Source organism: Spirosoma arboris (genome assembly GCF_009754945.1).
Lineage (GTDB): Bacteria > Bacteroidota > Bacteroidia > Cytophagales > Spirosomataceae > Spirosoma > Spirosoma arboris.
Window position 1 is genome coordinate 1 of the sequence record NZ_WPIN01000023.1, and the last position, 57,671, is coordinate 57,671.

Sequence of the window (57,671 nt, forward strand, 5' to 3'; positions counted from 1 at the left end):
CTAAATTCCCCCTTTTCTTTATCTTTAGCTACTCTGAGTCAATCCTATAGATCCAATGGCTATCTTTAAACTTCAAGTAAACGGCAAGGCATATCAGGCTGATGTTGATGCCGATACTCCCTTACTCTGGATACTTCGCGACCATCTCGGCTTAGTTGGTACGAAATATGGATGTGGTATTGCGCAATGTGGTGCTTGTACCGTACATCTAGATGGTGAAGCTACCCGTTCCTGTGTGTTGCCCGTATCGGTCATTGGCAAGTCGAAGGTAACGACTATTGAAGGACTATCGGCAAATGGGACGCATCCCGTTCAACAGGCATGGGATAAGATCGATGTTCCTCAGTGTGGATATTGTCAGGCGGGCCAGATAATGACTGCGGCTGCACTACTCAAACGTAATCCAAAGCCTACTCAGGCTGAAATTGATGAGACTATGACGGGTAATCTTTGCCGTTGTGGAACCTATCATCGTATTCGCGAAGCCGTAAAGGCTGCTGCCGATAGTACAGCTACACCTATTCCTTCTAAAACGTCAAAAACGAAATAGCCATGCAGACGTTATCTAAGTCAAATCGAAGGAATTTTCTGAAAATGGCTGCCCTTACAGGAGGGGGGCTAATATTAAATTTTAACTGGACGGATGCGGAAGCATTAACGGCTGTAGATAACACACCATTAATCGCTTCTTCTGTAGCCGATTTTAATAGTTATCTCTCTATTAATTCACAAGGTGTCATAACTATTTTGTCTCCAAATCCTGAAGTTGGACAGGGGATTAAAACGGCCTTCCCAATTATTGTGGCCGAAGAACTGGATGCCGACTGGACAAGAGTTGTCGTTGAGCAAGCTCCACTCGATACCAAAAAATTTGAACGCCAGGTGGCTGGAGGAAGTGGTTCAATTCCACATTCGTGGAAACGACTTCGAACAGCTGGAGCTACCGCCCGCCAAATGTTAGTCGAAGCAGCTGCTAAGCGCTGGAATGTACCAGTCTTAGAGTGTACCACCAGCAAAGGCGTGGTTATGCATAAACCCAGTAAGCGCCAATTGAGCTACGGGGAGTTAGCCACCGAAGCAGCTCAATTACCCGTTCCGAGTGATGTTAAACTAAAAGATATAAAAGACTTTAATCTGATTGGTAGTGTAGTCAGGAACGTTGACAATCCAAAAATCATCACAGGTAAGCCTTTGTTTGGGTTGGATTTCTACCGTGATGGTATGCTATTTGCCATGATACAGCGCCCGGCTTTTGGCTATAAACTAAAGTCGCTAAATTCTACCGCAGCCAAAGCGATGTCAGGTATTGTTGAAGTCGTGACATTTGACAATAACGTGGCTGTCGTAGGAAAATCGACCTGGCAAGTAAAAAAGGCGAAAGATGCGCTCAAAATTGAGTGGGAAAAAGCCGATGCGCTGGAAAGTACTGCCGATCATAATAAGCTCTTTAAAGAATTATTAGACGGTTCGAATGCAACCGTTCGCCGAAAGGATGGCGATGTGGAAACAGCTTTTAAGAATGCGGCCAAAGTCGTTAAAGCTGAATATCAGTGCCCTTTCCTGCCACACAATCCGTTAGAACCGATGAACTTCTTCGCTCACGTCCGGCCAGACGGTGTCGAATTAGTTGGGCCTACACAAACTCCCGAACTCGCACGTAATGAAACGGCTAAACTACTCGGTATTTCGCCCGATAAAGTTTCAGTTCAACTTACCCGAATGGGTGGCGGTTTTGGCCGACGACTCAAGGCCGATTATGTAATCGAAGCTGTACAGGTTTCGAAACTCGTTAATGCACCAGTGAAATTGATTTGGTCACGTGAAGATGACATGATGGGTGGTAGTTACCGGCCAGCTGTTCGCTATCGGTTTGAGGCTGCGTTGGATGAGCAGGGAAATATGATTGGCTACAAACTTCGAGGAGCTAGTATTAACGCCGGTAATGCAACGCGTGAAGATAATTTTCCATCAGGAGCCGTTGATAATCTCCTGATTGACAGCGTTGACCACAAATCTCCTATTACAACTGGCCCCTGGCGCGCGCCAATAACGAACTTTCTGGCGTTTGCCGAACAAGCATTTATTGACGAAGTGGCGCAAGCCGCTGGTAAAGATCCCGTTCAGTTCCGACTGGAACTTTTGGATAAAGCCAAACAGAAACCGGTTGGAGCTATCAAATACGATATCGACCGAATGAAGGGCGTTATTGAATTAGCAGCCGAAAAATCGGGCTGGGGTAAAAAGAAAGGTGTCGATGGCAAACCCATTGCGCAAGGATTTAGTGTGTATTTTTCGCATCGTTCCTACGTCGCTCAAGTAGGTGAAGTAGTTATGCAGAAAGGTAAGCCTGTGTTGCAAAAGGTCTATTCTGCGGCCGATTGTGGTGTTGTAATTAATCAGAGTGGAGCCCAGCAGCAGGTGCGTGGGTGCGTTGTCGATGGGATTGGCCACGCTATGTTTGGGAGTCTTACATTCAAAGATGGCGTACCACAACAGAAGAATTTCAACGAATATCGGCTTATTCGACTGAATGAAATCCCTGAAATAGAAGTACATTTTGTTCAGAACGAAATTGAACCCACTGGCTTAGGCGAACCCTCTTTACCGCCAGCTGGTGCGGCTGTTGCAAATGCAATTTTCAAAGCTACTGGAAAGCGGTTACGAAGTCAGCCATTTATAGAGCAGGAAGAGTTCAAAGGCGTATCGTAGATGGGTTTATAGGCTTTTTTAGCTTTACAATACCTCCGTCTTCCCCGTCCGATAAGGTGATAATTGCGGAGAATTGGCCGGGAGTTCTGTGATAAGGTAGTCGATCTGGCTCAGGTCGGCTACTTTCATGCGCATCACGCTGTTCATTTTTTCGGAGATAGCCAGGATTACGATTTTCTCCGCAGCCCGAATCATAGTTTTCTTCGCCTGAACCGTTTCCCAATCCGAGTCGGTCAGGCCCTCTTTCGCGTCGATAGCATTAGTCCCCATAATACATAAATCGACTCGCAGTTCCGACAGGCGCTGATACACTTCACCCCCCACGCTCATTTGACTATAGCGGGAAATCTGACCGCCAATCATGATGATTTCTAGGTTGGGTTTGTCCAATAACTCAACGGCTGTCAGCGGATTAACCGTAATGAACGTTGCTTTCAACTCCGTCGGAATCATCTTAATGAACTCCCGGATCGTTGTTCCACCACCCATCAGAATCAGCATTCCATCGCGTAGGAGGGTCAATGCCTTCTCACCAATGATCCGTTTGCTCTGGTGCGCGTACGTTTCCTGCAACTGCGACGAATGGTGATAAGCCTTCGACATGGCTCCCCCCCGAATTTTAATCAACTTCCCTTCCTCTGCCAGGTCATTTATATCTCGTCGAACAGTGTCTTCAGATACGTTTAGCGTAACAGCCAAATCGGTCAGGTTGATTCGCGTATGGAGGTTTAATTGATTGATAATTAAATCTTTACGCTCGTCTTTTAAAAAGGCAATTGACATGAGAAAGTGTTACGTTCGGTTACTTGACACAAAAAGCAAAATAAGGACAAAATCTTACCTATCAACAAGTTGGTAGTCGTGCTAGGTAAAATTAGATCTACGATTTTTTGCAATAGACTTTGCAAGATCCTCGTTTTTGCCACATAAATAGGATGAAAAAAATATTTTTTGCATATAATGACAGGAATATAGAGCTATATGAGAAATAATATTTGCAAAGTTGCAACATGGGCGTCTATATTGCGCAAGAATTGCATGAAAAGATTGCAAAATTTGCAAATTGAATGATAAGTAATCTTAACTTAACTAATCAATCATAACTTATGGACTGTACTTTACTACGCTGGCCTACTCATTTGGGTAAGCTGCTTACAATGCTCTGGTTGCTGAGTGTACCTGTACTAGCGCAGACGATTTCCGGAAAAGTGACGAATACTGGCGATGGTGCCATGCTACCTGGCGTTACCATCGTTGAGAAGGGATCTACCAAGGGAACGGTTACTGATAGCCAAGGGAAATACTCGATTAATCTGTCGAGCTCGCAGGCAACGCTCATTTTCTCCTACATCGGGTTTGTGGCGCAGGAAATTGCTGTGAATGGCCGTTCTGTGGTTGATGTAAGCCTGAAAGAAGACGCTACCCAACTTGGTGAAGTGGTCGTAACGGCCTTAGGGATAACCAAAGACAAGAAAGCTCTTGGCTATTCGGTTACGGAAGTGAAAGGTTCTGAGTTTACACAGGCCAGAGAGAATAACGTAGCAAACGCGCTTTCCGGGAAAATAGCGGGGGTAAACGCAACCGGTCTTTCGACTGGCCCAGGCGGCTCCAGCCGGATCATCATTCGGGGGAATGGCTCCCTGACGGGTGATAACCAACCGCTGTACGTAATCAACGGGATGCCTATCGACAATACGGTTCCTGGCGGTGCTGCAACAACCAATGGCGGTCAGGGTAACGTTGACCGGGGCGATGGGATTGCTGGTATCAATCCCGATGATATTGAGTCGATTAGCGTATTAAAAGGTGGTACGGCTGCGGCTCTGTACGGTTCGCGGGCGGCCAATGGAGTTATCCTCATTACAACGAAAAAAGGGAGGGCACAGCGTGGTATCGGTGTTGAGTATAACTCGACATTTACGATGGAAAATGCGGCTGTATTTCCCGATTGGCAGTATGAATACGGTCAGGGCGATGGGGCCGCGAAACCAACTACGCAGGCACAGGCCATTGCCTGGGGACGCCGTTCCTGGGGGGCTAAAATTGATGGTTCTGATTTTGTGGGAGCCGATGGATTGACACACCCATACGTAGCGCAGAAAAACAACATTCAGAATTTCTACCAAACCGGTAAGACCTTTACCAATACGCTTGCTTTTACGGGTGGTAATGAGAAGGTTAACTATCGGTTTTCGCTGTCTGATCTGGATGCAAAAGGCATTTTGCCTACGAATACCTACAAACGCAAAACCGGTAACCTGAACATTAATGGTTCATTCGGGGATAAAATAACGCTTGAAGCCGTGGCTCAATACACACTGGAAAACGGCCATAATAAAACCGGCGCTGGCGATGCCCTCGGCAATCCGAACTGGACGCCTTACATGATCGGGAATACGTCTGATATTCGGTGGTTGAGCCCAGGATACGATGCCAATGGTACCGAAATTGCCTGGAACGATGCCGACATTGCGTCGAACAGCTACTTTGTTGTCAATAAATATCAGCAGGACGATAGCAAAAACCGCTTCATCGGCCAGTTGGGTCTGACCTACAAAATCCTGAAAAACCTGTCGGTGAAAGGGACTGTCAGCCGGGATTTTTATAACTACAATTACAAGTACATTCTGCCAACGGGAACCCGCTACATTCCGAATGGGCAGTATACGCAGTTGAAAACCGATGTGAGTGAAACCAATAGCATGCTCACCGCCAATTATAACACGACGTTTGGCCACTTCGGTTTTTCGGCACTGGCAGGCATGAACCAGCGGAATTTCAGTTATAACCAGTTGAATCTGTCGGGAGCAACGTTTACGATTCCGTTCTTTTATAGCTCAACTAACCTCGCTACGTCGAGTACTGTGCCGCTCAATCAGCACACACGAACCAACTCTGTTTTCGGCTCGGTTGACTTTGACTACAAAGGCATTGCATTCCTGACCGCAACGGGTCGTCAGGATTGGTTCTCAACCCTGAGTCCACAAAGCAACACTATTTTTTACCCATCTGTGGGCGGTAGCTTCGTGTTGTCGCAGGCTTTCCAATTGCCTCGTGTGTTCGATTACGCCAAACTTCGGGCTTCGTGGGCGCAAGTGGGTGGTGCTACGCCCGATCCTTACGTAATCAACCTGACGTACTCGATGATTCCAAGTTCGGGGCAGCCGTTGCAGAACGTAACAACCAATGTCACAACGAATTCGGGCCTAACCAATGCGGCCCTGAAACCACTGACGTCGACCACATTCGAAGCGGGGATTGACTTGCAGCTGTTCAACAAGAAAGTTGGTCTTGACCTTACGTACTACAATCGGGCCACGACGAATGACATCGTTCAAACCAGCACTTCGCCAACATCGGGCTATAATTCGGTTTACCTGAATGTTGGTAAGCTGAATAACCGGGGTATCGAAGCCCTTGTCACGGTGACCCCTGTTCGCACGTCGAACTTTGGCTGGAATCTGAGCTACAATGTGGCGTATAACCAGAGCAAAGTGGTCAAACTGGCGGATGGAATCAGCTCGATGCAGATGGCAACGACGGTGAATAACTATGCCTATATTAACTCCATTGAAGGTAGTTCATACGGAACTATCGTTGGAACGACCAAGGTCCGCGATGCCAATGGCAACATTGTCTATGATCCTGCCACGGGTTTTGCCCAGAAATCGGCGCTACAAGAGCTAGGGAAAGGCGTTCCTCCGCTGACGATGGGCTTCACGAACGAGTTCAAATACAAGAACTTCTCGCTGAATATTCTGCTGGATGGCAAGTTTGGCAACAAGGTTTTCTCGATTATGGAAGTGTATGCTATCCGGATGGGCAAACTGAAACAAACCCTGCCTGGTCGCGAAAATGGACTGACCATAACTGGTGTGACACCCAAGGGCGATGCCTACACCCGGACCATCGCCAAAGGTGACCTGCGGACCTACTATGACAACGACAAAAACTACACCGATCTGTTTCTGCACGATGGCAGCTTCGTGAAGCTTCGTCAGGTCATTTTTAGCTACAATATTCCGGTTAGTGCGCTGAAGGTCGTGAAATTACAGTCGGCCAGTATCTCATTTGTAGCCCGTAACCTCCTGACACTCTACAAGAACACGGACAATTTCGATCCTGAACAGAGCTACACAAACAGCTCTAACCAGGGCTTTGAATCCTTTGGATTACCCCGTACCAGAAGTTATGGCGCGAACCTCATCGTAAAATTCTAACGACGACATCCATGAAAAATCGACTTTATAAATTTACTTATTGCCTGTTGGCGCTCTGCACGCTGCAAAGCTGCGACAAAGGCTTGCAAGAACTCAATATCAACCCCGATGCATCCAGCACGGTCAGCCCAGATTTCGTATTTACCAAAGCGCAATATGATGCTGTTGGCAACGTCATTACAGGCTTGCAGGGCACCATGCAATACACAACCAGCTACAACGACGTAGCTAGCTGGGGCTCTAAATATATTTTCAATCAGGGTACAGCTCCGTACACGGTTTTCACCAATGCCTATCCGAACGAAATCAATGAGATCGGGGAAGTAATTCGGGCGTTGGAGAAAGATCCGCTGTTGGTCAACAAGTTGGCGATTGCTAAAATATGGCGCGTGTACAGTTTCTCCAAGATCACAGATTTGTACGGCGACATTCCATATAAACAGGCAGCACAGGGTTATACGCAAAGCATCTTTAAACCAGTATACGACCCTCAGAAAGACATCTACGCCGATCTGCTGAGTGAGTTGGAAAAGTCAATTGCCTTATTCGATGCAACGAAATCGACTTTCGGCGCTGCCGATTTGATTTACGGTGGCGATATTACCAAGTGGAAGAAATTCGCCTATTCACTAATGCTACGGATGGGGATGCGGATGACGAAGCCCGATGTAGGGCTGGCCGAAACCTGGGTTAAAAAAGCCATTGCTGGAAGCTTGATCACCGAAGATGCTGATATGGCAAAGATTACCTATCTGGCAGCCGGTCAGGTGATTAACCAAAATCCGCTGGCCTACTGGATGCTGAACAGCGATTACCTGAAAGCCGATGGCGTGAGTAATCCGGAAGGAGGGAAATATTACGATACGTTTATTAATTACCTAAAAAAGACCAACGATCCTCGTCTGCCTGTGCTTTCGGTGGTGTATGTAAACGGCAAACCTAGTACGGATGTGAGTATCCAGAAAGGAATGGTGGCTACGATTCCCAATACCAAGCCTGCTGATTTTGTGACGTATTCGGAACCGAACCAGAACACGATTCTGAAACTGAACGCACCTATGTTGGTGATCAGCAATGCCGAAGTCAATTTTTACCTCGCCGAAGCCGCACTTCGGGGTTGGTACACCGCGAAGTCGGCCGCCACACTGTATGATCTGGGACTCAAAGCGGCCATGCGCCAATGGGCGTTGTACGGTGCTGATGGGGTGATTTCGCAAGCCAATATTGATGCGTATGCTACGGCTAATGCGCTGGTTACTACGGCTACAATGGCCCAGCAATTAGAGCAACTGTATACGCAGTTCTGGGTGTCGATTTTCCCGAATTCGCAGGAGGTGTTCCTGAACTGGCGTCGTACGGGCTATCCGGCTCTGGTACCTAACAACTACACGGGTAACATCACAGGAGGAAAAATCTTCCGCCGGATGCTTTACCCAGCAACGGAAGAAAACCTCAACAAAGAGAATTATTTAGGCGCTGTTGCAAGGCAGGGTGAAAATACATTCCTAACGCAGATGTGGTTGGATAAATAATCCGGACACATACAAATGAAACAAATTGCACTACTATTCCTTCTCAGTTTAGGTAATCTATTCGCGCAAAGCGGACTAATTCCTGAACCTGTAACCTATCGCCAGACAGCGGGGCAGTTTCGACTTGGTACACAAGTTGGAATTGCGCCCGGTGCTGGGGTGTCTAGTCAATTTGTTACTTTATTTCAGGTGCAGATTCGGGCTTGTACCGGATTGTCGCTAGTCCTGAAAAAGACGAAGCCGAGTATTGAACTGACAATTGATAAAGGTCGCGTTACACAAGCCGAGGGGTATCAACTCCAAATTAGTACTCAGGGAATTAAGTTAACTGGACACGATGAGGCTGGCCTGTTTTATGGAGTGCAATCGCTAACGCAGCTTTTTGCGCAGTCGAAATCGGCGACAATTCCGGCTTGTGACATTACGGATTACCCGCGTTTTTCTTATCGCGGTATGCACCTGGATGTCAGCCGACACATGTTTTCGGTGGCGTTCATTAAGAAGTACATTGATGAATTAGCGCTGTATAAGTTCAATACATTTCACTGGCATCTGACCGACGATCAGGGCTGGAGAATTGAGATAAAGAAATTCCCGGAATTACAACAAAAGGCCGCGTATCGTACCGAAACGATGATTGGCCACAAGAAAGAATTACCACACCGTTTCGATGGTAAGCGCTACGGCGGCTACTATACGCAGGCCGAAGTTCGCGACATTGTTCAGTACGCAGCGCAACGTCACATAACAGTTATTCCCGAAATAGAGATGCCGGGGCATGCCATGGCCGCGTTGAGTGCCTATCCGAAACTGGGTTGCCTGAAACCAAACGGTCAGCCGGGCGGGCCGTATCAGGCGGCTACATTCTGGGGTGTTTTCGACGATGTTTTTTGCGCTGGCAACGATAGTACGTTTGCATTTTTAGAAGGTGTTCTGGACGAAGTCATTGACTTGTTTCCGTCAATGTACATTCATGTCGGGGGCGATGAATGCCCGAAAACCCGTTGGAAAACCTGTGCGAAGTGCCAGGCTCGTATTCGAGATGAACACTTGAAAGACGAAGATGAACTTCAGAGTTATTTTATCCGACGTATCGAGAAACATGTAAATAAGAAAGGCCGTCAAGTAATTGGTTGGGACGAAATCCTGGAAGGTGGCTTATCGCCGGGTGCGACTGTGATGAGCTGGAGAGGGATCGAAGGCGGTATTGAAGCGATTCGGCAAAAACATAACGCGATCATGACGCCCGAAAGTCATGTTTATTTCGACTACTACCAGTCATTATACCCTGAAGAACCATTGGCCGCGGCTGGCTACACGCCTTTGAGTAAAGTGTATTCTTACGAACCTATTCCGGCAGATATTAGCCCCGACGAAGCCATTTACCTGAAAGGCGTCCAGGGCACAGTCTGGAGCGAGTATCTGGATAGCCCCGCGCAAGCGGAGTATATGCTATTTCCACGGGCGATTGCTGTAGCTGAAATCGCCTGGAGTCAACGACAAAACCGAAATTACCCCGACTTTCTGCGACGGCTTCGGCTACAGGAAATCCTATTGAAACGCCTGAACGTACAATACGCCAATCGTTTCGATGAGCTGACCGATTCGGTGACCGTTACCTCTGCGGGTTCGGTACAATTGAGATTATCAACGACTTTGCCCGGTGCTACCATTCGTTATACGACTGATGGTACAAACCCGATTCTGAGCAGTGCTACATATACGCAGCCAATTGATATTAGACAGACGGAGACTATAAAAGCAGTCGTATTCCTGAGCAATCAGCAGCAGGGACGGGTGTTTCAAAAAGCACTGACGATCAGTAAAGCGACCGGAAAATTAGTCATGTTTACCACGGAACCATCGGGAAACTATAAGCCAGTCAGCCCGCTCGTGGCTGTCAATGGAGTGGCTGGAACCAGTCGGTATAACACGGGCGAATGGATTGGTTTTCAAGGGAAAGATGCGGACGTGCTTATTGATTTGCAAAGCACGCTGTCTATTTCCAGCATTGGCACGCACATATTGAATTATCACTGGCAGCGCATGTGGGCACCCGATACGCTCAGCGTTGCTGTCTCGGACGATGGAAAAACATTTCGGGAGGTGTATCAACAAACGCAGTTCCCGATAAATGGTATAAATCCCGTAAACGCTACGTTTCCGCCGACCCAGGCGCGTTACGTTCGGATACGGGCAACGAACAAAGGCATCATTCCTTCCGGCGAATACGGAGCAGGCGGAAAGGCATGGCTACTACTCGATGAATTTCGGGTAGATTAATGAGATAACAACCTTACCCATAAGAGCTTAAATTTCAGTAAATCAACGGAATACCTGTTTACCTTTTCCCAATTCGCTTAGTATGGAAACACAACGCAGATCTAGTTTAAAACGTCTTTTTGCATCGATGGCCGGCATTATCGGCTTAGGGGCAACAACCAAAGCCATGGCCGAACCGGTACCTGAAAAAGAGGTGTTTAACGTGGTGACTCAACAGGATGTTCCCTTGTTTTCTGGTTCTACTAAACTGGGCAATCTGGTGTTCGTTGCCGGAAAAGGCTATCATAAGGAAGGTGACATTAAAATCCATACCGACGAAGTGCTCAAAGAACTCGAACAGGAACTCATTAAAGCGGGCTCATCCATGGAGAAAGTCCTGAAAGTAACTGTCTTCCTTCACGACCTGAACGACTATAAAGCCATGAACGAAGTCTACAAAGGTCGCTTTGGCAGCAAGCCCCCGGTTCGTACAACGGTAGCCGTTTACGGCGGTGTCCCCGGCGAATCACTGGTAGAAATGGACTGCATTGCTTATATCTAACGATTTAACCTCACCCCCGGCCCCTCTCCTGTTTTAGGAGAGGGGCCGGGGGTGAGGTGACACTGGTGACACTCTTTTTACCACTACTCACATGTTAAGCAGACGAAAACTCATTAAGCGCTTATCGAGCGTTCCGCTGTTAGGTGGATTGGTTGGCGGTCTTCCGCTAGAGGTAGATGCAGCACCATTGGCCGCTCCCAAGCGGGATTTGTTCAAGGAGTTGGGTATCAGGACGTTTATTAATGCGGCTGGTACGCTTACTTACATGACTGGCTCACTTATGCACGACGAAGTACTGGACGCCATCAATGGTGGAGCAAAAGAGTTTTGCCTGCTCGATGAGATTCAGGATAAAGTGGGTGAAAAGATTGCTCAGCTAGTGCATTCAGAAGCAGCTGTCGTCACCTCGGGCGCTTTTGCCGGTATGACGTTGGGGCTGGCTGGTATTCTGACCGGTATGGATCAGAAGAAAGTGGAGAAACTACCCCATCTGGACGGCACTGGCATGAAAACGGAAGTAATCTGTCAGAAAGCCCATGACATTGTCTACAACCACGCGCTGACGAACACGGGTTGCAAAATTATCGTCGTTGAAACTGCCGAAGATGTGGAGAAGGCGATCAACGAAAAAACGGCGCTCATGCACTTTTTGCACATTGAAGCCGACAAAGGCAAAATCATGCATGAGGAATGGGTTGCGTTAGGCAAAAAGCATAATATCCCCACGTCCATCGACATTGCTGCTGACGTTCCACCGGTTGAAAATCTGTGGCGATTCAATGATATGGGTTTCAGTTTTGTGGTTATCTCGGGCGGTAAAGCCATGCGCGGACCTCAAAGTGCTGGTCTCCTGATGGGTAAGAAAGATATTATTTCGGCAGCTCGATTGCACATGCCTCCCCGAGGATTCAACATTGGTCGGGGCATGAAAGTCAACAAAGAAGAGATCCTAGGCATGTACGTAGCCCTCGAAAAATTCATCAACGAAGACCACGACAAAGTCTGGAAAATCTGGGAAGAAGGTACATCACACATTGAAAATACGGTAAAAACTGTCGTGGGTGTACAGACTGAAGTACATGTTCCTCCACTAGGTAATCATACACCTACACTTCGAATTTCCTGGGACCCTGCCAAACTGCGTATTACGGGCAAAGAACTACAGGAGTCGTTACGAAAAGGTGATCCATCAATTGAAGTTGGTGGAGGTGGGCCTAGCAACATTGGCGTGACTGTCTGGATGATGAAGCCGGGCCAGGAAAAAATCGTTGCAAAACGAATTAAAGAAGAACTATCCAAAGCTGCCGTTTAGCGGTTTCCGACAGGATTTACAAGATTGCAATTACTTCAATCTTGTAAATCCTGTTAATCCTGTCGGAAAACTAGTTTGTATTTATCAAAACCTAACTTGTCAACTTCAAGAATTTCTCAATCGTGAGAAAACTAGTTCTCGGCCTGTTCGCGATCTTGTTGAGCAATCTGGCCGTTGCTCAAACGTACAGCGTCCTCATTAAAGGCGGCCATGTCATCGATCCTAAAAACAAGATTGATGGCATTATGGACGTAGCTATAAACGAGGGAAAGATTGTACAGGTCGGCCGAAATCTAGACGCCAAAGAAGCCATTCAGGTAATTAATGCGAAGGGATTGTACGTGACCCCCGGCCTGATTGACATGCATACGCATGTATTTTTCGGGACCAATCTGGATCAGACGTACAGCAACGGCCCGAACGCCTTGCCACCTGATGGATTCACGTTTCGAAACGGCGTCACGACGATTGTGGATGCGGGTTGTTCGGGCTGGCGTGATTTCGAGACGTTTAAGAAACAGACGATCGACCGGTCGCAAACGCGGGTGCTGGCTCTGCTCAATATTGTTGGGAGTGGAATGCGGGGCAGCAAATTTGAGCAGAATGTAGACGACATGGATGCCAGCCAAACGGTAGCTATGGCGAAACAATACCCCGATTATGTAGTAGGCTTCAAACTGGCCCACTTCAGCGGGTATAACTGGACACCAACCGAGCGGGTTGTAGAGGCTGGAAAACTGGCTAGTCTTCCTGTAATGATTGATTTTGGAGGAAGTACACCTACTTTATCGCTCGACGAATTATTCACAAAACACCTCCGTCCGGGCGATATCTACACGCATTGCTTCGGGCAGTTAAAAACCCGCGAGTCGATTCTGGACGTAGCAACGGGTAACGTGAAGCCTTTCGTCTGGGAAGCGCAGAAAAAGGGCGTCATTTTCGATGTGGGTTATGGCGGTATTAGTTTCGCCTTTTCGCAGGCTATACCGGCTCTGAAAAGTGGATTTTACCCGAACACAATCAGCACTGATATTCATTCGGGTAGTATGAACAATGCCATGAAAGACATGCTCAATGTCATGTCGAAATTCATGGCGATGGGGATGGATTTGCGAAATGTGATTGAGGCCAGTACCTGGAATCCTGCCCAAGCCATCCGCCGACCTGAACTGGGAAGCCTTTCCATCGGTTCCGTGGCCGATATCGCCATCCTGACGATTCGCAATGGGAAGTTTGATGCCAGAGATACAGGCTACTTCGGCTTCTTCGATTATACCGGTTATAAAATTGAAGGCAAGCAAAAGCTAGAGTGCGAACTGACCATCCGGAATGGCAAAATTGTATACGACCTTAATGGTATTGCCAGCCCAGTTGTAGTGGCACCAAAACCGAAACCGTTGAACTAGTTGGAACGCAGATTCTATACAATTTTTATCCGCGTAAAATCTACTTAATCTGCGTTCCATCACTAGAGGCTTAGCCTGTAAATCCAATTTTTAAATGCGAACCGTCGCAGTAGGGTTTGTTACCGCTGGCTCCACACCGGCAGAAAGCGGTTACTTTATTTTTCTGGGTCTCGTGTCCACTGGCATCTTTTACCCGGAGATTTCCATACACCAGCAACGGTCCATTGGGAAGCGGTTCAACAAGGCTTTCGGCCTGAATATCCTCCGTTTTTATTGGGTCTTCATTTCGGAAATAACTCAACGCTTTCGATGGACACTTATCTACCTGCTCGACAATGCGTGCGGTAGGAGCGCCGTCTATCTTGATCCAGGGCCGTTCTCTCGGATTGAATACCTCAATCAACTGCGTCCAGCAAACCTTGGAATGAATGCAGACCGCTGGTTTCCAGACCACCGTAATTTCACCATTCGTGTACGTCTTGGTAATATCGGGAGTTGAGTTGTGTTCTGCCTGACTCATCGGGTTTTAGGTATGTTAAGCCTTATAAATTTGACGTGATGGAATCTTCAATCAGAATCGTTTCAAAATCAATCGGATTCTGCAGTGCCCGGTGAACCGGACAGCGGTCGGCCATCTCAACAAGTCGTGCCCGCTGTTCTTCAGTTAGACTACCATTTAAGATCAGCTTCAATACAAAAAGAGATCGTTTTGTAATCGGGTCATTGCTGTATTCGACATGGGCAACTGCCGAATCGAGTGGCCATCCTTTTCGGTCCGCATACATACGTAGCGTCATAACGGTACAAGACGCCAATGAGGCTGCCAGTAATTCGCCTGGTCGCATGCCCCGATCCTGACCGCCCATATCGAGTGGTTCATCGGCTACAACAACCTGCGAATCAGTTGAGATGTGTGTTTCATACGGTGTTCGCTCGATTCGGGCAGTTACGATGGCCATACGTAGTTGAGTTAGCTTCTATTGTTTCTGTTGATTCTATAGATTCTAAGTTACAATAGAATCTATAGAATCCCATTTAACTATTTACTGTCCCCACTGTGACGGGTTTTGACGCCAGGCTGAGAGTGATTCCATTGCTTCGGCTGGAATATAGTCGAGTTCCTGGGCTTCAACCAGTAGGGCATCATAATTACTCAGGCAAACCAGTGGTACGTTCTTGCTGGCAAAATTCTGACTGGCTATAGGAAAACCATAGGTGAATATCGCAGCCATTCCCAATACCTCGGCACCTGCAGCTCTCAAGGCGTTAACAACTTTGAGTGAACTACCGCCCGTCGAAATCAAATCTTCAATGACGACTACGCGCTGACCAGCGGCTAAATGTCCTTCGATTTGCTTCCCCATGCCGTGGGCTTTGGGTTCAGGCCGGACGTAGCAGTAGGGGAGATTTAGGACATCGGCCACCAGTGCACCCTGCGGGATACCAGCAGTCGCCACACCAGCAATGACTTCGGCCGTTGGGAACTGCTGCCGGATGGCATCGGCCAGCGCATTTTTAATAAAACTGCGAACCTCAGGATACGCCAGGGTAACCCGGTTATCGCAATAAATTGGAGATTTCCAGCCTGAACTCCAGGTAAAGGGTTCGGTAGGTTTGAGTCGAACAGCCTGTACAGCGAGCAGATGTCGTGCTACAGTTTTTTGAATAAGTAGTGAATCCACAGAGTCTTGAAAAGTAATACCTCAAAAGTAAGCAAACTCCTTAATTACAGTATGCCCGATCCTAATAAGATGCTGCAATTGGCCACCTACTTACTGTTAGCATTGAGGAGCAAGTACCGCTAGGAACGGCTACCCGATTGATTAGCTCTCGATACATTTCAGAAAAACAGTCCTGTTCTGTTAGTTGTTACAAAGTATCTTGCCGCTCTTTAAAAACTGCCAAGGATTGTTAGAAATAGTCAAAGACTGTCAAGGATAGACATCTCTGATCACTTTTGACAACACCTGTCTATTGTTGACAAAGCCTGACAATAAATAAGTATGACAAATCAAGATGAAGTGTTTCTTCGTGAGGCTATTCAACTAGCTCGCGAAGGTATGACAACCGGTAAGGGCGGGCCATTTGGCGCTGTAGTTGTCCGTAATGGCGAAATAGTTGGGCGCGGGTGTAATCAGGTTACGTCAACCAATGACCCAACGGCCCATGCCGAAGTGGTGGCGATTCGGGATGCCTGTCGAAATCTGGGTACGTTTCAGCTCGACGATTGTATACTCTACGCATCCTGCGAACCCTGCCCGATGTGCTTAGGGGCAATTTATTGGGCACGCCCCAGCCGAATCGTGTATGGAGCCTTTCATTCCGATGCAGCTGATGCTGGTTTTGACGATCAGTTTATTTACGAAGAATTAGATAAACCCCGCGAGCAGCGCCATATTCCCATGCACCAGCTTTTACGCGACGAAGCCGACATGGTTTTTAAGGAGTGGGTCGCTTTAGAGAAACGAATTCTATACTGAGCGCGTACCATACTCAAACGATATATTCGTTCTCGTTTTAAAACCCGTACTTTTGCAGAAAAAAAGCCGCTTCGTATAATCTAATTTCTGAAGCGACTTACTAAACGGTTTACGTCATGCCAGGAATGGAATTTTTTGGAGCGGCCGAGCGCAAGGAAATCAACGATGTGCTCGAGACTGGTATCCTGTTTCGCTATAATCACGAAGCGCAACGTAATAATATCTACAAAGCCCGGGAGTTCGAGGCTGAGGTTGCCAAAGTAGTTGGGGCCAAGTATGCCCATGCCGTTTCGAGCGGATCAACGGCTGTTTTGTGTGCATTGGCAGCCGCCGGAATCGGGGCTGGTGATGAAGTTATTGTACCTCCCTTTACCTATATCGCTACGGTTGAAGCGGTGTTGATGGCAGGTGCCTTACCCGTTTTTGCCGATATTGACGAAACCCTTTGCCTGAGTGCAGACGGTATTCGTAAAGCCATTACGCCAAAAACCAAAGCTATTTGCCTGGTACATATGTGTGGTCAAATGGCTAACATGGATGCGATTATGACTATCGTTGATGAGCATAATCTGGTGCTTGTTGAAGATGCTGGTCAGGCAATGGGTGCTAGTTACAAAGGTATTTCGACAGGTCTTTGGGGCAAAACCGGGGCTTATTCGTTCGATTTTTTCAAGATTGCAACGGCGGGCGAAGGTGGAATCATGGTCACCAACGACGAAACCGCTTATAAACATGCTGACTCTTATTCGGATCACGGCCACGACCACGTTGGTTCTAATCGGGGTATGGAGCAGCACCCAATTTTGGGCTTTAATTATCGCATTAGTGAATTACATGCAGCTGTCGGTCTGGTGCAAACGCGTCGGGTACCCGAGATTATCAAGAGCAACAACGCGCATAAAAAACAACTGATGGAAGCCTTGGGCAACGTACCAGGCGTATCGTTTGCCCAAATCCCCGACGCAAACGGCGACTCCGCTACCTTCCTGAATCTGTTGATGGCCGATACGGACTCAGCACAACGCACAGTTGCCGAACTGAACGCAGCTGGCGTGGGTGGTTTCAACTACTGGTTCACCAATATGTACCACTTCATTAACCAGTGGAACCACATCAAGGAAATGAAGACGGCTGCTCCTTTAGCCATCGAAAAATTTGGTGCGCCACAGGACTATAAAAACCTCGATATTCCGAACGCCCAAGCTACGATCGGACGATTGATTTCATTTGGTATTCGGGCAACCTGGACAACTGAAGAAGTAGCCGCATTAGCAACAAACATCGAAGCTGCCGTCCGGAAAGCGACACTAGTAGAAGCGTAATTTTTCAGCCACTATGGCTTAACAATACAATGGTAGCAGCACCAACACAAACCACGCATAAAAATTTCAAAGGCGTCGAGAAGACGGTTTTTGGTCGGGGAAGTTTCTCTCAACTCGACGAAATTCTGGCTCCGCGCCGGGCCGATAACGAAGGGTATTTCGTCTTTCTGGTCGATAACTATTTCAAAGGAAAGACGCTCGAAGGTCAGGTTCCGGTTTATCCCGAAGACCTGACGTACTATATCAGCGTTGAAGAACACGAACCCACTACCGAGCAGATCGACCAGCTTCGCGACGAGATTCTGGCGAAAAAAGGCCTGCCATCAGGTGTCGTAGGTATTGGGGGCGGTAGCATCATGGACATCGCCAAAGCCTTGTCATTGATGCTGACAAACGAAGGGTCATCGACGCTTTATCAGGGACTGAATCTGATTAAAAAGCCAGGCGTTTACCACGTTGGGGTACCAACGATTTCGGGAACCGGTGCCGAGGTTTCGATGACGGCTGTGCTGACAGGGCCTGTCAAAAAACTAGGCCTAAAGTGCGAATGGACAGTTTTCAACCAAATCGTACTTGATCCTGACCTGATTGCCAGTGTGCCCCGTAACTGGTGGTTCTACACGGGTATGGATACTTATATTCACTGCATCGAGTCGGAGAATGGGCGCATGAATAATGCCTATTCGCACGCCTATGCAGAGCAGGCCATGAAACTTTGTCGGGAAGTCTATCTGGGTGAAAAATCAGGTCAGACAGCCGAAAATGATGATAAGCTCATGGTCGCGTCGATGATGGGTGGGTTGAGTCTGACCTATTCTGAAGTAGGTGTTTGTCACGCGCTTAGCTACGGTCTGTCAAAGATTCTGGGAACCCGGCATTGTTATGCCAATTGCCTGATCATGAATCACCTCGAAGACTATTATCCACAAGGTGTGGCGGAGTTCAAGGAGATGGTCGCGTACCACCAGATTGATTTGCCACAGGGTTTATCGAAAGAGTGGAGCGACGACATCATCACGCAAATGGCACACGTATCGTACAACCTGCCGCACATGTGGTTACACGCTATCGGCGATAACTGGCAGGAAGTGATCACTATTGACGTGCTGAAAGATTTGTTCCGTAGACTATAAGGTAAAGATTTCGTGATAACCGACTGATGAAAAACGTAATCAGAGCCTTACTCATACTACTTACCGTATCGGTGAATATCGGGTGCGATCAGGTATCAAAAAACATCGTGAGAACTAAGGTTGATTATGGTGAAAGTATTCCGCTTTTAGATAGTCATCTAACGCTCACGAAAGTTGAAAATACAGGCGCTTTCCTGAGTGTAGGCGATTCATTACCGCCTATTCTTAAGACCCTGTTGCTGCTAATTGTGCCCTTATTGGCTATGGCCTTTGGGTTCGGTTATTTGCTGTTCCGATTCAACACACCCCGGTTGTTTGTTGTCGGTGCCTGCTTCATCATTGGTGGGGGCATTGGTAATCTCATCGATCGATGGGCGTATGGTTCGGTGACGGACTTTTTACACATCAGTTTCGGAGTCCTTCAAACGGGTATCTTCAACATGGCTGATGTGTCGGTCATGGTGGGTACCGGATTTATTCTGCTTAATTCCTTCCTGAACAATCAGAAGGATGATGGCCAATTAGTTTAAAACGACAAAGTAATGTCTCAGAAAATCGTTCGCGTTGGCGACATCGAATGCGGGTCGGATGAGTTGTTCCTCATCAGCGGTCCGTGCGTTATTGAAGATGAAAAAATCATGATGACGGTTGCCGAGCAACTCCGGGAAATCCAGGAGCGCGTTGGCATCAAGATTATTTATAAGTCATCGTTTCAGAAGGACAACCGCTCCAGCCTGAACTATTACAATGGCCCTGGCCTCGACAAAGGCATGAAGATTCTGGCCAAAGTAAAAGAGCAGTTCGGTTTCCCATTGCTGACTGATGTTCACTATCCGGATCAATGCGCTCCTGCGGCTGAGGTAGTGGATGTGCTGCAAATTCCGGCTTATCTCTGTATGCAAACTATGCTGGTGGTCGCAGCGGCCAAAACGGGCAAGGTTGTTAACGTGAAGCACGGACAGTTTCTGGCACCGGAGAATATGAAGCACCCGGTCAAGAAAATCGAAGATTCTGGCAACGATCAGATCATCCTGACCGAGCGGGGCTTCACCTTCGGATACAATGACTTAGTGGTTGATCCACGTGCGTTCTACCACATGGCACGCACCAATTACCCGGTTGTGTTCGACGTAACCCATGCTATTCGTAAATACGGTATTCCGTCTGCCGATGCGAAAGGTGGTGCCCGTGAATACCTTCCGGTGCTGGCTCGTGCGGGTGTAGCTGCCGGTGTCGATGGGTTGTTTGTTGAAACACACACCTGTCCTTCCGAAGCACTTTGCGATGCCGCTAGCCAGTTGGATATACGCTATCTGGAAGAATTCCTGAAACCCCTGCTCGAACTGCACGCAGTGGAAGTAAAATACCGGAACACGTTGCCGGAACTAGCTTAATTAGCATGTATGATATAGGGTGTATGATGTATGATGTAGCTGGCGCAAAAGCCATACGTCATACATCATGCATCATACATCCTTATGACGGAACTAGAAAAAACCTTTACCTCTCTCGGTGGGCAATTTGTAACACCTGTTGATACACTAACTGAAAAACTGAAGTCAATTCGAGCCATTGTGTTTGATTGGGACGGTGTCTTCAACGACGGGATTAAGACCGAAGCGGGCAGTAGTTCGTTTAGCGAGGTGGATTCCATGGGTACCAACCTGCTCCGGTTTGGGCTTTGGCTGCATCACGGTGGACAACTGCCCGTGGCGGCTATTATAACGGGAGTGATTAATACACTTTCCGAAACGCTTGTACGTCGGGAGCATTTCCACGCCAGTTACTCGCAGGCGAAGCACAAGATTGACGTACTCCATCATTTACTGAATCAGCATAATTTGCAACCGCACGAAGTGGCTTTCTTCTTCGATGATGCGCTCGATTTATCCGTATCCGAAGTGGCGGGTGTGCGGATTATGATTCGTCGGAATGCGAATCCGCTTTTCACGCAGTACGTAATTCAAAACGGCCTCGCTGACTATGTAACGGGTAATCAAAGTGGCCAGTTTGCCGTGCGTGAAGGCTGCGAACTTTTGCTGGGTTTATTGGGGCAATTCGATAACGTAATGAACGAGCGACTACGCTACTTCCCGGCTTACGACCAATATTACCAGCAACGGCAAGCCATTGTGCCGAGTTACTGGGTAGTGGGGCCAAATGGGCCAGAAATCAAATGATTTTGTCACAGAGATGCACGGAGAAGACACAGAGATACACAAAGGAAAAATAAAAGCTCTGTGTCTTCTCCGTGCATCTCTGTGACAAAAAAATAGATACAAACTATGATAATCGGTATAATTCCTGCCCGCTACGGGTCAACGCGTTTTCCCGGCAAACCGCTTGCCGACATCGGCGGTAAGTCTATGATTCAGCGCGTGCTGGAGCAATCAAAACAGGCTACCTCGTTAGATAAAGTGATTGTTGCGACCGACGACGAGCGTATTGCAGAGGCTGTTCGGCAGTTGGGGGAAGAGGTCGTCATGACTCGTACCGCTCACCCCAGTGGCACTGATCGTTGCTGGGAAGCCTACGCCCGACTCATCGCTGATGGACTCATTCCGGGGGATGCGTCGGATTATATCCTCAACATTCAGGGTGACGAGCCATTTCTCGATCCGGCACAGATTGATGAGTTAGCGGCTATTCTTGACGGAACCGTAGAACTTGCCACCCAAATGGCGTCGGTCGATTCGGCAGCTATGTTGCATGACCCCAAAGAAGCCAAGATTGTTATCAATGCCCAAAATGAAGCGCTGTATTTCAGTCGCTCAGCGGTTCCTTATTTGTGGAATATCGAGCCTGACCAATGGCATGCCCATCATGCCTATCATCGCCACGTTGGGCTCTATGCCTATCGCGCTGATATACTGGAAAAAATCACTCAACTTCCTCCCTCGGTACTAGAACGAGCTGAATCACTGGAACAGCTACGTTGGCTGGAAGCGGGCTACCGAATCAAGCTCGTATCTACAAATTTTCAGACACCTAGTGTCGACAGCCCAGCCGATATTGAGAAAATTCTACGAAGCATGCCGTAATGAATGGCTGGCCGTGTTGGGTTGCGTCCAGATTTGGTACTGCACCCGAGCCCACACCAACAAACACGGCAGGGCTTTGATGTTATAGGGCTGGAAAAACTCTCGTTGCACGATGGCCGGAAAAATATCGGTGGGTGAGAGGGACGTGAATACAATAACCAGAGCTAACAAAATTCGGTCGAGTTGGGTGGGTTCGCCGAGGGTTACCCACCATAATGCTACACCTGTAACGGCCATTACATAGGTTGGCGATTCGGCCATCTTGTTGAAAACAATCATAAACAGGAGGAAGTACGAGATCATTCTGCGCTGAAATAGCCGGTCTTTCCACAGCCCGAATCGTAAAAAAGGCAGTAGGAAAAGGGTTGCTCCAATGGCTTCGATGATGCGATAATTAGCGTCGGTTTTGGGCATGCCGAACCACGCTTGCGCAATGCCCATTACGGAAACCTGCAATCCTAATTTACTCTCGATGATCACCTCGAACCATTCACGGTATTCAGACATCAGATTGGCAGGCGGAATCATGGTGAGGGGAGCAATGGCAAATAGAGCGGTCCAGACAATCATGGCCAGAATGAACTGCGGCTTTTTAGGATAGAATAGAAAGAAACCGGCAGCTGCTACCCCGTAGAATTTAATAAATAGGCAAAGCACAAAGAAAAAAGCAGCTTGCCAAACCCGCTCGTTGCGGAGGAAATACAAGCCCAGCAGCATAGACCCCACAATGAGGTTATTACTCTGCAGATTTTGAGCCGTAATCAGGGCTTCCAGAATAATGATGAGCAGCGCCACTTGTCGCTGATGAGCTGGGTCTTTTTCGTCGGATAGATAAAACCAGGCACCCGCCAATAAGACCACGGTGTTCAGCACATTCCAGAGAATCATGCCCAACAGATTCGGTAGGTAGTAAAAAGGGCCCATCAACCAGGCAAAAGTTGGGCTGTATTTATAGTTGTCGAAGTAAAGATTGGGGTGTAAACCGTAGATGCTTTTGTTGAGAAGCAGGTTATGAAACGGTTTGGCAAACATCAGGTAATTGTTGTAATTACCGAACCCCAGCAAATAGTTCTGAAGAGCCGCAGCAATGAACAGAACAATGTATAAGCCCACCACACGGGGGAGTGTCAGGAAGTGAAGAACGCGTTGCAAAACGTAATGAATATTCGTTATTGAAAGACAAAATTAATCAGTATTGATACGACTTGCCCATTTATCTTTGGCCCATTATGTCATCTCATCATATTGTCCGCGAGAAACAGGAGCCCGCTCTTCTGATTGCCAACGGTGAAGCCTGTAATCCTGAACTACTGGGACAGCTTTTAGAATGGAGTCCAACTGTTGTTGTACTCGATAGCGCCATCTGGCGAGTGCTTGATTTGGGCATTAAAGTCGATGTTCTGCTCGGTGATTTTGATGAGCGGTCCGACGGTTCGGGTTTAGATCTCGACAGCATTCGGGAACGGCAGTATCCGCTGGAGATTGTGCATACGCCTGACCAGGAGAAAACAGATCTTGACAAAGGAATTGAATACCTGATTGAACGTGGCTACCCCGCGGTGAACATTGTGTGGGCAACCGGTCGCCGGGCCGATCATACATTGGTAAATATGACGAGTATTGTGCGCTATAAAGAACAGATTCGTATTACGATGATCGATGATCACTCCAAAATCTTTCCGCTTGTTGGGCGGTTCGAGAAGTGGTACGAAGCTGGAACGCCTGTCTCATTGATTCCAGTCGGAACCGTCACTGGCTATACATCAGAAGGGTTGAAATACAATCTTCAAGATGCTACACTAACGTTGGGCTACCGAACCAGCAGCAGTAATGAGGCTGCGCAGGATGGCTTCGTTCGTATCGAAGCTAAAACTGGCGATCTGCTTATTATGGAGTGCTGGGATTGATTATGTCTGGGCCAAGCCGCTACGGCGGATCGTTCCGGCTTGGCCCAGACACCGCTTACTTAATTCGATTATACTTCTTCAATACATCAATGACCAACTTATGCGGAAGCGCGTAGGACTTGTTGCCGTTTATACCTTCGGTTGTTTCGGCAGCTACCATGGCATTGATGATCGCTTCTTCAACTGCCTGAACGGTTGCCTCAAATAAGGGATTGATCAAATCATTGGGCAACTCGTCCACCTTGGCGAAGGTCGTTCGCTGAAAAGCTGTTGGGTTAGCCGTTGAAAAGGCAATGAAAATATCGCCCGAACCATTTTCCCCACGCCCGCCCACTTTGCCAACGCCAATGGGTACGCGGGCCGCTATTCGTTTTAATTGATGCGGTAATAAGGGTGCATCGGTAGCAACCACGACGATGATGGAGCCGTCGCCTTCCTGTCGGTAATGGACAGGAGGAGCTTTTAGGACATTGTTCAGGGTATCTTTTAGTTCCTGCCCAACGGGTACTCCGGCGATTGTTAAATTGCGTTTGGCGCCAAAATTCGACTGAACCAATACCCCAACGGTAAAGGTCGAATCCTTTATTTTGACAACCCGCGACGACGTTCCGGTGCCGCCTTTAAAGCCTAGACACATCATACCCGTGCCTCCGCCAACATTACCTTCTTTTATCTTGCCTGTTGCTGCCGTGTTTAGGGCTTCATAGGCGTTGCTTTCTTTCACATGAAAGCCGTAAATGTCATTTAAAAAGCCATCATACGTTTCGGCTACGACAGGGTAAGTGTACCAGAAGTTTTCTTTGTACCAGTGTTTTTCAACGAACCACTTTAACACAGCATCGCGCACCACACCTACACTATTCGTATTGGTGATCATAATGGGCGTTTCCAGAAAACCAGACTCGGTTATCCAGGTGGTTCCGGTCATTTCGCCATTGCCATTCAACGAATACCAGTTGGCAAAAACCGGATTGTTATTCCGACCCCTTGGTAGAATGGCTGTAACGCCGGTTCGGACAGGCCCTTTTCCCAGTACGTTTTTGCCCTCACCCGAAATGATGGTGCTATAGCCAACTTCAACGCCCTTGACATCCGTTATGGCATTAAATTTACCTGTAGTCCCGTCGAATGGAATGCCAATATCTCGCGCTCTTGGCTTTTGCGCATAGGTAGAAAACAGGCTTAAGAGAACAAGAGCGAACAGAATGAGAGTTTTCATGCTTCGGAGGGGCGAGTCGATTGTGTGCTAAAAATAGCTTTTTAAAAGAAGCGAATGGTAAACTATCAGTACCATAATAGACTGATCTTTTGGCTTAGGTCGGTTTGTGGCAGAAGCTGGAGCCAGGAGCAAAGTAGCAGGAGTAGCCAATATGGGAAGAGTTTTTTTTGCCAATGAGTAGTCCATGTGCCTATCCACAAGCCGCCAGCCCATAGAAAACAGAACGTGAAAGGGGCCATCAGGCGGAGATTTGGATTGCTGAATGGACTACTGGTTCGAAACGAAAATAGCACCAATAGGTAAATCCCGGCCGTGAATAGAAATAACCAAATCAGGAGGGTAATGGCCGGCCCCTTTCCATCTGGCAACCGATGTCGATGTTGTTGACCATATACAATGCTGAATAAGAGGAGCTGAATACATAGGCCAATCCAGGCCAGCTTGTTAGAGTCTGCGGGAACAAAATCTCGAATGAGCAGGCATTCGTTGAGCATGGCCCACCCGAAAATTTTTGTCAACTCTAGAGCGGATTCGGTTGAAACGAATCGTTCACCACCAAAAAACGAGCCTGACAGCTGGCGGTTCATCCAGAAATACGCACTCATACTAAGGACGCCTGCCGCCAAACTAATCAGTAAGTTGAGTGTTATCGAGCGCGTTTGGGTTATTCCTAGTTGGGTTCGAATTCGATCTGGGAGTAGCGAGACTAGTATCGTTAGTATACCCGTTAGCCCAAAGACGAAGCCACCTATATAGCGAATCAGAAATAAAGCATAGCCAATCAGGAAGAGAATGAACGCTCGACTTGCTACCGGGTTCCGCAGAAACAGATGGAGATACCAGACCCATTCTGCCAGTAAAACCAAAAACACCGTTTCACTCCATGTGTAAACGGCGATTTTTAGAAAACCACCCAAGGCCCAGATTGATAGTAACCAGAGTGCCTGAGGAACGCCAAGCCTGCGTGTCCACAGATAGCCTGAAACACCAATGGCAAGATAGTTGACCAATTTAGATGCGATTAAAGCGGGTAGCCCTGTCAAATCCGAAACGACACTGATCAATGCTGAATAGCCAAATGGAAAGGTTCCGTTCCAAACCAATTGACCATTTTCATGAACCACGTAACCACGGCCTGCCAACAAATTCGTCGCCGATTGCAGGTAATAGGCTGAGTCGATACTTTTAAAGTGATTCGGATTTAGCAGGATTAGAACAGCCATCGCGACGCCTAGACCGCTATACGCGATCCAAAGAAAACGAGTCTGACTCATCGATTCAGAATAATTCGGCCTTTCAGACGGGTATCGTTGGGAGTCGGAAGGTCCACGCTATCGATATGGTAGAGATACACGCCTGCCGGTAAGTGACTCCCATCATCGGCGGTGCCATCCCACACCCATTCGTTCAGACCCACTCGCGAAGGGCCTCGGAGCATTCGGACCAGACGACCTTGCAGATCACTGATGCGAACGGTCAGGTTGGCAGGTGGAGTAACGCCCGTTATCGAAACGAAGAATCGGGTTTGATGGATCAATGGATTTGGGTATGCGCCAGCTCCAATCAGTTCCGGCTGGTTTCTGACCGAAAAATGAATCTGATACGGGGCGGCCCGATTACCGCTTAAATCGTTGCCAACGGCTACAAACGTATAAAGGCCATCAACTAAGGGCTTGCTGAATTGATAATTGAATCGGAACGCGTTCGCACTGTCGGCAGGTGCCCAATGGGTTACGTTTCCCCGTAGCCATAATCGTTCGTAGGGACAATTACCAGTTGGACAGGGGCGCTGCAAATAGAGCTCTAGCCCTGTAGTATCGGTGCGCAACAGGCGAAGATTTTCGTCCTGAAGCAATATAGCGATAGTGGGTTGGGCAGAGACAATGTCGCCATCACCAATGCGTTGCCCATCGAAGGCAACTTCAAGCAGGGGAGGTGTTAGGTCAGCAGGGAAAGGAAGGCCGTTTGCCGATCCATCTGTACTGATTTGAGCGTTATTGTTCTGTTCATTGCTTTCGTTAATTCGATTGTCAGGGTCAATAACTAACTCAAAATAGGAGGGAGCTGTAGTAGCATGAACAATCGGCACTAGCCAGTTTAAGGTGTCGGCGTAGAACGGGGCAGATTGGGTAAACTGTTGTTCAGTAAGCAATTGACCACTCGCTTCATAGTGGCGAATGCGAAGCATTAATGGGCTATCTGTAACGCGCCCATAATTGACAATTATGCCAGAAATGCGGGCCGAGTCAGCTTGCGCTGTTAACGAATCGCCCTGACTGTTTCGGATACGTAGACTTTCGGACGCAAATGAGAAATCAGGGGTAGCGTAGGGAAAAACACGGACTGCCGGATCGCCTTGTAAGGTCATTTGCTGGGCGGTGGTAATATCGAAAATCGATGTGTTTACGTTTAGATAGCGCCGGATGGCTTCCTGTTGTATCACTCCAATGGGACGAGCAACGTATTGGCTATCAGCCATCAAAGTGTATAGGTGATCGGAGTAGCTTTTCAATGAAGCCGGAAATCCATTGTACGTGTGGGCCAGGAAAAGCACCGCTCCCCGATCAGGGGTCAGAATCCAGTCGGAGCCAAAGGTTGGTCTGCCGAAATAGAAGTTACCTGCTGCGCAACCGTTGACCAGCAAAAACGGATAACGACCTTTATTCCGATAATTTACTATGTCGTTACTCACAAAGCCAATGTCGATATCATTGACATCCAAACTCGAATGGCCAAATAGTGAGATTATTCCAACACCTTGATTCACAAGGTCTGATATGGGCAACGACTCTACTAAATTATCGGTTTGCTTAGAGAGTGTTGTTACCCGGGCACCTGCATACTTTGCTTCAATAACCGACTTGAAATCGTCAACGAAGCCGCGAAATGTCTGCAACTCATCGCGACTTCGCCCTCCGCTCAGATGCAACACCTGTTTGCGCCAAAGCGCCGATTCTGTTGTATTTTCATGTTCTTTTACCTTATTTAAATAATCCAGCACGCTTTGCGAATTAGTTGTGTTCAGATGCCCAATCGGAATGGCTGGCACATTGGTGGCTTCACCATTCAGGCCTTCCACAAGCCCTATATCCGAACCAGGCCAACCAGCATTCGGAAGTAAATCCAGCAACGCTGCATTGGGTAATTTTCGGACGCTTTGTGGGTCGCGGGATTGACCAATCAGGAACAGAAATTTGGGATCTGAGCTACCACCCCGCAGCATATAATCTGCAAATCGGCGGATGGCTAATGGGTGCCGTTCACCATAGCTAAACTGATCGAACAACTGGTTGATATCCACCGTCAGCGTATCATAATTGCCTCCGGCTTCCGAAGCCCGATAAGCGGCATAGGCCCGAACCGGATCGGCTTCGGTAGCCGTTGGTTTTCTGAGTAATGGATGTGTTACGATGAGGTAGTTGTGTGCCTGAGGATCAATTTGGCGAAATGAAACAAGCTGAATACCCGGAACAGATCTTGATTGATTAATTGCCAGTAAGCGCCGACTTGTTTGAGCGTTATGAATGACTCCCCGCCAATACCCATTCGCCCAATTTCCATGGACAACTTCTACCTTGTCTGGATCGCTAATGTCGAAGAGACGGGTATCGACTGAGGCATTGGTTAGCTCAAGAAAGGAACGCCTTTCAGTGTTTGGTTGAAGATGGAACTCTTTCTGGTTGGCTCTCGCCAGGTCGGTGGGTTGCGGGTATTGAATCCTCAAATACGAAACAGATACCTCTTCACCTTCTTCCAGTGGTAGAATACGTACCGTGACACTACCTGATGGCGCTATATCGCTGGGTCTTAACTCTGTATCGAGCCGTGCGTTTTCGTAATTGGCAAAATTTACCGTACCGATTTCCCTAAGGGCAGTTGTTGACAGCCCGGCCAAACAGCGAACACGATGCAGAGATGGATTTCGACCGACTAACAGATAGCTCACTCTGGGGTTGACAGGCTTACCGCTTCGGTCTACAATTGGGCTATAATTTATCAGCGAAAATTCCTGATCATATCGGCTGTTTGCGTTTACTACAGGTCCTGTCCAACCTTCGCCTGTATCGTAATTTGTTAGAATGGCTCCATTTTCATAACCGGCGCCCAGCGGATAAATAGTACCTGCCGGGTATGTATCTGTAAAAATTCGTAGCTCTTCCGCCCAATGATAAGGCTCAGGAGCCATAGTGGCATACGTCGTATCGGTATAAGAATCCATACGTTTGCCGGGTTTGCCATCGAGACGCCAGGTTAGAAAGTAAGCGGCTGTATCGCTAAAGAGGCTATAATAGGCGTGGGGCTGTGATCGATGCGGCTGGTACAGTAGCGAATCCTGTGCACCATCATTCTTTCTTCCATAGAATTCCAGGAAATCACTGGGATCGAACCGTTTATCAACCTCGCCTTTAATATAAATAGCCTGTTCTACTCCCCGGCGAAACAGTTGAATCGTCGTTGGGTCCAATTGATCGGTTCGAATTCCGGCTGCACTCAATTCAGCCGCTGTGATTCGATAAAGTCCAGTTTCGGCAATTGGAATTTTGTAGTAACTCTGTGTATAATCAATCCAGCGAGTAGGATCAGCATCGACAGGTTTCGGCAGTGTTTGCGCGAACGATGAACTAAAAATTAGCCTAGTTAGCGTAATGGCAATGAGCTTAAACCATACTGTTTTCTGAAAAGGGCAAACGGTTAGGAAGTAGATTGGATGCTGCATAAGTGACAAGGACTTAGAATTAAGTGCACTTGCGACTTAGACGTGACGATCAGGTAATAAGTAATGTCACTGGAGGTAAATGATAATCTTTCTAATGGGTCTATAGGGCTACGCGAATCCGTCACCTAACTGATCCAATTGCTCCATGACAAGGTCGACCCGACGTCGGGCAATAACCAGGCTGGTCTTGTCCTGCATGATTAGATAGCTCGGTGAGCGTAAACTTGGCGCCAGCTTTATGTGCTGAACATAGGTTAGATTGACTAGTGCATGTTTATGAACCCGAAGAAAAGAAGGCCACTGTTGGGAAAACCATTTCAGAGTTCGGGAAGACAAAATCACCTGCCCGTTGAGCAGGTGGACATAGCTGTAATTGACATCACCAGTCAGGTAGAGTACGGTTTGGGGATCGAAATAGTTGAACCCACATTTACCAAGTTGGTTATTACTCATGATCAGTAGGGCAACGTTTCATACCGTATTCGTTAAAAAGAGGAAGGTTGAGTTAAAAAAGAAGAAGGTTGAACAGTATACACGTTGCTAACTAGTTCGCGCGTGTATAAAATGGATAGGGAACACGGATGCAAGTAACATGCAAACGAAATCATCTGCTACCAATCTGGTTGCATAAACTACCATTGTGGTTGCATGGATATAAAAAAATGCCCATTTAGTGGGGCTTTTAAAGACAAACCAGGTGTATACGTATTGAATTGACGAAAACAGTAGACTTCGCTAGCTGGTCTGCGTTATTGACTTCCCATAGTGTGAAGGCAATACGCCGTACCGCTCTTTAAATAGTTTCGTAAAGTAGGATGGGTTGTCGAACCCAACAGCATATGCGATTTGCGTAACGGTCTGTTCCTGCTCTGCCAGCAATTGGGTAGCTTTCTCCATTCGGATATCAAGAATAAAGTTAGTCGCCGTGGTGTTGGTCAGCGCTTTTAGTTTACGGAACAATTGAGTCCGACTTAAATTTACGTTTTCGGCCAGAACTTCTACTGTAAAGTCTGGATCGTCAATATGCTGCATAACTACAGCAGACAACCGATCAAGAAACTTCTGTTCAGTTGCCAGTAGGCTGGGCTCCGATACTTCAGGAACTGCCGTAACAGTCACTAGCTCAGACTGCTCTTGGGCAAATCGTTGATATAAGTGCTCACGCTGCCGGACCAGATTTCGTACCCGTGTGCGCAACTCATCTGCATTGAACGGCTTGGTTAGGTAATCGTCGGCACCTAACTCAAATCCTTCGATACGATCTTCGACGGCGGCTTTGGCGGTTAGCATCACGACCGGAATGTGGCTGGTGGCTTCCTGTGCTTTTAGAGCCCGGCAAAAACCGAAGCCATCGAGTCGGGGCATCATCAAATCGCAGATGACGATATTGGGCGTTAAAGCAGTTGCCTGATCCAGGCCCTGTTGGCCGTCTTCAGCTTCAACAATCTGGTAGTCAGCCTCGAAAATGCTGTGAACATAGGCCCGGATATCTGGATTGTCGTCAATGATAAGCAGAATATTGTCGGAGATGGCTGTAGTTGATTCTACTTCTTCGACCTGTAAAGGCATACCTTGGGGGACCGATGCGTCTATATCCACCAATGTCTGTGAAGGGAGTTCATTAACTGATGTTGCAAATGGTCTATTCAAATCGACTAGCGCCGTCTCCTTCCAAACCGCAACCAACGGCAGGGAAACGGTAAATGTCGTACCAACACCTTCGGTACTGGTTACTTGACTAGTGCCGCCCAGTACCTTCACCAGTTCGTTGACTAAGGCCAGCCCGATGCCAGTGCCTTCGTGAGTATGCGCATTGGACTGACCATCGACTGCGTCGGCAGACCGCTGATAGAATCGCTCGAAAATATGGGCGAGATCTTTTTTTGCAATTCCGATGCCCGTATCCTCAATGGTAATTTGTAATAAATTGGATGCCTGTGATTCGGGATAGTGAACATTCATGCGAACCTCATGGCCTGCCGTTGTAAACTTGAACGCATTTGACAGTAGGTTCGTCACAATTTTTTCGAGCTTGTCCCGATCAAAATCAGCCCAGTATTCTGACTCATTTTGATCGAAAACAAAGCGAATCTGGCGACTTTCAGCCAGGGAGCTAAACGAACTGGCCAATGTTCGAAAAAAGGCTGCTAGATCACCCGTCGATAGTTCAGTTTTCAATTGGCCCGCTTCCAGCTTGCTCAGATCAAGCAGTTGATTGATCAGGCTCAGTAATCGATTACCACTACGTTCCATCAGATCCAGTACCGATTCGGCAGGAAAACGCCGTTTCAGATCAGCCAGCGGTCCCAGAATCAGCGTGAGTGGTGTACGGAACTCGTGTGAGATATTCGTGAAAAACTGGGTTTTCAAGGCGTCCAGCTCCGATAGTCGATTGGCCTCCTGTTGTTTAAAGGCGATCTGCTGTTGAAGCAGAAGTCGCTGGGTTTGAAATTGATACAACTGCCATCCTACCAAAACCAACACCAATAGGTAAATCAAATAAGCCCACCAGCTTCGGTAAAATGGCGGATGTACCCGAATCTGAAGTTCTAGCGGTTTACTCCAATGCTGCCCATCTACCGATCCTATCATCTGCAACGTATAACGGCCGTCGGGCAATTGCGCATAATTGGCAAACCGATTAGTGCCTGCTTCAACCCAGTCCTGGTCAATTCCTTTCAGCCGATACCGGTACCGATTGTTGGCTGAATTTGTGTAATCCATTACCCCAAATTCGAAAGTCAGTAAATTCTGATCGTGCGATAGATCGAGTTGTTGCGTATACTCAATACCCTGGGTCAGGAGTCCATCTGTTCCGCCTGCTTCCACGGGTTTATTATTCACTCTAAACCCAATAATATTCACCATAGGAGCCTGATGATCAGCCGCAGAAAGCTCCGACGGGCGAAAGGTATTCAAGCCATTGACCCCACCAAACAGCAATTCTCCCGAGGTTGTTTTGAAGAACGAGCTCGTATTAAACTCGTCGTCCTGAAGACCATCGGCTCGGGTATAGTTTCGAAACTGGTTCGTTTTTGGGTTGAATTGTGAGAGACCTCGGTTGGTACTCAGCCACAGACTGCCCGACGCATCGGGTAGAATCCCATATATCACTTTATTGGGCAGGCCCTGAACTTCGGTGAAGTGTTCGAAAAGGCCAGTCTTCTTATCGAGTCGTTCCAGACCTCCTCCTTTGGTACCGACCCACAAATAACGGGTAGGCTCAGCGGGGTCGTTGGCCAGACTTAATACAAAATCGTTACTCAGACTCTGCCGATCGGTGGTTGAATTTTTATAATACGAAAACGTGGGTTTTGTGGACAGGTATTGGGCTTTGATCAGACCCTGCTGAGTACCAATCCAAAACGATCCGTCGGGCTCCCGCAATAGAGCGTAAGTTTCCATCTCACTATGAGCCTGGTAACTGAATACCTGAAACGTTTCGGATTGCGGGTTGAATTGGAGCAGTTTGCCATTTGTAGCACCTATCCACAAGTTCCCGGCTGGATCTTCGAGCGTCTGATTTCCCCAAAAACCAAATGTAATGCCAGGCGGTAAGGGATATTTTTTGAGCAATTGCCAGGTATTCGAGAATTTAAACAAATGTTGCTCATGGGTTTGAAAATGAACATTCGACACCCAGAAAAAGCCCTTCCGGTCCTGAATCATATACCGTTGTCGCCTATCAGCCTCCGGTAGTCGTTCATCCAGAAACGGTACCAGTCGATTTGTCACCCGATCCACTAATCCATACGCATACAGATTTCGGGCATACGTTCGCCCCTGCTGATCGACATATAAGGGCGAAAGGGATGTCTTAGGCAGGTAGGAATGAAACTGCTTGACACGAGGATTAAACTTTCGCAGACCATACCCCCTGGTACCTGCCCATATATTACCACTCTTATCCTTAAGGACATTTGTAACCCCAAATACATCGGGGGGAAATGCCACAAACGCATCCTGAAAGATTAAACTGTCTTTACTAAATAATTGAGAAGGAGACAGTAGCCAGAGATGGCTCGCGGTCGAAATGGCCAGGGTATTTTTGTCAATGGGTTTGATAAGAGCCCCTTCGATAGTGGTTTTAGGCAGCGGAATTACCTTTAAATGACCCCGATGCCAGCCGTAAATCTGCCGAATGGTACTGACAAACAGGAAATCCTGTTGTGGATCTTTGTAGAGATCAAACAGATTGGGGGCGTCTCCGGGAAACAAGTTAAGTTTTGTAGGCGAAGTAGGTTTATGCCAGTTGAAGGTATAAACTTCATTATCCAGACCTGTCAGGGCCTGACCATTTTCATTGAAACTATAATGAAAATGAGGCCGATTGGCTCGTCCCTTATTTAAGTAGAGAGGGGTAAGATGAATTTGTCTGGTAAAATCGGCCTGTTCTGGGAAGCCCCCCTGAAGCGATTTGGGTAGTTGAATTTTGAATGATATTCCAACGGTGGTTCCCACCCAGATGTTGCCTTCGGGGTCTTCGTCGAGCAGCAGAATTTCGTAGCTATTGCTATCGGCTTTCGTCTTATCGCTAAGAGTAATATGGTAAAATCGCTGGGTGCGGTTGTCATAAAGATTTAGCCCTTTATTGAGCGTACCCACCCAAAGCCGATTATGCCGGTCTAGTAATAAAGCTGAGCAGGCGTTGTCAGATAGGCTGAATGGGTTGTAAGGGTCATGGGTAAATGTCTTGAAATTATGACCGTCATATCGATTCAGCCCATCTTTGGTGGCTACCCAGATAAACCCTTTCTGATCCTGCTTAAGATCGAAAATCATGCCCTGCGATAAGCCATCCGAAATCGTTAGCTCCTGCCAGCCTGTGGCAGTCCGTTGGGTTGGCTGAGCAGAGAGCGCGAACGGAAATAGGCTAAAAAGCAGGTAGAGGAAGCGCATTCAGGTACTAATTTCACGATCAAAGTAGTAGCAAAATAGCTTTATGTTTACAACTAATTGTAAACGTAATCTTTTAGTTGCAAAGATTGTACTTATTCATGAATGTATTTGTATATAATTATAGATAATTAACTTGATTGGCAGGTCGTAGCGCAGAAAGCCTGCTGGACAATGATTCTATATATAGTTATGGCTTATAAGTAGCTAGATTCAGGTTTCAGATATTTTTTAGGAAATATTTTCAGATTTTTTTGAATAAAACTGAGTATTCCCGAAAACTGGCTCCCTATTAACAGGTAGTCAGTTTCGATCACTCTGATTCTGAACCTAAGAATATGCTGAAAACCGATATAAAAGGGCAGCCACAAAGCGCCTGGGAGAAAACGGACGAAGCCTTACTCTGGCAACAGTTCAGGGAAGGCCAACAGGAAGCTTTTCAGGGGTTAGTGAATCATTTCTACCGGGATTTACACTTTTACGGCGGCCGCTTCACACGCGATTCCGATCTGCTGAAAGATTGCCTCCAGGATCTCTTTCTGGATCTGTGGACATACCGGCACAAGATTATTCAAACGGCCTATATCCGGCCTTATCTCTACAAATCATTACGGCGAAAGATATACCGGGAAATTAGCCGCCATTCGTCGGTAATTGGCGAGGAAGATATACCGTTCGATGATGTGTGTTCAGAAGAAGTTACCGCCGAGCAAGCTATCATTCGTACTGAACTGTCTGACTATCAGACTGCCCGCCTGAATGCGTTGCTGGCCCAACTCTCCGATCGCCAGCGAGAAGCTATTCACCTGAAGTTTTATGCGGAACTGTCCAACGATGAAATCGCTGATATTCTGGTAGTTAATAAACAATCCGTAGCCAACCTGCTACATCGGGGACTTAGTCGATTACGCGAAAGTTGGCCATCGCTGCTATCAATACTAGCTGGCTGGCTTCTGAGCGAATTGTAAATGAAAAAAGAGATTTTGCTACCACGCGCTATGAAAACGTATGAACAGTATAAGGTCGAAGATTTCCTGACGGATAGTTGGTTTCTGGCGTGGGTCAAACATGACCAGCCCGAAGCCCGCCAGTTCTGGAATGAGTGGCAGCAGAAATATCCGGAACAGCGGGATACTCTGCTGCTGGCAAAAGACATGGCCGAAGCACTTAAAAATCGTCCACATAATCTGTCACCCGATCAGGAGCGTTTGGAAGTTGATCGAATTGTTAAACTAACCAGGCATGTATCGGCACAATCGCGGTGGATGCTTTTTAAACGCCCATTGAGCCGTCAATCCTGGCTGGCTGCCGCTCTATTGCTAATCATAGCAGGCGCTGGTTGGTGGTTGATTTTTGAGCGACAGTCGTCTATACAAACGGCAACAGAAAAGCCAGTTTCAGTCATAGAAAAGACTACTCAGGGCCAGTGGGTGAACCAAGTGAATGGCACCTCTCAAGCGGTTAGCCTCGTCTTGCCGGATGGCAGCCAACTAACGCTGATGGCGCATAGTCAGGCTTCTTATCCGCGTTCGTTCGATACCGAAAAACGGGAAGTTTATCTGAAAGGGGATGCGGTCTTCTCGGTCGTTCATGAAGGGAAACGCCCATTTCTGGTCTATACCGGCACATTGGTTACTCGTGTACTGGGCACCCGATTTCGGGTTCAGGCTCGCCCCGGCGAAACGCATATGATGGTCTCGGTCATATCCGGCAGAGTATCCGTCATGAAACGTAACGACTGGCTTGCTTCCCGAAAAACACCGAACAATACGGTTTCTGGGGTGGTGCTAACCGCCAATCAGCAGGTTACGTACGATGCCAGTCAGAACAGTTATCAGAAAGAACTGGTACCCAAACCCGCCATTATTCCCTCTACATCAGTAAGTTCGGAGACGTTCAATTTTGATGACACGCCTGCCGCGACTGTTTTCGAACGGCTGAAAAAAGCATATGGTGTAGAGATTATATATGATGCTTCGGCATTACGGAATTGTACCCTGACCGCGTCGATGGCGGGTGTTTCGATGTATGATCAACTCCAGTTACTGTGTGCCTCCATCGGGGCATCCTACGAAGTTGTCGATACGCGAATCATCATTAGCAGCAAGGGCTGTTCCTAAGTAAATACGTATAAAAAGCCCGCTATGCTGCGAACATAGCGGGAACACTTGACCGATCAGGCGGCAGTTTCGGGCCATCGCCGATCGGTGTAGCTACTCCTTTGCCCGGAATAACTAAACCTACCACAAGTTATGTACAAGTTTACAAACCACGAAACAATTCGGGTGCTTATGCGGATTTCGCTACTCCAGTTGTTGCTTACGGCTGTGCTGATTAATGGGGCTTTTGCAGCGAATGCACAGGAGCTTCTTGATCAGCGAATCAGTGTACAGCTCGACAACAATACGATCAGGCAGGCTTTATTGGCGCTGGAAAAAACGGCCCACGTAAAGTTCGTATACAGCCGACAAATCGTTCAGATTGACCGAAAAGTATCTCTGTCGGCTACCGATGAAAAACTGGCCAATGTGCTTGAACGTTTACTGAAGCCGTTACAGCTTCGATTTGTGGTTACAGGAAGCCAGATTGCGATTGTTCGTGGGCCTATTTCAGAAAGCGTGGGTGATATACCATCACTCCAAACTCCCGCTGTTTCTGTCGACCGAACAATTGGAGGGACCGTTAAAAGCGAAACCGGCGAAGGGCTGCCAGGAGTAAGTGTTGTAGTCAAGAACACAACACGTGGCACGACGACCGATGCCGAAGGGAAGTTCAGGCTGACTATACCAGAAGGATCGGCCGTAACACTGGTATTTTCTTTTGTCGGGTATTTGAATCAGGAAGTTGCCATTGGCAACCGTACGAGTATCGACCTGCAACTGGTGCCGAATGATAAGTCGCTGGATGAGGTGGTCGTGGTTGGATATGGTACGGTAAAGAAAAGCGATCTGACGGGTTCGCTATCGCAGGTCAAAGCCAAAGAAATCAATTCATACCCGGCAACGAGCGTTTTGCAGGCCTTAACCGGTCGGGCGGCTGGCGTGCAGGTGTTGCAAAATACAGGTGCTCCCGGTGCTCCGGTCAGCGTGCGTATCCGGGGAACAAACTCTATTCAGGGAAGCAATGAGCCGCTGTATGTGGTGGATGGTTTTCCTACATCGGGCACTAACCCGACGGTGCTGAACAATGCAGATATTGAAACCATCGAGGTGTTGAAAGATGCTTCGGCCACCGCTATCTATGGCTCTCGCGGTGCCAATGGAGTTGTGTTAATTACGACTAAACATGGTAAAGCGGGAAAAACGCGGGTCGATTTTGAGACCAGCTATAGCTCACAAACGCTCAGAAAGAAGCTGGACCTGATGAACGCTCAGGAATACGCAACTTTCTATAATGAACAGGCCGCTAATGATAAACTGAAGCCGTATTTTACTCAGGATCAGATTAATGCATTTGGCCAGGGATTCGATTGGCAGAACCTCATATTTCAGAAGGCGCCGATGAAAACGACGGCCTTGAATATCAGCGGGGGAAACGAAAAAACGCAGTTTTCGCTATCGGGAAGTGCGTTTAATCAACAAGGTATCGTCAAAGGAAGTGATTATAATCGGTATTCATTGCGGGCCAATATCAACCATGCTGTCAGCAGTAAATTCAGTGTCAACTTTGGCGGAACCTTAACCCGCCTGCAAACCGGCCGAAAGGATAGTGGGGGAGGGAGCCGGGGAAATTCAATGATTGCCGGGGCTATTTCGGCTCCGCCTACCCTGACGCCGTATAATGATGATGGTACGTACCGGACATTGGCCATTGCCTATCCGTTTGTGGCCACTGACCTGATCAATCCGCTCAACTTTATCAACGAACAAAACAACCAGACAAAGGCCAACGTTGCCCTGCTCAATGCGTCATTGATTTTTAAGCCGATTGAGTCCATCACCATCAAAGTATCGGGTGGCGTTGAAAACCGCGATGACCGTACAGACAACTATACGACCCGCAACTTTGTGAATTCCAGCGGTTCAGCCAGCGTTAGTACCAATCAATTTACGAGTCTATTGAGCGAAAACACCATTAGTTACAACAAAACCTTCAATCAAAAGCATACCGTTTCGGCCGTAGCAGGATTTACCTATCAGGATTTTTTGAACACAGCATTGTCCGCCAGCGGAGTCGGCTTTTTGAGTAACACCCCCGAAACCTATGATCTGGGCTCAGCGTCAACGCCTGGTATACCGGGGTCAAGTTATACCAAATCGGTGTTGTTGTCTTACCTGGCTCGGGTCAATTACTCCTATAACAGCAAGTATCTGGCAACGGTCAGCATACGGCGGGACGGTTCGTCCAAATACAGCGAAGGCAATAAGTGGGGCTATTTCCCGTCGGCCGCATTGGCCTGGCGTGTATCCAATGAGGATTTTATGAAGGATAACCAATTTATCTCCGATTTGAAAGTTCGGGCGAGCTGGGGACTTACGGGTAGTCAGGCCATTAATGCCTATGCGACGCTGAATCAGCTCTATTCGGGAAAAACTGTTTTTGGCGATGCGCTTTATAACACCTATGGGCCGAATACTACCCTGCCCGGTAATCTGAAATGGGAAACGACCGAACAAAAGGACATAGGCGTTGATCTCGGAATTTTGAATAACCGGATCATGCTAACCGCCGATTACTACATCAAGAACACCCGCGATTTGCTGAATACTGTAACGCTTCCGTCTTCATTAGGCTATACGACTACGATTAAAAATGTAGGTGAAATCCAGAACAGCGGTCTTGAATTGGGTATTGACACACGCATTCTAACGGGCGCTTTCAAATGGGATGTCAACGCGAATATTTCGTTTAACCGCAATAAAGTCGTGAAACTATACGGTGGACAGGATATTCTGGGCGGCAACATTAGCGTAGTGGTCATTAATGATGTCACGAATATTCTGCGCGAAGGCCGGCCATTAGGCCAGTTCTGGGGCTATGTGGAAGATGGCTATGACGATAAAGGGAAAATTAAATACAAGGATATAGATGGCGATGGGAGCATTACGATCAAGGATAAAACCTACATCGGCAACCCGAATCCGAAGTACATTTTTGGGTTTAATTCCAACATGTCCTACAAAAACTTCGACTTAACGCTCTTTCTGCAAGGCGTTCAGGGGAACGATATATTTAACGCCAGTGCCATGGGCAGCACCATCGATTATGGCTTTGGGTTGAATATGCCCCGCGAAGTTTATTTGGATCACTGGTCACCTACGAATCCGAATGCAAAATATCCCATTATCAGCAACAGCGTAAACGCGCGGGTTTCGAATCGATACGTAGAAGATGGCTCTTTTGTACGGCTGAAAAATATTCAGCTAGCCTATAATTTCCCACTTCAGAACTGGGGTGTAAAATGGGTAAGAACGGCTCAGTTATATGCCAGCGGACAAAATTTACTGACTCTGACGAAGTATTCCTGGTGGGACCCCGAAGTGAACTCAAAAGGGGATGTTAACTCGACAACCCAGGGTGTTGACTCGTACAGTTATCCCGTTGCGAAAACGATTACGGTTGGTCTTCGTGTCGGTTTTTAACGAACCCTATGTATTCATTCCCATCCGAACAAATTCATTCATCCTGCTCAGATACTACAATGAAAATGTCTTTTATAAATTGGTCAAAACAGCCTTTCGCTAGTACTCGCTGGGGTATTCTTGGCGTGTTGTTCCTTGGTCTTTTCTCGTCCTGCGAGAAATCGCTCATTGAAGAACCCAAATCATTGGTTGTTGAAGCTTTTTTCAACACGGCCACTGAAGTGGAAACCGCTACGAATCTCATTTATTCCCCCTTGCGGAATACCAATTATTCGGTTTACGAAGCAACGCTTGAATGCCAATCCGATTATGCGAACGGTCGGGGAAGCTGGGCCCCACTACACGTTTTTCAGGGCCTGGATGACGCGAATATCACCCGAGTCGCTGGCTTATGGAATACATTTTATCTAAGCATTCGCGATGCGAATCTGGTTATAAAAAATGCGCCCAATGGGAAGTCAATTAGCAAAGCCGATGTTGCGAAGTATGTTGCCGAAGCCAAGTTTATGCGGGCATTCAATTACTTTCAATTGGTTCGAAACTGGGCAGGCGTGCCGCTTCGTACAGAAAGTAATATGGAGGCCATTGATCTGAAAAAAAGCACTGCTGATGAGGTATACGCTTTAATTGTTGCCGATCTCACAGAAGCCGAAACCAATCTGCCCGATAATCCAGCAGTGGCGGGCAGGCCCACTAAATGGTCGGCCAAAACGATGCTTGCCGACGTGTATCTACAACTTGGAAAATTTGCTGAAGCAAGAGACAAAGCCGACGAAGTCATTAAATCCAATAAGTTTTCCTTAGTACCAACCACCACAAAAGCAGATTTTCAGGCTAAAGTTTGGGGACCTGATTTAGTGTCGACGACGGAGGAGATTTTTTATTTGAAATACGCTCGTCAGGTCAATCAGGGTAATTACATGCTCTGGATCAGTAATCATCCAGATACAAAGCTGTTCAACTTTGGGGGAGCTTACGTAATTTATCTTGATGTCACGAGTGCCTACTATAAATCGTGGAACTCGAACGACATTCGGAAAGGCTTGTGGGACTTAATTAACTTTGGATTAGGAGCCAATACACTCGTTAGTTCAAAATTTACGGATCAACTCGCTGTTTCTCAGGTAGGTGCCGGAAATGATGATCCCGTTTATGGGTATCCGGATGTATTACTAATCTACGCGGAGGCCTCGAGCAGAGCCGGTAACGGACCAACAGATGCCGGTATGGAAGCCCTCAACAAGGTGCACCGTCGGGCGTATGGGAAGGCTCCTGCGGTTGCTTCGCCAGTCGACTACAACCTTGCTGATTATAACGCAGCTACGTTTCTGGATTTAGTATTAACCGAACGGAGCTATGAATTTCAATTGGGTGGGAAGCGCTGGCTGGATCTCAAACGAACGGGGAAAGTGAACGACGCCGTTCTGGCAGCTACTGGAAAAGCTGTTGCCACCAAACATCTCCTGTGGCCCATTCCGGTTTCAGAAATGAATTACAACAAAGGCCTCGATCCGGCAAAGGATCAGAATCCGGGCTATTAACTAACTGACAACCACCTGACAACCTACTTAAACGAACTGTTATGAAAAGAAGGTCGGCTTTGGCAACGCTGGGCACTATGTCGCTGGGCGCAGCTTCCCCCACATTAGCAACGGGCGAATTCCTACAGGCCCCGTATAAAATCAATAAACAAACGCTGAAAACCGATATTCTGGTTATTGGCGGTGGGACAGCGGGCGTAGTGGCGGCTATTCAGGCTGGTCGGGCCGGGCGCAAAACCATTCTTGTGGAGAATGGGAGTCAGCTCGGCGGAACCACTACTACAGGAGGGGTGGCGTTTCCCGGCATATTTTTCGCCTGGGGGAAGCAGATTATCAGTGGAATCGGTTGGGAAATGGTGCAGGAAGCGGTTGCGCTCAACGATGATACGCTACCTAATTTTTCGATTCCTCACGGCAAAAACCACCCCAAACACCAGGTTCGTCTGAATGGGCAATTGTATGCCATGTTGCTGGAAGAAAAATGCGTAGAAGCGGGTGTGCAAATTCGATTCTATGAGACGCCTACCCAGATAACCTTTCAAAAAAATAACTGGGTCGTTGAAACGGTCGGCAAAGGAACCATGACCCAGATAACCTGTAATCAGTTGATCGACTGCACCGGCAATGCCTATGCAACGTCCATTGCCGGGTTTGATGTACTGCGGGAGTCGGTTACCCAGCCAGGTACGCTTATGTTTAAACTGGGTGGTTACGACTTCAATTCGCTGGATGTTAAGTTGATACAGGCTCGGTATCAGGAAGCTATTCAGAAAGGAGAGTTAGTGAAAACCGATTTTCGGAACAACATAATTGGCTTATTGCGCAGCGCCGGCGATAATATTCAGCATGTACTGGGCGCTGATTCGACAACTTCCGAAACCCATACCATCGCCAATATAAAAGGGCGGGCTTCTTTACTGCAAACGCTGCGCTTCCTGCGTACGCTGCCGGGTTGTGAAAAAACGAAACTCATCGATGTGCAAAACGAGACAGCGGTTCGGGAAACCTACCGGATCGACGGCCATTATAAAATTACACAGGCCGATTACGTGACGGGGAAAGTGTTCGATGATTCGGTTTCCTATTCCTACTACCCAATTGATGTTCATGATGAAAACGGGGTCGTTCCCGATCATTTAGCCGAAGGGATCGTTCCGACAGTTCCACTTCGGGCTCTCATTCCTAAAAATAGCCGAAACTTCCTGGTGGCGGGCCGGTGTGTCAGCAGCGACCGATTAGCCAATTCGGCCCTTCGTGTACAGGCTTCGTGTATGGGTATGGGGCAGGCTGCGGGTGCTGCGGCTGTATTGGCCAATATGCAAAACAAAACACCACTGGATGTTTCCATGAGCGACCTTCGGAAGTTGATGGAAGAGCATGGCGGAATTGTGCCAACCGGTAATCAGAAAGGCTAATAACTAATCGTTGAAATCTCTGCGGTCTCTGTGGTTAATCTAATTTTCTGTCGATTTGCTTTTAATTAAGCACATATGGGTGTCCTGAAAATCAGTAGATTAATTGTCTTTTTTGCCGCTCTGTCGCTGTTGTCGATCAATGAAAGCGTTGGTCAGATCCGGTATTTTCGTACGCCCGCCATTTCACTGAAACCCGATACGACGCTGGCCTTTATAGCTGCTTCGCAAGATTCGATTGCTAACGATACGTTGTTTCAGATTCGATCGAAAGAGGGGTACCCAACGGCTTATTTTCGGAAAATCAAAACGAGTGTATGCTTCGATAATAAGTGCCGATTATTGAAGGTGAATCTTTACTGGAATAGCACTGGGCGCTATTTAGGGTTTGAGCTTCCCAAAGGCGAATTCTTGAGTAAAGCCGAACATAAACCCTTCAAACCAGCTGAATACGAGCGCATGAGTGAGTTGCTGGCCGATCCCCTTTCGCCACTGGCTACGTTATCGTATGCCGAATTGGCTCCTCAGGTAAAACCCGTAGATAAGGGAAACGAAGTTGATGGGGTGACATCCGCTACGGCCAAGAATGTGCTGGCCTATGTTGTGGAGGGGGCTGCCTACACGACCTATAAAATGTGGCATGTTGTCTATGGCCCAACGCAGGAAGATGTCGTTCATTTAACCGAAAAATCGGTATCACCCGCTTTCATATTGATGATTCTGAACAGCCCGGATTTGACAGATAAAATCTGGGCATTAAATCATATTCGTGGGTTTGTACCCCTTACCCCAGAACTTCAACAGGCACTCTTCGCATTCATTAGCCCGACGGATTATAACCTGGCCGAACGGGCTATCAACGCATTAAGTGCTGATGATCTTAGAGCCAGTGCCATTCAGCGGCTATTGTTTGCCAAGTTTAGCGAATCCAATTACGCGCTTAAAAAACGTATAATCAGTAAGTTCAGCGAGGCAACGATACTAGATGCGGGGGTGAAAAAAGCATTTGCCGAACAATTGACATCGCTAAACAGTGAGTTGGTAAGTAACGTATTGGATTTATTCAGAAAGAATAAAGTAGCCGATAGTGAAACCTGCCGAATGGTGGCCCAGCTCCTGGGAAATACGAATCAACTTATTGCCCAAAAGGCGTTTGCTTATCTGAAATCTACACCCGTTAGCGATACGCTAATTGAGAAACAGATGAAGGACTACAACTTGAAGAAGTGACTCGCTCCTGACTACTATGAGGCTGTTTCACGATGTTTAGGTTTTTAGTTTAGATAGGTTGGTGTAAATCCCCGGTGGGCGTCTGCCGGGAGATTACTTTTCTACTGGATAAATAGCTCGTACAATCAGACAAATTTTGGCCGCTTAACCATTTACCGATGAAACCATTTCTGGTTCTTTCTCTGATACTATTGGGTTTACTTTTTTTTGAAAAAGGACAAGCCATTGCAGATCATAATTGCCTATTAATTAGCCCAATCCTGAGCAATGCTAATGTCAGGAATCATAAACGAAATCGCGTTCCTGAACATGCAACGAGAGAGGATATCAAGTTTGTAAAACAATCACTCCTTCCTCCTGGCTGGGACCCTAAATTAGCAGGCGATGAAGTTCTGAAACGACTCATTACCGTAACGGCATCTCAGGCCAGAGGGGCGCATGACGCAGAGATGGTATTGGTGGGTAACTATGCTTACGTAGTGGCCGAAGTAAATGATATTCGATCGGGCGAACGAGCCAACTGGCCTTTCATTTACGTCGCAATGTCTATCGTGAATTTGCAGACACTGGCCGTCGAAAAGATAATCTCTGTAGCAAAATCAGATCAGGCGTTTGCCAATGACGTACTCCCGCATGGGGCCTGTTTCGTTCCGCGAATAATCCAGAAAGACGAGAAAACGCTACGGTGCTATTTCGCCAGCGAGAATCCGGATATTCGACAATCGCAAACCTGGTTTACAGACTTTGACCTTGGCTCCCAAACCTTCGATAACCGAATTTATAAGGCTAAAATCAAGACTGCCGATGGCGTTTTTGACATGCAGCCACAGTATTTCTATGCAGATGCCGCAAAGTACGGATTTAAAAAAGAAGCCAAAGACTATGGTATGTACCTGTTTGATTCATTCAAGGTGTTTGATGGGAAAACCTACATTGCTATTAACAATTACGTAGGCAGGCAGAACGGATTGGCAATACTGAATAAAGCATTCGATACGTTTGAGATAATTGCCCATTTCAATGAACCACAGGAATTACAACTATGCGAACCCGCTATTAATCGACTGCCCGACGGTACCTGGATGGCAATCATTCGCCAGAATGGCGGTAACTACATGTTCTCAACCAGCCATGACGGACTGACCTGGACGCGCGGTGAGTACAAAGACTTTGTTCCAAATGGGGAAAACTCGAAGCCTACCTTCGATAAATTTAACGGGGTTTATTATCTGGGCTGGCAGGAGTCGACTCACATCAATGGGAAAGGCCGCACGGTATTTAATGTGGATATTTCGCAGGATGGAAAAAACTGGGAGCGTAAATATCGCTTTGAAGCGCCACAGAGTTTCCAGTACCCTACTTTCCATGAGCATAATGGAAGTATCTGGCTGACAGTTACCCAGGGATCGACAGAGCGCATCATGTTTGGTAAACTTGAAGCTACTCGTTGACCGAAAAAGCTCATCTACGGCGTTATTTCTATATATTCGACCGGAGAAAGAGCGATATCATGAGAATTCTGATCATCGAAGATGAGGTTAAAACGATTCAAAGTATTAAGCAGGGGCTCGAAGAGCACCAGTGGGAGGTTGATATAGCCTACGACGGAACGATGGGCTTGCAACTGGCTACACGGTCGGCCTACGCCCTCATTATATCCGATATTATTTTGCCCGGCATGAATGGCCTGGAGTTAGTCCGAAAGCTGCGGGAGGCCAACATATCCGTTCCAATCCTGATGCTGACGGCTTTAGGAACGATCGATGACAAAATCATCGGTCTCGACGCGGGTGCGGATGATTATCTGGTTAAACCGTTTGAATTTCGCGAATTAATGGCGCGGGTAAGGGCCCTAACGCGCCGGAATCATGGGTTAGCGCCAACGGCCAACCTGCTGAAAATCGCTGATTTAGAATTAAATCCAGATACAAAACAGGTGATTCGGGCAGGAAAGGAAATTGCGCTAACGGCCAAAGAATTTCAATTGCTTGAATACTTTTTGCGCCATCAGGGACGAGTGATCTCTAAAGTTGAACTAGCGGAGAAGTTGTGGGATCTGACGTTTGATACCGGCACCAACATCATTGAAGTGTACATAAACTTCCTCCGTAAAAAGATCGATAAGGATTTCGACCCTAAATTGCTCCATACCCAGATCGGCATGGGATATGTTGTAAAGTTATTGTCGTAATGATCAATATTCGTACCCGACTCACCTACCAATTTGTCTTTCTGGTAACGCTAATTCTGCTGTTTTTCTCGCTCGGCGTTTACTTCTTCAGCAAGCTTTACCTCGAAAAGCGATTCTACAAGCGCCTTCAGGACCGCGCTATTACGACAACAACCCTTCTTTTTGATTTACAACAGACTGATAGCACCGTTTTGCGACTCATCGATGCGGCCGGTAAAGAACCCCTCCTCAATGAGAACATTTCGGTCTATAATGGAAAAACCAAAGAGGTTCTGTTTTCCACGAATCCGGCAAATACTCAATTCCACGAGCAGTTCATTCCGCAACTGGATTCGACCGCCCAAACGTTGTATCTACAAAAGGATGAATACCAGATTGTAGCGATTCATCTGACCGGCGGAAATGGGAATAACTGGGTGATTGTAAGCGGCATCGACCAGGCGGGTAAAGAAGGTCTGGATGATCTTAAGCGGATACTGATGGTCATGATTCTGGTCGCTATTCTGTTACTGGGTATTTCGGGCTGGCTTTTTGCCGACAGGGCACTGGCGCCGATGTCAGGCATCATCCAGCAGGTCAATACCATCTTCCCTGCCAATATGGAAAGGCGGGTAGAGCACCCGAACCGGTCCGACGAAATTGGATTACTCGTTGCCACGTTCAACCAGTTGCTCGACCGTATTGAACAGGCACTCAGGACGCAAAAGATGTTTATCGCCAATGTGTCGCATGAGTTGAAAAACCCGCTGACAAAGATCAATTCGCAGATTGATGTGGCGCTCATTCAGAAACGAAATCCGGAAGCTTATGAGAGAACACTTCAATCGCTGCAAGAGGACGCCCGTTCGCTGACCCAACTGACCAACACCCTGCTGGAGTTGGCGAATACGTCTATTCAGGCCAATAAGTTGCCGTTCGAGCCGGTTCGGATGGATGAGCTTCTGTGGGAAACGAAAATGCAGTTGCAGGCCTGGCATGACGACTACGTGATCCAGCTTACTTTCACTGATTTTCCCGACAATGAAGAGGCTCTGATTACTCAGGGAAACCGAGCATCGCTTACAGTGTTGCTGATGAATCTTATCGATAATGCCTGTAAGTTTTCGCCCGCGAAAACGGCTTCGGTTAACTTTCGATCTAAAGGAGGAAAGATAACAATAGTTGTTTTTAATGAAGGGGCGCAGATACCCGAGGTCGATTTAGCCTATATTTTTCAGCCTTTCTTTCGGAGTAATGCAACGGCTATGTCGAGCAAAGGGCATGGCGTAGGGCTTGCCATTGTGGCGCAAGTGACTCAAATTCACCAGGGTGATATAGCGGTGACGTCCACACCCAAGGGGACAACCTTTACGCTGACTCTGGCCAGCTTGGCCCCTCTCATGTTATAGGAGGGAGTTGAGGTGAGGTGAACTTGCTACTTGTTGGCGTTTCCCCTCACCCCCGGCCCCTCTCCCAAAACGGGCGAGGGGAGCAACTTAGACTCACCGTTCTCACTCAGCAAAGTCAGACGAGAGCAGGGCCAACTTAGCCCCTCTCCTGAAAACAGGAGAGGGGTTGGGGTGAGGTGAAAAGCATAACTGATTCATATTGATCATAAAAATCATCCCGGGCCGCCGGTGCGGTTCCATCGATTTTAAGGTAAATTTAAAGTCAGATTAAGTCCTAATTAAGTTTGGTGTCGTTGCTTTGCAAACAACCACTGAATCAGGACAATGGAAGTAGAAGCTACAAATGAGAAGCAGGGAGCGCTGAATATGACAATAGGCGCTTTGATAGGCATTCTGGCCTTGCTCCTCTATTTGTTCCTTGGCTCCAGGAACGAAACCTTAGAAGTCCAAAAGCTGCTGACCTCCAAAGTGGAGCAATTTGCCTCCACGCAGCTTAAGCTCGATTCCATTTCAACAGTGCTGGATGAGAAGATTGTCGAAGTGCGTAAGCTAGGCGGTAACGTTGCCGAACTGGAGCGAATCAGACGGCAGCTGGCAAATGACAAGAAGAAGCTGAAGTATGATCTGACGTTTTCGATTCAGAAATACACCTTGAAAATCAGGGATTATAAAAATTTTCTGGCCCTACATGAAGCCGATGTCCTTAAGCTAAAGGACGAAAATGGTTCCTTACGCAGCCGGACTCGTGCGCTTGAAGAGGAAAAGGAAAGTATCCTCAGTGAAAACGAAGGCTTAAAGCACGAAAAAGCAGAATTAGCCAAAACAGTAGTTGATTACTCGCTTCAGAATGCCGACCTGGCAAATAAAGTGACACTAGCCTCTGCCATGAAAGCCGTTAATGTAGAGGTAGTTGCGCTGGCGACTAACGGAAAAGAGCGCCGGGGTGGTGTCTACAAAGCATCGCGTATCGACCGCTTGAAAATTACCTTCATCATGCCGTCGAATCCTGTGGCCTTGATGAACAACAAAGAAATCTACCTACGCTTGCTGGACGCCAACGGGGCTGTTATCAGTGAAAGTGGTATTGGTGGAGTTCTGGTATATGACGGACACGAGATTGGCTACAGCAGCCGCCAAACGGTACCTTTTGAAAACAATGATCAACGGGTAGATCTGTTTTTCCGCAGGGATGGCGCTTATAAGCCAGGGACTTACACCGCGGAGTTGTATGCTGAAGGCCTTCGCATTGGCGGAGGCCGTTTTGAGGTGAAGTAGTAAACGCGTCTATTTTGGGAGACGCATGTAAATAAACTCAACGATCAACGTATGGAAACATTCTATAAACAGGTAGGCCGTCTATTGTCAGAGTTGCCGTTTTCCTGGGAAATGGTAACGGATAAGGGAAGGCAGCTAGTGAACCGATACCGGCAATTTCCCCTCGCCTATACTACCCTTGCCTATTTATTTTTCTCCATGGCATTTAGCTACTATCCAATGATTGACCATTGGTTGCCGGGCTTTGTCATGATGAGCTTGCCCTTAGCGATTCCCTGTGGATTAGTTGCCTGTATCTACCTGCTTTACAAGCAAAAAAAGATGGTTGCTACAGCCGGTTTAATCTGGGTTTTCTGCTCGTTTCTGGTGATGAAAAGACTAGTAGGAGCAAACGTTAGCGAGCTGGCGCTCAGTCAGGTGCAGACACTGAACGTGCTGAGTTTTAACAGCGAAACGTTTCCAACAAGTGCGCAAAATGGATTCGATGCTTCTTCGTTGAAAGCGGACATTGCCTGTTTTCAGGAATATTCGCCCAATTCACAGATCGAAAGCCAATACACAGCCAAAGTTGAAAAGTTAAGCTGTTTCGATAAAGACCGGGAAATAGGGTTGGCTTTATTCTCCAGATACCCCATTGTGAATCAGTATGGCCAAATCTGGAACCGAACGTATGCTCCTGATATCAATGGGTTTCTGTGCGCCGATATTGCTTATGGAGCGGATACAATTCGCGTGGTTAACGTGCATTTATGGTCGATGGGTGTGCGTACGAATCAGGCAATCGATGCCTTAAAAGCAGGTGATATCGGTCTGTTTGCTTCTGAACTTATCGACACCTTTACCAAATTGAAAGAGGGGTTCGCCAACCGAAATGAACAATTTAAAGAGGTAGAAACCTACGTGGCGGGTAGCCGATACCCGGTTATTATTTGTGGCGATTTCAACGAAACGCCAATGGGTTATTCATACGGAAAGCTCAGCCAGAATTTCAGGAATGCGTTTGAAGAAGCGGGGCAGGGGCTTGGGTTTACGTTAAATCGCCATCCATACTGTGCCCGAATAGACCAACAATTCGTTAGTGCCGACTGGCATATCAAAGCATGCCAGACGTTGTCGGACATCTCCTTCTCCGACCATTTTCCCGTGCTGGCTCAGTATGTATTGAAAAAATCATTAACAGGACCAGCCGGGATACTCGCACAGGGTAAACCCATTGGGCATTTGGCCTCCAAGTAATTAGATTTTGACCTGACGCTGGTATTCCCCACGCCAGGTCAAAATCTAAAATTTTCTCATTTCGATGCTCCCGACAGCGGCACGAGTTGGGCCGACAGGTTTGGGGTTTTCATGTCTTTATCGAAGGGGAACATAGGGCGTTTAATTCGCTTGTAGGGCAAACTAGCCAAATCCTGATTAACACCCCCTGGTGTCAATGCCATAATCCAGCCAACTTGCATGGCGTACAATTCGGGTTCCAGATAACCAATTTTCACAACAACAATATCGGCTTTCCGGGGTGCGAGATTCAAACGGGTGAAATCAATTTCCTTGTGATAGGGCTTTCGCTTTTGGGTAACAATGATGTGTAAGCTTCCGACCTTCACAACAACTTCAACTTCAGCATCTTTATCGCCGTAAACTATTGACTCTACAGTTCCTTTTAGCAGTACAGGTGGTGCAAAACGGGCATCGACAGCCGCTCCGGCAGTACCTTCAACATGGCCACCAACGCCAGCTGCTATTGCTTTTTTTACCAACTCTGGGGCGGGAATAGATGCGTAAATAAGCGAAGGACCATCAGCACGCTGGAACTCCGGCCGAGCGAGCAACTGGGTGAGTGTCCAGGTCACATCGCCAGCACCACCAGCCGTTGGATTATCGCCGGTATCACTGATAAAAAAGGGATGTTTTGGACTAGCTAGCGCATCCGCGAGGCATTTTTCCAGCGTGCCAGTCGGTGCTACGAAGCCAAACTGATTCCGTACGTTCCAGAAATCAAGGGCTAGTTTCTCGGCGGCCTGGGTCACTTTCGCCTTATCATCACCGGTTACCATGACAACTGCATGATTGCGAGGCTCATCGGCCCAGGCGTAACCTATCCAGATAGCCGCATCGACGATACCATCTTTATGATCGGCAATGGGCTCTACTTCATGGTAAAGGCTCTTGCCCGGTTCGATGCGCGTACTCGTTTTTTCGCCCGGCAACAGAATCGGGACAGGTATCCAGGCTTTGTAAGCTGGCTTCCCCTTGCCAGTCTTGATGCGTTCCAGCAGATTGACTACAGCGCGTTCCTTTGTTTGCATGGCATCTTCGTGCGGTGCCATCCGATAACATGTAATCAAGTCAGAATTTTGGGCCAATCGCCAGGACACGTTTCCATGCAAATCCATGGACGTGGAAACGAGCGTCTTATAACCAATTACGTTTCGGATTCGGGTCAGGAAATCGCCCTCTGGATCATCCAAGCCAACGACACTCATGGCGCCATGTATGTCAAAATACAGGCCGTCATATGGGCCATACTTCTTGAGCGAATCCAGCGTTTTGTTGACCAGCGATTCGTAGGCTTGTCGGGTTACAGCTCCGCCGGGAAGCGATTTTCCTACGATGGTGGGCAGCCAGATCGCCTGTTTACGTAGGGGAGAAATGGGCATCATAAATGGATAAGCATTAAACACTTCAGGGCCGTATCGGGCATGGAAGGCTTCTTCCTGCGTGACAGCGGGGGAGAACGTACTGGATTCTATCCCTAAACCCGCTATGGCGATTCGGGGTAAATTCGTTATCCCAGCGTTGGTGTTCGATTGGGCAAATCCGTAACTAACAGCAAAAAAACAGGCAATAAGCCCCAAGACGATCTGTTTCATGTCCACAAGTTAAATCATTCGATAGAGTGGGCAAAGATTTTAGGCATTTCCAGTCAAATTCGCCTTGTGCTGCCTACAAAAGATATACTCTTGTCAGGAAACATTCGCCACCAAAAACGCATTACCCTTTAACAAACCATTTACACTTTACCTCGTATGGCAACGATTGCTTTGTATGGATTTGGGCGCATTGGACGTCAGTTTCTGCGCATTGGTTTACAGAATAACCTATTTGTTCCGACTTCGATTTCTGATATCAGAGACGAACCCACGTTGGCTGCTTTGTTCTCGGTCGACACCAACTACGGCCGATGGCCAGAACCTGTTTCAGGAAGCGAAGGCAAATTGACTATTGGTGGGCGCGACATTCCTTATATCAATTCATCGAAAGAAGTGCCTAATTGGGGTGAATTGGGCGTTGATCTGGTGGTGGACTGTTCTGGCCGCGCAACGACCCGTGCTGGTGCACAAGTTCACATAGATAGAGGAGCCAAGTATGTACTCATCAGCGCCCCCAGCAAATCACTGGCCGACTGTGATGCCGTACTGCTGAAAGGAATCAATCTGGAAACGTTTGATCCGGCTAGCCATCGCATTATCAGCATGGGGAGCTGCACAACCAATGCACTCGCTGCTGTTGTTAAGGTGATTCTGGAGAATTTTGGTATTCAATACGGATTGTTCTCGACTGTGCATTCGTATACCAACACCCAATCGTTGACCGATCAACCCATGAAAGATCGACGCGATTCGTGGGCCGCTGCCGAAAACATCATTCCTTCTTCATCAGGTGCCGCTCGGGCGTTGCAGTTCATCTGGAAGGATCTTAAAATCACCGGTAAAGCTTATCGCGTGCCGACACGCACAGGCAGTATTGCTGAGCTGAACCTGATTACGGAAAAAGACAGTACCGTACAGGAAGTCAATGATGCCTTTCGTAAAGCGGCCGCCGATGGTCCGTTGAAAGGCGTACTGGATGTATTGGAAGACCAATGGGCTTCGTCCCGAATCGTGGCCGACCCACATTCCTCGATCATCGATCTGCCCCTAACGGCGAAGGAAGGCAATCTGCTCTCAGTAGCTGCCTGGTACGACAATGAGTGGGGATTTTCAAACCGTCTGGCAGAAGTAGCCGCGTTCCTGGCCGAACAGATATAAGAGTACGTATAAAGTGAAGTTAGTTCCTATTTAAAGGAAGCATTAGGTTTAATCATTTGCGCTTGTGTGACCCCGATGGGGTCAAATGTTTATAGCATATAGAGCTTTTCTATAGACATCTGACCCCGACGGGTCACACAGACCGCGGATAATTAAACCTAATTTTGCTTGATTATCTAAGCGTTCTGTTGATGGGTGACTGTTTTTTTAATGTATAACTGCCTGCCTAAATTATAGTCATGTTCTTTCCTGCCTTTGACCAACCAATGCTGTTCCATTAAATTTACGCGGTTTGCTAGAGCCATCTCTTGCGAAAAGAAGCCAGTCTGACGGATAGATTCTGCTGCTTTGGCTCTTTTTAACCAGGAACCCCTTAATTACCGCTCTAGATCAATGATGAGTCTCCGCCAGATCAGGCAACAGAAAGTCTTTCTTTTATTACTGCTTTTCTCGGTTAAAATCGCCTTTGCGCAACCGTCAACTGGCAAAAAGCAGCCGCTTCACTTATTTCTTATTGGTAATAGTTTCTCACAAAACGCAACCAGATACCTGCCTCAGTTGAGCAAAGAAGGTGGTCATGAGCTAGTGATCGGACGCGCCGAAATTGGAGGTAGTTCGCTGCAACGGCATTGGGGCCATGTGGAGGCAGCCGAACGAAATCCTGATGATCCTCAGGGAAAACCATATGGCGGGAAATCCCTGAAGATGCTCCTGTCGGAAGGGGTGTGGGATGTTGTTACTATCCAGCAAGCCTCAATCCTTTCCGGCGATGTGGATACTTACCGACCCTATGCCAAAAAACTATATGAGTATGTTAAGAAACTACAGCCAAAGGCGACTGTAGTCTTTCACCAGACCTGGGCCTATCGCTCCGATTCAAAGGATTTTAGTCAAATCGCACCGAAAGATTCTGCCCGGAGCGCAGAGGAGATGTGGGAGAAATCGAGGGCAGCTTATCATACCATTGCCAATGAATTAGGGATTGCCATTATTCCGAACGGCGATGCATTCTGGCGGATGAATGCAAAGACAAAGTGGGCTTTTAATAAAGACAACACGTTTAACTACAGCCAGCCGCAATCGCCCTCTCTGCCCAACCAAACGCATTCATTGCATATGGGTTACCGTTGGGATAACGACAAACTTGCGTTTGATTCTCACCATGCGAATGACGCGGGTTGTTACCTGGGCGCTCTGGTTTGGTATAGCTTCCTGTACGATGAGTCGCCGGTTAAGCTCACGTTTTGTCCGGATGGAATAGATAAGAAGTTCGCTACCCAGCTCAAAAAAACGGCCTGGGCAACGGTCCAGAAAGAGAAAAAGAAGTCAGAGCACAAGCTAGTAGCGATTGAGCGATAAGCGAGGCCTAATGAAAACGCAGATTTTATTATGATTAAATCCATTGGTCTCTATATTATTTTCCTGCTTTGGTCTGCTCAATGCCTGGCCCAGCAGGAAATTTCGCTGTATACCGGTCCAATTCCAAATGCCAAAGATGTGCCGGATCAGGAAGTTAAGCGCTCCGATTTTGTTGTTTCAAAGGTTTCCCGACCTACGCTTTCGGTCTTTTTACCACCCGAAGGAAAAGCCAATGGGGCTGCTGTAATCATCTGCCCTGGTGGTGGTTATGGTGTGCTGGTGATCAAACGAGAAGGCTATGATGTGGCCGAAGCGTTTACCAAAATGGGGATTACCGCCTTTGTGTTGAAATATCGGTTGCCGAGTGATGAAACAATGGTTGATAAATCCATTGGCCCTTTGCAGGACGCTCAGCAGGCGATTAAGACGATTCGACAACGCGCTACCGAATGGCACGTGGACCCGCAAAAACTGGGTATCATGGGTTTTTCGGCGGGAGGGCATCTGGCAGCTACTGCCGGAACGCACTATGCTAAGTCGTTGATTGATAATCCGACCGGTGTCAGCCTGCGCCCTAACTTTATGATCCTGGTGTATCCGGTTATTAGTTTGACGGAAAAGATAGGGCATGCCGGTACACGTGGTAATCTGTTAGGTCCCTCACCGAGCCCAGAACAGATCAAACTGTATTCAAACGAAGAACACGTAGATTCATCGACACCACCGACGTTTTTGACGCATGCGGGTGATGACAAGGTTGTTCCGGTAGCAAATAGTCTGGTCTTTTACGAAGCCCTGCAACGAAATGGCATCCTCACTGATATGCACCTATACGCCAAAGGCGACCACGGTTACCTGAAAACGCCCGCCTTCGACGAGTGGTTTGGCCGATGTCTGCATTGGCTCCGACAGATTGAATTGACGCCGTAAAAATCGTTTTTCTACTAGCTCCAGTACAACTATATTGTGCTTACTAGCCTATTCACGTTAAATTAACCATGCATGACAACGAGTAAGGTATCGACTACGCTAACTTATATAATCGTCTTATTTCTGTTCCTCTCAACCGGATTGGCCATTGCTCAGAATAAGCCCCAATCGGTTTCAGAATCACCTACTACTCCCTTTGAACTGAAAAACGGCGACCGAGTGGTTTTTCTGGGTAACTCACTGTTTGAGAATGATTTCCAGTATGGCTATCTGGAATTAGCCCTGACAACCCGATGGCCCGACCGCGATATTACCTTTCGGAATCTGGGTTGGAGTGGAGACAACGTTTTTGGCGTTGCCAGGAGTACGATTACAAATCCACCCACCGCCTATGAGCTGCTCATGGAGCACATTACAAAAGCACAGCCAACCGTAGTTTTTGTGGCCTATGGCGGTATTGAAGCGCAGGATGGCGAGGCCGGTCTATCTACGTTTAAAGAAGGGTTAACCAAACTGCTCGACAAGATTGATCAGCTTGGCGCGAAAACCATTCTATTGTCTCCGATTCCAATTCTGTCCGCCGATTCTACCGAAAATCTCGCGAAGCGTAATTCTATGCTGGAATTGTATGCCTCTACGATAGCAAAAACGGCTGCGGAGCGTGGCAAGCGGTATATCGACATTTTCAAACCGATTCAGGACATCAGCAAAACCGTACGACTTACCGAAAACGGTATTCATCTGAACGGAACCGGCTACTATTATCTGGCGACTACTCTCGAAAAAAGCCTGGGGTTATCCGCACGGAATCAGCCAGTTACACTAACAATGTCGAAAGGCGCGGTAGATGCAACTGCTTCGGCTAAAATTTTGGATTCGGGTACCAATAGTGCCCCTTTAAAATTTATAATCGATGAACATTACCTGCCGCTTCCGTTGCCTGTGGACGAAGCCGGAGGAATGGTTCCAGGACAGATCGTTAAGATAACCGGTTTGAAAAAAGGATTTTATACCCTGACTGCCGACAATATGGAGGTGATCACCGCGTCGGCCAAACAATGGGAAGAAGGTGTCGATATCAGGCAGGGCGTTTCATTTGAGCAAGTTCATGAGTTGCAGCAGATGATCTTAAAAAAGAATGAGTTGTTTTTCTTCCAGTATCGCCCACCCAACACGACCTATATTCTGGGTATGCGTGCCCACGAGCAAGGTCGTCATGCGAAAGGTCTGGAAGATCGCAGTATTATCATTAGCTGGCTGGAAGGTCAGATCGCCGTAAACCGCACGCCAACCCAAAGAGTCTATCAACTTACCCTTTTGAAGTAACATGAACGTCATGAAAACTAGCTGGCTGCCGAAGTTCTTCCGTCGACTGATCATCATACCGGCTATTCTGCTGATTACCTCCTCTGTCAATCAGGATAACCGACAGGAAAACCCTAATCCTGATGTGAAGCGTGAGCTTGATTCTTTTAAAGTTGCCGATGGATTTGAGGTTACGCTCTTTGCTGCCGAACCGCTGGTAGCCAAGCCTATACAAATGAACTGGGATGCCGACGGTCGGTTGTGGGTAGTAAGCAGTACAGCTTACCCGCATCTGAAAACGGGCGAACAGGCAAACGATAAGATTTTTGTTCTGGAAGATACCGACGGCGATGGCAAGGCTGATAAGTCGACCATTTTTGCCGAAGGCCTGATCACGCCCACCGGAATCCTGCCGGGCGATGGGGGTGTATATGTGGCTAACTCAACCGAAATCCTGCATTTCGCCGATACGGATGGCGATGGAAAAGCGGACAAAAAGCGCCGGATTTTGGCTGGTTTTGGTACTGCTGATACACATCACCTCATTCATACGTTTCGGTGGGGGCCAGAAGGACTCCTTTACTTCAATCAGTCCATTTACATTTATAGTCACGTAGAAACACCAGCGGGTATCAAACGCCTGGAGGGTGGTGGAGTCTGGCAGTTGAATCCCAAACACCTCGAACTCGATGTTTACGCCAAAGGATTGGTT

At 47.6% G+C, this 57,671-nt stretch carries 43 protein-coding genes (1 of these 43 running past the window's edge); 32 read left to right on the plus strand and 11 right to left on the minus strand.

The features are described 5' to 3' along the window. Nucleotides 1-55 precede the first annotated feature (55 nt). Together GO755_RS35660 and GO755_RS35665 are read left to right on the plus strand one after the other, a co-directional pair. Entirely contained in the window at nt 56-550 is a 495-nt protein-coding gene (locus GO755_RS35660; RefSeq protein WP_157590224.1) for a (2Fe-2S)-binding protein, read from the plus strand. 2 nt (nt 551-552) lie between these two features. Then, complete coding sequence (locus GO755_RS35665) at nt 553-2,709, plus strand: xanthine dehydrogenase family protein molybdopterin-binding subunit (RefSeq protein WP_157590225.1); 2,157 nt, start codon at nt 553-555, stop codon at nt 2,707-2,709. 24 nt (nt 2,710-2,733) lie between these two features. Here the strand turns inward: GO755_RS35665 and GO755_RS35670 are convergent, their stop codons facing one another. After that, a complete protein-coding gene (locus GO755_RS35670; RefSeq protein WP_157590226.1) occupies nt 2,734-3,492 on the minus strand; it encodes a DeoR/GlpR family DNA-binding transcription regulator in 759 nt (252 codons plus the stop codon). A gap of 323 nt (nt 3,493-3,815) precedes the next feature. Between GO755_RS35670 and GO755_RS35675 the strand changes: the two genes are divergently transcribed. The 6 genes from GO755_RS35675 to GO755_RS35700 all read left to right on the plus strand — a co-directional run bounded on the left by GO755_RS35675 (nt 3,816) and on the right by GO755_RS35700 (nt 14,003). Then, the gene (locus GO755_RS35675; protein ID WP_157590227.1) at nt 3,816-6,929 is read left to right on the plus strand and encodes a SusC/RagA family TonB-linked outer membrane protein; all 3,114 of its coding nucleotides are present in this window, start codon (nt 3,816-3,818) and stop codon (nt 6,927-6,929) included. Between the two features lie 11 nt (nt 6,930-6,940). After that, nucleotides 6,941-8,461, plus strand: a complete 1,521-nt coding sequence (locus GO755_RS35680; protein ID WP_157590228.1) for a SusD/RagB family nutrient-binding outer membrane lipoprotein — start codon at nt 6,941-6,943, stop codon at nt 8,459-8,461. Between the two features lie 15 nt (nt 8,462-8,476). After that, complete coding sequence (locus tag GO755_RS35685; protein WP_157590229.1) at nt 8,477-10,744, plus strand: family 20 glycosylhydrolase; 2,268 nt, start codon at nt 8,477-8,479, stop codon at nt 10,742-10,744. A gap of 82 nt (nt 10,745-10,826) precedes the next feature. Beyond that, nucleotides 10,827-11,285 (plus strand): RidA family protein, encoded by a 459-nt coding sequence (locus tag GO755_RS35690; protein WP_157590230.1) that lies wholly within the window; start codon nt 10,827-10,829, stop codon nt 11,283-11,285. A gap of 91 nt (nt 11,286-11,376) precedes the next feature. Continuing rightward, on the plus strand, nt 11,377-12,597 hold the full coding sequence (locus GO755_RS35695; protein WP_157590231.1) for an aminotransferase class V-fold PLP-dependent enzyme: 1,221 nt from the start codon (nt 11,377-11,379) through the stop codon (nt 12,595-12,597). 122 nt (nt 12,598-12,719) lie between these two features. Then, nucleotides 12,720-14,003: an amidohydrolase/deacetylase family metallohydrolase gene (locus GO755_RS35700; RefSeq protein WP_317166024.1), complete on the plus strand. Its 1,284-nt coding sequence runs from the start codon at nt 12,720-12,722 to the stop codon at nt 14,001-14,003. Between the two features lie 70 nt (nt 14,004-14,073). On the opposite strand, the gene GO755_RS35705 is transcribed toward GO755_RS35700, so the two are convergent. From GO755_RS35705 to pyrE, 3 genes are all read right to left on the minus strand, one after another. After that, a complete protein-coding gene (locus GO755_RS35705; RefSeq protein ID WP_157590232.1) occupies nt 14,074-14,523 on the minus strand; it encodes a (4Fe-4S)-binding protein in 450 nt (149 codons plus the stop codon). Between the two features lie 22 nt (nt 14,524-14,545). Further along, on the minus strand, nt 14,546-14,962 hold the full coding sequence (locus tag GO755_RS35710; protein ID WP_157590233.1) for an OsmC family protein: 417 nt from the start codon (nt 14,960-14,962) through the stop codon (nt 14,546-14,548). 84 nt (nt 14,963-15,046) lie between these two features. Continuing rightward, nucleotides 15,047-15,685: an orotate phosphoribosyltransferase gene (pyrE, locus tag GO755_RS35715; RefSeq protein ID WP_317166025.1), complete on the minus strand. Its 639-nt coding sequence runs from the start codon at nt 15,683-15,685 to the stop codon at nt 15,047-15,049. 321 nt (nt 15,686-16,006) lie between these two features. Here pyrE and GO755_RS35720 point away from each other — a divergent pair, with 321 nt between their 5' ends. From GO755_RS35720 to kdsB, 7 genes are all read left to right on the plus strand, one after another. Continuing rightward, on the plus strand, nt 16,007-16,483 hold the full coding sequence (locus GO755_RS35720) for a nucleoside deaminase (RefSeq protein WP_157590234.1): 477 nt from the start codon (nt 16,007-16,009) through the stop codon (nt 16,481-16,483). Between the two features lie 116 nt (nt 16,484-16,599). Further along, nucleotides 16,600-17,805, plus strand: a complete 1,206-nt coding sequence (locus GO755_RS35725; protein ID WP_227687219.1) for a DegT/DnrJ/EryC1/StrS family aminotransferase — start codon at nt 16,600-16,602, stop codon at nt 17,803-17,805. 29 nt (nt 17,806-17,834) lie between these two features. Beyond that, entirely contained in the window at nt 17,835-18,938 is a 1,104-nt protein-coding gene (locus tag GO755_RS35730) for an iron-containing alcohol dehydrogenase family protein (RefSeq protein ID WP_157590235.1), read from the plus strand. Nucleotides 18,939-18,964: 26 nt separating this feature from the next. Next, nucleotides 18,965-19,468, plus strand: coding sequence for a signal peptidase II (lspA, locus tag GO755_RS35735; RefSeq protein ID WP_157590236.1), 504 nt, complete (start codon nt 18,965-18,967; stop codon nt 19,466-19,468). A gap of 12 nt (nt 19,469-19,480) precedes the next feature. Then, nucleotides 19,481-20,332 (plus strand): 3-deoxy-8-phosphooctulonate synthase, encoded by an 852-nt coding sequence (gene kdsA / locus GO755_RS35740; RefSeq protein WP_142773564.1) that lies wholly within the window; start codon nt 19,481-19,483, stop codon nt 20,330-20,332. Nucleotides 20,333-20,416: 84 nt separating this feature from the next. Further along, on the plus strand, nt 20,417-21,118 hold the full coding sequence (locus GO755_RS35745; RefSeq protein WP_157590237.1) for a phosphatase: 702 nt from the start codon (nt 20,417-20,419) through the stop codon (nt 21,116-21,118). A gap of 105 nt (nt 21,119-21,223) precedes the next feature. Continuing rightward, complete coding sequence (gene kdsB, locus GO755_RS35750) at nt 21,224-21,979, plus strand: 3-deoxy-manno-octulosonate cytidylyltransferase (protein WP_157590238.1); 756 nt, start codon at nt 21,224-21,226, stop codon at nt 21,977-21,979. On the opposite strand, the gene GO755_RS35755 is transcribed toward kdsB, so the two are convergent. Then, nucleotides 21,962-23,131, minus strand: coding sequence for a glycosyltransferase family 87 protein (locus GO755_RS35755; RefSeq protein ID WP_157590239.1), 1,170 nt, complete (start codon nt 23,129-23,131; stop codon nt 21,962-21,964). The two genes, kdsB and GO755_RS35755, sit on opposite strands and share 18 nt — an antisense overlap. Before the next feature lie 77 nt (nt 23,132-23,208). On the opposite strand from GO755_RS35755, the gene GO755_RS35760 reads away from it, so the two are divergent. Further along, nucleotides 23,209-23,886: a thiamine diphosphokinase gene (locus GO755_RS35760; protein ID WP_157590240.1), complete on the plus strand. Its 678-nt coding sequence runs from the start codon at nt 23,209-23,211 to the stop codon at nt 23,884-23,886. 55 nt (nt 23,887-23,941) lie between these two features. Here GO755_RS35760 and GO755_RS35765 read toward each other — a convergent pair whose 3' ends face one another. The 5 genes from GO755_RS35765 to GO755_RS35785 all read right to left on the minus strand — a co-directional run bounded on the left by GO755_RS35765 (nt 23,942) and on the right by GO755_RS35785 (nt 34,721). Continuing rightward, on the minus strand, nt 23,942-25,105 hold the full coding sequence (locus GO755_RS35765) for a DmpA family aminopeptidase (protein WP_157590241.1): 1,164 nt from the start codon (nt 25,103-25,105) through the stop codon (nt 23,942-23,944). Between the two features lie 65 nt (nt 25,106-25,170). Then, entirely contained in the window at nt 25,171-26,379 is a 1,209-nt protein-coding gene (locus GO755_RS35770) for a hypothetical protein (RefSeq protein ID WP_157590242.1), read from the minus strand. Continuing rightward, nucleotides 26,376-29,822, minus strand: coding sequence for a putative type IX secretion system sortase PorU2 (gene porU2, locus GO755_RS35775; RefSeq protein WP_157590243.1), 3,447 nt, complete (start codon nt 29,820-29,822; stop codon nt 26,376-26,378). The genes GO755_RS35770 and porU2 overlap by 4 nt, the downstream gene beginning before the upstream one ends. Nucleotides 29,823-29,930: 108 nt before the next feature. Continuing rightward, on the minus strand, nt 29,931-30,275 hold the full coding sequence (locus tag GO755_RS35780; protein ID WP_157590244.1) for a LytR/AlgR family response regulator transcription factor: 345 nt from the start codon (nt 30,273-30,275) through the stop codon (nt 29,931-29,933). Between the two features lie 282 nt (nt 30,276-30,557). Further along, nucleotides 30,558-34,721, minus strand: a complete 4,164-nt coding sequence (locus tag GO755_RS35785; protein WP_157590245.1) for a hybrid sensor histidine kinase/response regulator transcription factor — start codon at nt 34,719-34,721, stop codon at nt 30,558-30,560. 335 nt (nt 34,722-35,056) lie between these two features. Here GO755_RS35785 and GO755_RS35790 point away from each other — a divergent pair, with 335 nt between their 5' ends. The 11 genes from GO755_RS35790 to GO755_RS35840 all read left to right on the plus strand — a co-directional run bounded on the left by GO755_RS35790 (nt 35,057) and on the right by GO755_RS35840 (nt 50,573). After that, nucleotides 35,057-35,686, plus strand: coding sequence for an RNA polymerase sigma factor (locus tag GO755_RS35790; RefSeq protein WP_157590246.1), 630 nt, complete (start codon nt 35,057-35,059; stop codon nt 35,684-35,686). After that, nucleotides 35,687-36,838 (plus strand): FecR family protein, encoded by a 1,152-nt coding sequence (locus tag GO755_RS35795; protein ID WP_227687220.1) that lies wholly within the window; start codon nt 35,687-35,689, stop codon nt 36,836-36,838. A 132-nt stretch (nt 36,839-36,970) separates the two neighbouring features. Then, nucleotides 36,971-40,300, plus strand: a complete 3,330-nt coding sequence (locus tag GO755_RS35800) for a TonB-dependent receptor (protein WP_227687221.1) — start codon at nt 36,971-36,973, stop codon at nt 40,298-40,300. 65 nt (nt 40,301-40,365) lie between these two features. Beyond that, nucleotides 40,366-41,841, plus strand: coding sequence for a RagB/SusD family nutrient uptake outer membrane protein (locus GO755_RS35805; RefSeq protein WP_157590327.1), 1,476 nt, complete (start codon nt 40,366-40,368; stop codon nt 41,839-41,841). Between the two features lie 41 nt (nt 41,842-41,882). Continuing rightward, nucleotides 41,883-43,256 (plus strand): FAD-dependent oxidoreductase, encoded by a 1,374-nt coding sequence (locus tag GO755_RS35810; RefSeq protein ID WP_157590247.1) that lies wholly within the window; start codon nt 41,883-41,885, stop codon nt 43,254-43,256. Nucleotides 43,257-43,331: 75 nt separating this feature from the next. Continuing rightward, the gene (locus GO755_RS35815) at nt 43,332-44,483 is read left to right on the plus strand and encodes a hypothetical protein (RefSeq protein WP_157590248.1); all 1,152 of its coding nucleotides are present in this window, start codon (nt 43,332-43,334) and stop codon (nt 44,481-44,483) included. Nucleotides 44,484-44,641: 158 nt separating this feature from the next. Beyond that, the gene (locus GO755_RS35820) at nt 44,642-45,934 is read left to right on the plus strand and encodes a sialidase family protein (RefSeq protein WP_198175031.1); all 1,293 of its coding nucleotides are present in this window, start codon (nt 44,642-44,644) and stop codon (nt 45,932-45,934) included. A 59-nt stretch (nt 45,935-45,993) separates the two neighbouring features. Further along, nucleotides 45,994-46,674 (plus strand): response regulator, encoded by a 681-nt coding sequence (locus GO755_RS35825; RefSeq protein WP_157590249.1) that lies wholly within the window; start codon nt 45,994-45,996, stop codon nt 46,672-46,674. After that, nucleotides 46,674-48,062, plus strand: a complete 1,389-nt coding sequence (locus tag GO755_RS35830; RefSeq protein WP_157590250.1) for a sensor histidine kinase — start codon at nt 46,674-46,676, stop codon at nt 48,060-48,062. Before GO755_RS35825 ends, GO755_RS35830 begins: the two co-directional genes overlap by 1 nt. A 324-nt stretch (nt 48,063-48,386) precedes the next feature. Then, nucleotides 48,387-49,337 (plus strand): hypothetical protein, encoded by a 951-nt coding sequence (locus GO755_RS35835; RefSeq protein ID WP_157590251.1) that lies wholly within the window; start codon nt 48,387-48,389, stop codon nt 49,335-49,337. Nucleotides 49,338-49,388: 51 nt separating this feature from the next. Continuing rightward, entirely contained in the window at nt 49,389-50,573 is a 1,185-nt protein-coding gene (locus GO755_RS35840) for an endonuclease/exonuclease/phosphatase family protein (RefSeq protein WP_157590252.1), read from the plus strand. Between the two features lie 56 nt (nt 50,574-50,629). Here GO755_RS35840 and GO755_RS35845 read toward each other — a convergent pair whose 3' ends face one another. Then, nucleotides 50,630-52,207 (minus strand): M81 family metallopeptidase, encoded by a 1,578-nt coding sequence (locus GO755_RS35845; protein WP_157590253.1) that lies wholly within the window; start codon nt 52,205-52,207, stop codon nt 50,630-50,632. 156 nt (nt 52,208-52,363) lie between these two features. Here GO755_RS35845 and GO755_RS35850 point away from each other — a divergent pair, with 156 nt between their 5' ends. The 5 genes from GO755_RS35850 to GO755_RS35870 all read left to right on the plus strand — a co-directional run. Continuing rightward, nucleotides 52,364-53,365: a type I glyceraldehyde-3-phosphate dehydrogenase gene (locus tag GO755_RS35850; protein WP_157590254.1), complete on the plus strand. Its 1,002-nt coding sequence runs from the start codon at nt 52,364-52,366 to the stop codon at nt 53,363-53,365. 393 nt (nt 53,366-53,758) lie between these two features. Continuing rightward, nucleotides 53,759-54,724 (plus strand): DUF4886 domain-containing protein, encoded by a 966-nt coding sequence (locus tag GO755_RS35855; protein ID WP_227687222.1) that lies wholly within the window; start codon nt 53,759-53,761, stop codon nt 54,722-54,724. A gap of 30 nt (nt 54,725-54,754) precedes the next feature. Further along, nucleotides 54,755-55,654 (plus strand): alpha/beta hydrolase, encoded by a 900-nt coding sequence (locus GO755_RS35860; protein ID WP_157590255.1) that lies wholly within the window; start codon nt 54,755-54,757, stop codon nt 55,652-55,654. 72 nt (nt 55,655-55,726) lie between these two features. Beyond that, nucleotides 55,727-56,980, plus strand: a complete 1,254-nt coding sequence (locus tag GO755_RS35865; RefSeq protein WP_157590256.1) for a GDSL-type esterase/lipase family protein — start codon at nt 55,727-55,729, stop codon at nt 56,978-56,980. A gap of 10 nt (nt 56,981-56,990) precedes the next feature. After that, nucleotides 56,991-57,671, plus strand: the 5' end (the start) of a protein-coding gene (locus tag GO755_RS35870) for a PVC-type heme-binding CxxCH protein (RefSeq protein WP_227687223.1). 2,811 nt of this gene lie beyond the right edge of the window; only the first 681 of its 3,492 coding nucleotides appear in the window; it begins with the start codon at nt 56,991-56,993; its stop codon lies off the right edge, out of view.

Coding starts and splice junctions, on each gene's coding strand:
- GO755_RS35660 (WP_157590224.1), top strand. CDS start 56: ATGGCTATCTTTAAACTTCAAGTAAACGGCAAGGCATATCAGGCTGAT.
- GO755_RS35665 (WP_157590225.1), top strand. CDS start 553: ATGCAGACGTTATCTAAGTCAAATCGAAGGAATTTTCTGAAAATGGCT.
- GO755_RS35670 (WP_157590226.1), bottom strand. CDS start 3,492: ATGTCAATTGCCTTTTTAAAAGACGAGCGTAAAGATTTAATTATCAAT.
- GO755_RS35675 (WP_157590227.1), top strand. CDS start 3,816: ATGGACTGTACTTTACTACGCTGGCCTACTCATTTGGGTAAGCTGCTT.
- GO755_RS35680 (WP_157590228.1), top strand. CDS start 6,941: ATGAAAAATCGACTTTATAAATTTACTTATTGCCTGTTGGCGCTCTGC.
- GO755_RS35685 (WP_157590229.1), top strand. CDS start 8,477: ATGAAACAAATTGCACTACTATTCCTTCTCAGTTTAGGTAATCTATTC.
- GO755_RS35690 (WP_157590230.1), top strand. CDS start 10,827: ATGGAAACACAACGCAGATCTAGTTTAAAACGTCTTTTTGCATCGATG.
- GO755_RS35695 (WP_157590231.1), top strand. CDS start 11,377: ATGTTAAGCAGACGAAAACTCATTAAGCGCTTATCGAGCGTTCCGCTG.
- GO755_RS35705 (WP_157590232.1), bottom strand. CDS start 14,523: ATGAGTCAGGCAGAACACAACTCAACTCCCGATATTACCAAGACGTAC.
- GO755_RS35710 (WP_157590233.1), bottom strand. CDS start 14,962: ATGGCCATCGTAACTGCCCGAATCGAGCGAACACCGTATGAAACACAC.
- GO755_RS35720 (WP_157590234.1), top strand. CDS start 16,007: ATGACAAATCAAGATGAAGTGTTTCTTCGTGAGGCTATTCAACTAGCT.
- GO755_RS35725 (WP_227687219.1), top strand. CDS start 16,600: ATGCCAGGAATGGAATTTTTTGGAGCGGCCGAGCGCAAGGAAATCAAC.
- GO755_RS35730 (WP_157590235.1), top strand. CDS start 17,835: ATGGTAGCAGCACCAACACAAACCACGCATAAAAATTTCAAAGGCGTC.
- lspA (WP_157590236.1), top strand. CDS start 18,965: ATGAAAAACGTAATCAGAGCCTTACTCATACTACTTACCGTATCGGTG.
- kdsA (WP_142773564.1), top strand. CDS start 19,481: ATGTCTCAGAAAATCGTTCGCGTTGGCGACATCGAATGCGGGTCGGAT.
- GO755_RS35745 (WP_157590237.1), top strand. CDS start 20,417: ATGACGGAACTAGAAAAAACCTTTACCTCTCTCGGTGGGCAATTTGTA.
- kdsB (WP_157590238.1), top strand. CDS start 21,224: ATGATAATCGGTATAATTCCTGCCCGCTACGGGTCAACGCGTTTTCCC.
- GO755_RS35760 (WP_157590240.1), top strand. CDS start 23,209: ATGTCATCTCATCATATTGTCCGCGAGAAACAGGAGCCCGCTCTTCTG.
- GO755_RS35765 (WP_157590241.1), bottom strand. CDS start 25,105: ATGAAAACTCTCATTCTGTTCGCTCTTGTTCTCTTAAGCCTGTTTTCT.
- GO755_RS35770 (WP_157590242.1), bottom strand. CDS start 26,379: ATGAGTCAGACTCGTTTTCTTTGGATCGCGTATAGCGGTCTAGGCGTC.
- porU2 (WP_157590243.1), bottom strand. CDS start 29,822: ATGCAGCATCCAATCTACTTCCTAACCGTTTGCCCTTTTCAGAAAACA.
- GO755_RS35780 (WP_157590244.1), bottom strand. CDS start 30,275: ATGAGTAATAACCAACTTGGTAAATGTGGGTTCAACTATTTCGATCCC.
- GO755_RS35785 (WP_157590245.1), bottom strand. CDS start 34,721: ATGCGCTTCCTCTACCTGCTTTTTAGCCTATTTCCGTTCGCGCTCTCT.
- GO755_RS35790 (WP_157590246.1), top strand. CDS start 35,057: ATGCTGAAAACCGATATAAAAGGGCAGCCACAAAGCGCCTGGGAGAAA.
- GO755_RS35795 (WP_227687220.1), top strand. CDS start 35,687: ATGAAAAAAGAGATTTTGCTACCACGCGCTATGAAAACGTATGAACAG.
- GO755_RS35800 (WP_227687221.1), top strand. CDS start 36,971: ATGTACAAGTTTACAAACCACGAAACAATTCGGGTGCTTATGCGGATT.
- GO755_RS35805 (WP_157590327.1), top strand. CDS start 40,366: ATGTCTTTTATAAATTGGTCAAAACAGCCTTTCGCTAGTACTCGCTGG.
- GO755_RS35810 (WP_157590247.1), top strand. CDS start 41,883: ATGAAAAGAAGGTCGGCTTTGGCAACGCTGGGCACTATGTCGCTGGGC.
- GO755_RS35815 (WP_157590248.1), top strand. CDS start 43,332: ATGGGTGTCCTGAAAATCAGTAGATTAATTGTCTTTTTTGCCGCTCTG.
- GO755_RS35820 (WP_198175031.1), top strand. CDS start 44,642: ATGAAACCATTTCTGGTTCTTTCTCTGATACTATTGGGTTTACTTTTT.
- GO755_RS35825 (WP_157590249.1), top strand. CDS start 45,994: ATGAGAATTCTGATCATCGAAGATGAGGTTAAAACGATTCAAAGTATT.
- GO755_RS35830 (WP_157590250.1), top strand. CDS start 46,674: ATGATCAATATTCGTACCCGACTCACCTACCAATTTGTCTTTCTGGTA.
- GO755_RS35835 (WP_157590251.1), top strand. CDS start 48,387: ATGGAAGTAGAAGCTACAAATGAGAAGCAGGGAGCGCTGAATATGACA.
- GO755_RS35840 (WP_157590252.1), top strand. CDS start 49,389: ATGGAAACATTCTATAAACAGGTAGGCCGTCTATTGTCAGAGTTGCCG.
- GO755_RS35845 (WP_157590253.1), bottom strand. CDS start 52,207: ATGAAACAGATCGTCTTGGGGCTTATTGCCTGTTTTTTTGCTGTTAGT.
- GO755_RS35850 (WP_157590254.1), top strand. CDS start 52,364: ATGGCAACGATTGCTTTGTATGGATTTGGGCGCATTGGACGTCAGTTT.
- GO755_RS35855 (WP_227687222.1), top strand. CDS start 53,759: ATGATGAGTCTCCGCCAGATCAGGCAACAGAAAGTCTTTCTTTTATTA.
- GO755_RS35860 (WP_157590255.1), top strand. CDS start 54,755: ATGATTAAATCCATTGGTCTCTATATTATTTTCCTGCTTTGGTCTGCT.
- GO755_RS35865 (WP_157590256.1), top strand. CDS start 55,727: ATGACAACGAGTAAGGTATCGACTACGCTAACTTATATAATCGTCTTA.